Annotated in this window: 58 protein-coding genes (2 of these 58 only partly in view); 34 read left to right on the top strand and 24 right to left on the bottom strand. The window is 71.9% G+C overall.

Annotated elements, in window-relative coordinates; genetic code table 11:
* From F6W97_RS27875 to F6W97_RS27845, 7 genes are all read left to right on the top strand, one after another.
* Positions 1-259: the 3' portion of a hypothetical protein gene (locus F6W97_RS27875; protein WP_155373469.1), read on the top strand. Its footprint begins 206 nt before the window's first position; 259 of the gene's 465 nt are visible here — the last part of the coding sequence; its start codon lies beyond the left edge, outside the window; the stop codon is at positions 257-259.
* A 71-nt stretch (positions 260-330) separates the two neighbouring features.
* Positions 331-2,004 (top strand): NAD-binding protein, encoded by a 1,674-nt coding sequence (locus F6W97_RS27870; protein WP_155373468.1) that lies wholly within the window; start codon positions 331-333, stop codon positions 2,002-2,004.
* 91 nt (positions 2,005-2,095) lie between these two features.
* Positions 2,096-3,355 carry a hypothetical protein gene (locus tag F6W97_RS27865; RefSeq protein ID WP_155373467.1) on the top strand — a complete coding sequence of 420 codons (1,260 nt, stop codon included), beginning with the start codon at positions 2,096-2,098 and terminating at the stop codon, positions 3,353-3,355.
* A 334-nt stretch (positions 3,356-3,689) separates the two neighbouring features.
* On the top strand, positions 3,690-4,295 hold the full coding sequence (locus tag F6W97_RS27860) for a TetR/AcrR family transcriptional regulator (protein ID WP_230687033.1): 606 nt from the start codon (positions 3,690-3,692) through the stop codon (positions 4,293-4,295).
* Positions 4,289-6,022 (top strand): ABC transporter ATP-binding protein, encoded by a 1,734-nt coding sequence (locus tag F6W97_RS27855; protein WP_155373466.1) that lies wholly within the window; start codon positions 4,289-4,291, stop codon positions 6,020-6,022. Before F6W97_RS27860 ends, F6W97_RS27855 begins: the two co-directional genes overlap by 7 nt.
* Before the next feature lie 50 nt (positions 6,023-6,072).
* A complete protein-coding gene (locus tag F6W97_RS27850) occupies positions 6,073-7,968 on the top strand; it encodes an ABC transporter ATP-binding protein (RefSeq protein WP_155373545.1) in 1,896 nt (631 codons plus the stop codon).
* A gap of 143 nt (positions 7,969-8,111) precedes the next feature.
* A complete protein-coding gene (locus F6W97_RS27845) occupies positions 8,112-9,257 on the top strand; it encodes a M23 family metallopeptidase (protein WP_155373465.1) in 1,146 nt (381 codons plus the stop codon).
* 36 nt (positions 9,258-9,293) lie between these two features.
* Here F6W97_RS27845 and F6W97_RS27840 read toward each other — a convergent pair whose 3' ends face one another.
* Entirely contained in the window at positions 9,294-10,481 is a 1,188-nt protein-coding gene (locus F6W97_RS27840; RefSeq protein ID WP_155373464.1) for a GNAT family N-acetyltransferase, read from the bottom strand.
* Positions 10,406-10,882 (bottom strand): hypothetical protein, encoded by a 477-nt coding sequence (locus F6W97_RS27835; protein WP_155373463.1) that lies wholly within the window; start codon positions 10,880-10,882, stop codon positions 10,406-10,408. Before F6W97_RS27835 ends, F6W97_RS27840 begins: the two co-directional genes overlap by 76 nt.
* A gap of 137 nt (positions 10,883-11,019) precedes the next feature.
* Between F6W97_RS27835 and F6W97_RS27830 the strand changes: the two genes are divergently transcribed.
* On the top strand, positions 11,020-11,697 hold the full coding sequence (locus F6W97_RS27830; RefSeq protein ID WP_155373462.1) for a hypothetical protein: 678 nt from the start codon (positions 11,020-11,022) through the stop codon (positions 11,695-11,697).
* On the top strand, positions 11,697-12,032 hold the full coding sequence (locus tag F6W97_RS27825) for a winged helix-turn-helix domain-containing protein (protein ID WP_155373461.1): 336 nt from the start codon (positions 11,697-11,699) through the stop codon (positions 12,030-12,032). The genes F6W97_RS27830 and F6W97_RS27825 overlap by 1 nt, the downstream gene beginning before the upstream one ends.
* Positions 12,033-12,121: 89 nt before the next feature.
* Here the strand turns inward: F6W97_RS27825 and F6W97_RS27820 are convergent, their stop codons facing one another.
* The 3 genes from F6W97_RS27820 to F6W97_RS27810 all read right to left on the bottom strand — a co-directional run bounded on the left by F6W97_RS27820 (position 12,122) and on the right by F6W97_RS27810 (position 14,464).
* Positions 12,122-12,853 carry a class I SAM-dependent methyltransferase gene (locus tag F6W97_RS27820; protein ID WP_155373460.1) on the bottom strand — a complete coding sequence of 244 codons (732 nt, stop codon included), beginning with the start codon at positions 12,851-12,853 and terminating at the stop codon, positions 12,122-12,124.
* A 49-nt stretch (positions 12,854-12,902) separates the two neighbouring features.
* On the bottom strand, positions 12,903-13,700 hold the full coding sequence (locus F6W97_RS27815) for a RibD family protein (protein WP_155373459.1): 798 nt from the start codon (positions 13,698-13,700) through the stop codon (positions 12,903-12,905).
* 83 nt (positions 13,701-13,783) lie between these two features.
* Complete coding sequence (locus F6W97_RS27810) at positions 13,784-14,464, bottom strand: helix-turn-helix transcriptional regulator (RefSeq protein WP_196279358.1); 681 nt, start codon at positions 14,462-14,464, stop codon at positions 13,784-13,786.
* A gap of 43 nt (positions 14,465-14,507) precedes the next feature.
* Here F6W97_RS27810 and F6W97_RS27805 point away from each other — a divergent pair, with 43 nt between their 5' ends.
* The 3 genes from F6W97_RS27805 to F6W97_RS27795 all read left to right on the top strand — a co-directional run bounded on the left by F6W97_RS27805 (position 14,508) and on the right by F6W97_RS27795 (position 15,877).
* A complete protein-coding gene (locus tag F6W97_RS27805) occupies positions 14,508-14,924 on the top strand; it encodes a group III truncated hemoglobin (protein ID WP_230687032.1) in 417 nt (138 codons plus the stop codon).
* A 61-nt stretch (positions 14,925-14,985) separates the two neighbouring features.
* Positions 14,986-15,420, top strand: a complete 435-nt coding sequence (locus F6W97_RS27800; protein ID WP_155373456.1) for a hypothetical protein — start codon at positions 14,986-14,988, stop codon at positions 15,418-15,420.
* A gap of 274 nt (positions 15,421-15,694) precedes the next feature.
* Positions 15,695-15,877: a hypothetical protein gene (locus F6W97_RS27795; RefSeq protein WP_155373455.1), complete on the top strand. Its 183-nt coding sequence runs from the start codon at positions 15,695-15,697 to the stop codon at positions 15,875-15,877.
* A gap of 35 nt (positions 15,878-15,912) precedes the next feature.
* Here the strand turns inward: F6W97_RS27795 and F6W97_RS27790 are convergent, their stop codons facing one another.
* The 3 genes from F6W97_RS27790 to F6W97_RS27780 all read right to left on the bottom strand — a co-directional run bounded on the left by F6W97_RS27790 (position 15,913) and on the right by F6W97_RS27780 (position 18,688).
* Positions 15,913-16,848, bottom strand: coding sequence for a DUF2332 domain-containing protein (locus F6W97_RS27790; protein WP_155373454.1), 936 nt, complete (start codon positions 16,846-16,848; stop codon positions 15,913-15,915).
* A gap of 119 nt (positions 16,849-16,967) precedes the next feature.
* On the bottom strand, positions 16,968-17,723 hold the full coding sequence (locus tag F6W97_RS27785; protein ID WP_155373453.1) for an ABC transporter permease: 756 nt from the start codon (positions 17,721-17,723) through the stop codon (positions 16,968-16,970).
* On the bottom strand, positions 17,720-18,688 hold the full coding sequence (locus tag F6W97_RS27780; RefSeq protein ID WP_407924614.1) for an ATP-binding cassette domain-containing protein: 969 nt from the start codon (positions 18,686-18,688) through the stop codon (positions 17,720-17,722). Before F6W97_RS27780 ends, F6W97_RS27785 begins: the two co-directional genes overlap by 4 nt.
* Before the next feature lie 93 nt (positions 18,689-18,781).
* On the opposite strand from F6W97_RS27780, the gene F6W97_RS27775 reads away from it, so the two are divergent.
* Positions 18,782-19,378: an SPFH domain-containing protein gene (locus F6W97_RS27775; protein ID WP_155373451.1), complete on the top strand. Its 597-nt coding sequence runs from the start codon at positions 18,782-18,784 to the stop codon at positions 19,376-19,378.
* On the opposite strand, the gene F6W97_RS27770 is transcribed toward F6W97_RS27775, so the two are convergent.
* Positions 19,293-20,237 carry a hypothetical protein gene (locus tag F6W97_RS27770; protein ID WP_155373450.1) on the bottom strand — a complete coding sequence of 315 codons (945 nt, stop codon included), beginning with the start codon at positions 20,235-20,237 and terminating at the stop codon, positions 19,293-19,295. The genes F6W97_RS27775 and F6W97_RS27770 overlap by 86 nt on opposite strands.
* Before the next feature lie 153 nt (positions 20,238-20,390).
* On the opposite strand from F6W97_RS27770, the gene F6W97_RS27765 reads away from it, so the two are divergent.
* Genes F6W97_RS27765 through F6W97_RS27750 form a run of 4 tightly spaced genes read left to right on the top strand, consistent with a single transcriptional unit; the run spans position 20,391 to position 23,800 of the window.
* Positions 20,391-21,323 (top strand): ABC transporter ATP-binding protein, encoded by a 933-nt coding sequence (locus F6W97_RS27765; RefSeq protein WP_155373449.1) that lies wholly within the window; start codon positions 20,391-20,393, stop codon positions 21,321-21,323.
* Positions 21,316-22,167, top strand: a complete 852-nt coding sequence (locus F6W97_RS27760; protein ID WP_155373448.1) for an ABC transporter permease — start codon at positions 21,316-21,318, stop codon at positions 22,165-22,167. Before F6W97_RS27765 ends, F6W97_RS27760 begins: the two co-directional genes overlap by 8 nt.
* Positions 22,164-23,075: an ABC transporter ATP-binding protein gene (locus tag F6W97_RS27755; RefSeq protein ID WP_230687030.1), complete on the top strand. Its 912-nt coding sequence runs from the start codon at positions 22,164-22,166 to the stop codon at positions 23,073-23,075. The genes F6W97_RS27760 and F6W97_RS27755 overlap by 4 nt, the downstream gene beginning before the upstream one ends.
* Positions 23,076-23,092: 17 nt before the next feature.
* Positions 23,093-23,800 carry an ABC transporter permease subunit gene (locus tag F6W97_RS27750; protein WP_155373543.1) on the top strand — a complete coding sequence of 236 codons (708 nt, stop codon included), beginning with the start codon at positions 23,093-23,095 and terminating at the stop codon, positions 23,798-23,800.
* Between the two features lie 69 nt (positions 23,801-23,869).
* Here F6W97_RS27750 and F6W97_RS27745 read toward each other — a convergent pair whose 3' ends face one another.
* Entirely contained in the window at positions 23,870-24,277 is a 408-nt protein-coding gene (locus tag F6W97_RS27745; protein WP_155373447.1) for a VOC family protein, read from the bottom strand.
* Positions 24,278-24,446: 169 nt separating this feature from the next.
* On the opposite strand from F6W97_RS27745, the gene F6W97_RS27740 reads away from it, so the two are divergent.
* Together F6W97_RS27740 and F6W97_RS27735 are read left to right on the top strand one after the other, a co-directional pair.
* Complete coding sequence (locus F6W97_RS27740) at positions 24,447-25,970, top strand: alkaline phosphatase D family protein (protein WP_155373446.1); 1,524 nt, start codon at positions 24,447-24,449, stop codon at positions 25,968-25,970.
* Between the two features lie 9 nt (positions 25,971-25,979).
* The gene (locus tag F6W97_RS27735; RefSeq protein WP_155373445.1) at positions 25,980-27,302 is read left to right on the top strand and encodes a hypothetical protein; all 1,323 of its coding nucleotides are present in this window, start codon (positions 25,980-25,982) and stop codon (positions 27,300-27,302) included.
* A gap of 27 nt (positions 27,303-27,329) precedes the next feature.
* Here F6W97_RS27735 and F6W97_RS27730 read toward each other — a convergent pair whose 3' ends face one another.
* Positions 27,330-27,869, bottom strand: a complete 540-nt coding sequence (locus F6W97_RS27730; RefSeq protein ID WP_155373444.1) for a hypothetical protein — start codon at positions 27,867-27,869, stop codon at positions 27,330-27,332.
* Positions 27,870-28,082: 213 nt separating this feature from the next.
* Here F6W97_RS27730 and F6W97_RS27725 point away from each other — a divergent pair, with 213 nt between their 5' ends.
* Genes F6W97_RS27725 through F6W97_RS27715 form a run of 3 tightly spaced genes read left to right on the top strand, consistent with a single transcriptional unit; the run spans position 28,083 to position 30,432 of the window.
* On the top strand, positions 28,083-28,901 hold the full coding sequence (locus F6W97_RS27725) for an HAD family hydrolase (protein ID WP_155373443.1): 819 nt from the start codon (positions 28,083-28,085) through the stop codon (positions 28,899-28,901).
* 39 nt (positions 28,902-28,940) lie between these two features.
* Entirely contained in the window at positions 28,941-29,261 is a 321-nt protein-coding gene (locus tag F6W97_RS27720; RefSeq protein ID WP_155373542.1) for a hypothetical protein, read from the top strand.
* Positions 29,262-29,268: 7 nt separating this feature from the next.
* A complete protein-coding gene (locus F6W97_RS27715; RefSeq protein ID WP_230687029.1) occupies positions 29,269-30,432 on the top strand; it encodes a DUF6745 domain-containing protein in 1,164 nt (387 codons plus the stop codon).
* Here F6W97_RS27715 and F6W97_RS27710 read toward each other — a convergent pair.
* The 5 genes from F6W97_RS27710 to F6W97_RS27690 all read right to left on the bottom strand — a co-directional run bounded on the left by F6W97_RS27710 (position 30,395) and on the right by F6W97_RS27690 (position 35,650).
* Positions 30,395-31,309, bottom strand: a complete 915-nt coding sequence (locus F6W97_RS27710; protein ID WP_196279356.1) for an STM4011 family radical SAM protein — start codon at positions 31,307-31,309, stop codon at positions 30,395-30,397. The two genes, F6W97_RS27715 and F6W97_RS27710, sit on opposite strands and share 38 nt — an antisense overlap.
* Positions 31,306-32,622 (bottom strand): STM4012 family radical SAM protein, encoded by a 1,317-nt coding sequence (locus F6W97_RS27705; RefSeq protein WP_155373442.1) that lies wholly within the window; start codon positions 32,620-32,622, stop codon positions 31,306-31,308. The genes F6W97_RS27710 and F6W97_RS27705 overlap by 4 nt, the downstream gene beginning before the upstream one ends.
* Position 32,623: 1 nt before the next feature.
* The gene (locus F6W97_RS27700; protein WP_155373441.1) at positions 32,624-33,427 is read right to left on the bottom strand and encodes an STM4013/SEN3800 family hydrolase; all 804 of its coding nucleotides are present in this window, start codon (positions 33,425-33,427) and stop codon (positions 32,624-32,626) included.
* A 222-nt stretch (positions 33,428-33,649) separates the two neighbouring features.
* Positions 33,650-34,726, bottom strand: a complete 1,077-nt coding sequence (locus F6W97_RS27695; protein WP_155373440.1) for an STM4014 family protein — start codon at positions 34,724-34,726, stop codon at positions 33,650-33,652.
* The gene (locus F6W97_RS27690) at positions 34,727-35,650 is read right to left on the bottom strand and encodes an STM4015 family protein (protein WP_155373439.1); all 924 of its coding nucleotides are present in this window, start codon (positions 35,648-35,650) and stop codon (positions 34,727-34,729) included.
* A gap of 299 nt (positions 35,651-35,949) precedes the next feature.
* On the opposite strand from F6W97_RS27690, the gene F6W97_RS27685 reads away from it, so the two are divergent.
* Complete coding sequence (locus tag F6W97_RS27685) at positions 35,950-37,350, top strand: glycosyl hydrolase family 18 protein (protein WP_155373438.1); 1,401 nt, start codon at positions 35,950-35,952, stop codon at positions 37,348-37,350.
* 195 nt (positions 37,351-37,545) lie between these two features.
* Positions 37,546-39,252 carry an FG-GAP-like repeat-containing protein gene (locus F6W97_RS27680; RefSeq protein ID WP_155373437.1) on the top strand — a complete coding sequence of 569 codons (1,707 nt, stop codon included), beginning with the start codon at positions 37,546-37,548 and terminating at the stop codon, positions 39,250-39,252.
* Positions 39,253-39,307: 55 nt separating this feature from the next.
* Here F6W97_RS27680 and F6W97_RS27675 read toward each other — a convergent pair whose 3' ends face one another.
* The 5 genes from F6W97_RS27675 to F6W97_RS27655 all read right to left on the bottom strand — a co-directional run bounded on the left by F6W97_RS27675 (position 39,308) and on the right by F6W97_RS27655 (position 44,216).
* Entirely contained in the window at positions 39,308-40,153 is an 846-nt protein-coding gene (locus F6W97_RS27675) for an NAD-dependent epimerase/dehydratase family protein (protein ID WP_155373436.1), read from the bottom strand.
* 41 nt (positions 40,154-40,194) lie between these two features.
* Positions 40,195-41,175, bottom strand: a complete 981-nt coding sequence (locus F6W97_RS27670; protein ID WP_196279355.1) for an outer membrane protein assembly factor BamB family protein — start codon at positions 41,173-41,175, stop codon at positions 40,195-40,197.
* Between the two features lie 103 nt (positions 41,176-41,278).
* On the bottom strand, positions 41,279-42,685 hold the full coding sequence (locus tag F6W97_RS27665; RefSeq protein WP_230687027.1) for an alkaline phosphatase PhoX: 1,407 nt from the start codon (positions 42,683-42,685) through the stop codon (positions 41,279-41,281).
* Positions 42,686-42,820: 135 nt separating this feature from the next.
* Entirely contained in the window at positions 42,821-43,171 is a 351-nt protein-coding gene (locus F6W97_RS27660; protein ID WP_155373434.1) for a DUF6401 family natural product biosynthesis protein, read from the bottom strand.
* A gap of 166 nt (positions 43,172-43,337) precedes the next feature.
* Positions 43,338-44,216, bottom strand: coding sequence for a mechanosensitive ion channel family protein (locus F6W97_RS27655; RefSeq protein ID WP_230687026.1), 879 nt, complete (start codon positions 44,214-44,216; stop codon positions 43,338-43,340).
* 292 nt (positions 44,217-44,508) lie between these two features.
* On the opposite strand from F6W97_RS27655, the gene F6W97_RS27650 reads away from it, so the two are divergent.
* From F6W97_RS27650 to F6W97_RS27640, 3 genes are all read left to right on the top strand, one after another.
* Positions 44,509-45,567 (top strand): arabinan endo-1,5-alpha-L-arabinosidase, encoded by a 1,059-nt coding sequence (locus F6W97_RS27650; RefSeq protein ID WP_155373433.1) that lies wholly within the window; start codon positions 44,509-44,511, stop codon positions 45,565-45,567.
* A gap of 107 nt (positions 45,568-45,674) precedes the next feature.
* Positions 45,675-46,865 (top strand): serine hydrolase domain-containing protein, encoded by a 1,191-nt coding sequence (locus F6W97_RS27645; RefSeq protein ID WP_155373432.1) that lies wholly within the window; start codon positions 45,675-45,677, stop codon positions 46,863-46,865.
* Between the two features lie 40 nt (positions 46,866-46,905).
* Entirely contained in the window at positions 46,906-47,241 is a 336-nt protein-coding gene (locus F6W97_RS27640) for a YkvA family protein (RefSeq protein WP_155373431.1), read from the top strand.
* 63 nt (positions 47,242-47,304) lie between these two features.
* Here F6W97_RS27640 and F6W97_RS27635 read toward each other — a convergent pair whose 3' ends face one another.
* Together F6W97_RS27635 and F6W97_RS27630 are read right to left on the bottom strand one after the other, a co-directional pair.
* A complete protein-coding gene (locus F6W97_RS27635) occupies positions 47,305-47,718 on the bottom strand; it encodes an ATP-binding protein (protein ID WP_196279354.1) in 414 nt (137 codons plus the stop codon).
* A 314-nt stretch (positions 47,719-48,032) separates the two neighbouring features.
* Positions 48,033-48,209 (bottom strand): CsbD family protein, encoded by a 177-nt coding sequence (locus F6W97_RS27630; RefSeq protein ID WP_155373429.1) that lies wholly within the window; start codon positions 48,207-48,209, stop codon positions 48,033-48,035.
* 302 nt (positions 48,210-48,511) lie between these two features.
* Here F6W97_RS27630 and F6W97_RS27625 point away from each other — a divergent pair, with 302 nt between their 5' ends.
* The 7 genes from F6W97_RS27625 to F6W97_RS27595 are packed head-to-tail and all read left to right on the top strand — an operon-like array spanning position 48,512 to position 54,401.
* Complete coding sequence (locus tag F6W97_RS27625) at positions 48,512-49,369, top strand: STAS domain-containing protein (protein ID WP_155373428.1); 858 nt, start codon at positions 48,512-48,514, stop codon at positions 49,367-49,369.
* The gene (locus F6W97_RS27620; RefSeq protein ID WP_230687025.1) at positions 49,369-49,779 is read left to right on the top strand and encodes an STAS domain-containing protein; all 411 of its coding nucleotides are present in this window, start codon (positions 49,369-49,371) and stop codon (positions 49,777-49,779) included. The genes F6W97_RS27625 and F6W97_RS27620 overlap by 1 nt, the downstream gene beginning before the upstream one ends.
* The gene (locus F6W97_RS27615) at positions 49,776-50,192 is read left to right on the top strand and encodes an ATP-binding protein (protein ID WP_155373427.1); all 417 of its coding nucleotides are present in this window, start codon (positions 49,776-49,778) and stop codon (positions 50,190-50,192) included. Before F6W97_RS27620 ends, F6W97_RS27615 begins: the two co-directional genes overlap by 4 nt.
* Positions 50,180-51,193, top strand: a complete 1,014-nt coding sequence (locus F6W97_RS27610) for a SpoIIE family protein phosphatase (RefSeq protein WP_230687024.1) — start codon at positions 50,180-50,182, stop codon at positions 51,191-51,193. Before F6W97_RS27615 ends, F6W97_RS27610 begins: the two co-directional genes overlap by 13 nt.
* Positions 51,190-52,515, top strand: a complete 1,326-nt coding sequence (locus F6W97_RS27605) for a sensor histidine kinase (protein ID WP_155373426.1) — start codon at positions 51,190-51,192, stop codon at positions 52,513-52,515. Before F6W97_RS27610 ends, F6W97_RS27605 begins: the two co-directional genes overlap by 4 nt.
* A complete protein-coding gene (locus F6W97_RS27600) occupies positions 52,512-54,053 on the top strand; it encodes a fused response regulator/phosphatase (RefSeq protein WP_155373425.1) in 1,542 nt (513 codons plus the stop codon). Before F6W97_RS27605 ends, F6W97_RS27600 begins: the two co-directional genes overlap by 4 nt.
* Before the next feature lie 12 nt (positions 54,054-54,065).
* Positions 54,066-54,401 (top strand): STAS domain-containing protein, encoded by a 336-nt coding sequence (locus F6W97_RS27595; protein WP_155373424.1) that lies wholly within the window; start codon positions 54,066-54,068, stop codon positions 54,399-54,401.
* Here the strand turns inward: F6W97_RS27595 and F6W97_RS27590 are convergent.
* On the bottom strand, positions 54,398-55,498 hold the 3' portion of the coding sequence (locus F6W97_RS27590) for a hypothetical protein (protein ID WP_155373423.1). The gene runs 66 nt beyond the window's last position; only the last 1,101 of its 1,167 coding nucleotides appear in the window; the start codon falls outside the window, past its right edge; its stop codon occupies positions 54,398-54,400. The genes F6W97_RS27595 and F6W97_RS27590 overlap by 4 nt on opposite strands.

Below are 55,498 nucleotides of genomic sequence, written 5' to 3'. Positions count from 1 at the left end.
CGGCGCCGTGGTCGGGCTGTGGAGCGACTCGTGGCACCAGCAGCCCGCCGCGTTCACGATGCCCGGGACCCTGCGCGACGACGCGGTGGTCGAGCTGGAGGCCGATTACGGCGGCGGCTGGCGCTGGCGGATCATCATCGACGCCACCGGCGCCACCCTCCAGCTGCGCATGGACAACGTGATCCCGGCCGACCAGGCCACCGCGGAGATCGCCGCCGGGCCGTACCCGGCGATGCTGATGACGTTGCGTCGCGGCTGAGGACGGATCGGTTCACCGTACGTCCACCTTGACGTCACCCGCTGTCGGTCCGACGGGCCGACCATTCCCGCATGCCCGCAGCCCGTACGAACCACTTCGTCCTGAACGGATCGGACGACCTGACCTACCGCCTGGCGCAACAGCTCTCGGAGCGCTACCGCGCCGAGGTGGTGGTGCTGATGACCGAGGCGGAACAGACCGCGGCACGTGACTTCACGGACCTGCCCGAGGTGGCGCTGGTGGTGGCCGAGCGCATCGACGAGGAGGCATTGCGCGGGGTCGACGTCGCGACGGCGGCCGGGCTGGCGCTGACCGTGCAGGACGACGTCGGCAACCTCTCACTGGCCCTGCTGGCCCGCGACGTCGCCCCACGGCTGCGGCTGGTGCTGCGGATGTACCACACCGCGCTGGGCCAGGACATCGAGTCCCTGCTCGGCAACGCGCGGGTGCTGTCCGATGCGGAGATCGCCGGCCCGGAGCTGGTCGCCACCGCGCTGGGCGAGGTCGCCGCGACGCCGGTGCAGGTCGCCCGGCGCACCCTGGTCGTCGCGCCGCGCGTGGACGTGGCACCCCAGGACGTGGTGTGCGGGCTCGCCGACACCTCGGCCGAGGACGGGCCGGAGGTGCTGCCCGCCGACGAGCGCGCCGCCGACCTGGTGCTCGCCGAGGACCGCGGACCGGCCTCGCTGTGGGAGACCTCGCTCGGCCTGAGCCGGCTCACCCCGAAACGCCCCTCCTGGGTCGGCCTGGTGGTGTCGTTCCTGGGCGCGCTGTTCTCCCGCAAGACCCGCATCGCGGTCACCGTCGTACTCGCGATCATCGTCGCGGCGGGCATGGCCCTGGCGTTCAGCCTTGACCTGCGGCCCTGGCCGGCGTTCTACGAGGCCGCCACCACGGTGCTCGGCGGCCCGCAGCCGGAGGAGGGCTACCAGCCCCGGCAGCAGGCCCTGCAACTGCTGCTCGGGCTGGCCGGCCTGGCATTCATCCCGCTGGTCACGGCGCTGGTCGTGGAGGGCACGGTGCGGGCCCGCCTGGCCGTGGCTCAGCTGCGGCTGACCCAGCCACGCTCCGGCCACGTGGTCGTGGTCGGCCTCGGCGGCGTCGGCACCCGGGTCATGCGGCTGCTGCACGACCGCGGCATCACCATGGTCGCCATCGCCCAGGATGAGCAGGCCCGCGGCGTGCCGTTGGCCCGCGAGCTGGACATTCCGCTGCTCATCGGCGACCCGAGCCGGGAGACCACGCTGCGGCAGGCGGGCGTCGACCGGTGCAAGGCACTGCTCGCGGTGGACCGCTCCGACATGGCCAATCTGCAGACCGCCCTGTACGCCCGCAAGCTCCAGCCGCGGGTCCGGGTGGTGCTGCGCCTGTTCGACCCCGATCTCGCCGACCGGGTGCGCACGACCTTCGACCTGCCGCTGTCGCGCAGCGTGTCCAACATGGCGGTGCCCGCGTTCGCGGAGGCCATGATGGGCCGCGAGGTTATCGGCACCATCGCCGTCGACCGCCGGGTGCTGCTCATCGCCGAGGTGTTCGTGCCCATGGGCTCGCCGCTGGCCGGCACGACCACCGCGAACGTCGACCGGCCCGGCTCGACCCGGGTCGTCGCGGTGACCGAGTTCGGCGAGCCCCGGCCGCTGTGGAAGCCGAGCCAGACCCGTCGGGTACGCGAACGCGACCGGCTCACCGTCGTCGCCACCCGGGCCGGGCTGCACGAGCTGACCATGCGCAACCGGCGGCGCTGACCGCCCGATCGTGTCACGTCCATCACCAGCGGGCGCGCCGCCAGTTGGTACCGGTGGTGCAGGACGTCGGGGTGACACGGGGAGCTTTGAGATGTGGATTCGCAGGTCGCTGCTGGTCGCCGCGGGCACGGCGTACGCGCTGCTGCCGCTGACCGCCGCCGCGGGCGCGCCGGGCCCGGTGCCTGTGGCGCCGGAACCGATCGTGCCGGACGCGGTGTACCCGCTGGTCGCGTACGCCGACCCGGCGCTGGGCGGGGCGTCGCAGGCGTTCGGCGCGGGCGTGTTCGACGCCGACTCCGGCGGCATGGGCGCGGTCGGCGACGACGCCGTGTCGTCGCTGCGGGTCGCCGAGGGCTTCCGGGTGCTGGCCTGCGACCGCACCGCGGCACAGAGCGCCGACGCCGTCGACGGCCTCGGCTCCTGCCGCTACTTCGACGCCGGCTGGTACGACCAGGTCGGCGGGGGCCTCGACGACCGCGTCTCGCTGCTGACCGTGGTCGCCGCGAAGGAGACCGGCCAGGGCGTCACCGTGTACGGCGAGCCGCGCCTTTCCGGCGGCAGGCTGCCGCTCGGTCCCGGCCGGTACGAGGCGGCCGCGGGTGACCTGGACCGGCTCGACGCGGTCCGCTCGCTGGTGGTGGCCGACGGCCATCAGGCCGTGCTCTGCGACAGCGACCGCTCCACCGCCACCGCCAGCGGCAACCCCGGCCTGTGCCAGGCGTTCGGACCCGGCGAGCACCCGACGGTCGGCGCAGGCCTCGACGGGGCCGTCTCCCTGATCGCCGTCGGCGGCCCGGCGGTCACCGCGGCCGACGGGTCCGCGCTGGCCGGGGCGGTGCAGACGTTCGGCCCCGGGGTGCACCAGGCTGCGGCCGGGCAGCTCGCGTCGGCGGGCAACGACGCGATCAGCTCCCTGCGCGTGGCGGCCGGGCAGCGGGTGCTGGCCTGCGCCGGCGACCAGGTCGCACCGGCCGTACTGGGCGAGTGCACGCTGTTCGGCGCCGGGGTGCACGAACTGGCCGGGACGGGCCTCGACGACGGCATCTCGCTGCTGGCCGTGTCGGCCGGGCCGTCGACCGGGCAGGTGCTGACCGCGTACGCCGACGGCGGGCTGACGGGCTCGGCCGGTGGCTTCGGGCCCGGTATGTTCGCCGCGGCCGATCTGGGGGCGGTCGGCAACGACGCGATCAGCTCGCTGCGCCTGGCCGAGGGCGGCCGGGCGGTGCTGTGCGAGCACGACGACGCGGCGCCGGGCGAGGTCGGCGCGTGCCGCCTGTTCACCGCGGGTGACCACCCGACGGTCGGCAAGTCCCTCAACGACCAGACGTCTCTCATCTTCGTCGCCGCCTGACCCGGCCCCGCCGAGGCTGTGCCCCGAGGACACCTCCCCGGGGCACAGCCTCGACCTCACCCAATTCCATAGAAGTTGGCCTATCTGATCGAGTCCGATCTTCAAAAACTCGATCAGATAGGCCAGCGTCTACGACAAGCCGGGGCGCGGCGGCGGGTGGCCCGTCGATGCCTGCGGCGGCGGGTCGGGTCGTCCCATCGGGGGAACCGGTCACTGGCCTGTTGGCTCGTGTTGTCGCGTTCGTGCAGGCAGAGCCGCCGTTCAGGGCGGGGTCCGAGGAAGGGCCAGGAAATCAGGTTGCGGAGTGAGTGCTCACTCATTTAGAGTCGCCGCCGTGACTGACGCCTCCCCCAGGCGCCGGGTTTCCCCGTTGACCCCCGAGGACCGGCGCGCCGCGATCATCGCGGCGACCCTGCCCCTGCTGCGTGCCGAAGGCGTGCACGTGAGCAGCAAGCGGATCGCCGAGTGCGCGGGTGTCGCGGAGGGAACCATCTTCCGCGCCTTCCCCGACAAGGCCGCCCTGATCTCGGCGACCCTCTCCCACGCCTTCGACCCGGCCCCCACCATCGAGTCGATCAAGGCGGTGGCAGGCGACCCCGACATCAGGTTCCGGCTCAAGACCGCGGTGCGGATCCTGACCCGCCGCTTCCGCGACAACGCCCCGCTGATGATGTCGCTGCGCGGCAGCGGCCTCGCCGTGGTCACCACCTCGCCCGTGTTCGACCCCCGCGAGGCGCTGACCGGTATCTCGGATGCGGTCGCCGAGCTGATCAAAGATGATGCCGACCGGTTCCGGCTGCCGCCGGCGACCGTCGCGTCCCTGCTCATCTCGATGGTGTTCTTCAACAACCGCAGCGAGATCCTGCCCGAAGACCAGATCGTCGACGTCGTCCTGGACGGCGTGCTCTCCCCCGAGGCCAAGAAAGAAACCGCATGCTGATCACACTCGTACGCCGCCAGCTGCGGCCATACTGGCGGCAGGTCTCCCTCGTCGTGCTCCTGCAACTGGTGCAGACGGTGGCCAACCTCTACCTGCCCACCCTCAACGCCGACATCATCGACAAGGGCGTGGTCACGGGCGACACCGGCTACATCATGCGCGTCGGCGCCGCCATGATCGGCGTCTCGCTGGTGCAGATCATCTGCTCGATCGGCGCGGTTTACGTCGGCGCGCAGGTCGCCAGCGCGCTGGGCCGCGACGTCCGGGCCGCGATCTTCGACCGGGTGCAGTCGTTCTCCGCCCGCGAGGTGGGCCACTTCGGCGCGCCCTCGCTCATCACGCGTACCACCAACGACGTGCAGCAGGTCCAGATGCTCGCGCTGATGACCTTCACCATGATGGTCAGCGCGCCGATCATGATGGTCGGCGGCATCGTGCTGGCGCTGCAGCTGGACGTGCAGCTGTCCGGGCTGCTGCTGGCGGTCATCCCCGTGCTGGTCCTCGGCATCGGCTTCATCGTGTACCGGATGCGGCCGCTGTTCCGGGCCATGCAGACCAACATCGACGAGGTCAACCGGGTGATGCGCGAGCAGATCACCGGCATCCGGGTGATCCGCGCGTTCGTCCGCGACCGGCACGAGCAGGAGCGCTTCGCCGGCGCCAACACCGAGCTGACCAACGTGGCGCTGGCCGTCGGCAAGCTGATGGCGTCGATGTTCCCGTTCGTCATGCTGGTCATCAACGTCTCGACGGTGGCCGTGCTGTGGTTCGGCGCGCACCGCATCGACAGCGACGGCATGGAGATCGGCGCGCTGACCGCGTTCCTGAGCTACCTGATGCAGATCCTGATGGCGGTCATGATGGCCACGTTCATGTTCGTCATGCTGCCCCGCGCCGAGGTGTGCGCCGAGCGCATCGAGGAGGTCCTGGACACCGCCTCCAGCGTCGTCCCGCCGACCGCGCCGGTCGTCCCGGAAGGTCTGCGCGGCCACCTGGAGCTGCGCGACGTCGAGTTCAGCTACCCGGGCGCGGAGGAGCCGGTGCTGCGCAGCATCGCGTTCACCGCCCTGCCCGGCGAGACCACCGCGATCATCGGCAGTACGGGCAGCGGCAAGTCGACGCTGCTGCACCTGGTGCCGCGGCTGTTCGACGCCACCGGCGGCCAGGTGCTGGTCGACGACGTCGACGTGCGCGAGATCGCGCCGCAGGCGCTGTCCCGGGCGATCGGCTTCGTCCCGCAGAAGCCGTACCTGTTCTCCGGCACCGTCGCCTCGAACCTGCGCTACGGCAAGGCCGACGCCACCGACGAGGAGCTGTGGCGGGCCCTGGAGGTGGCGCAGGCCAAGGACTTCGTGCAGGCCATGCCCGAAGGACTGGACGCGCCGATCGCGCAGGGCGGCACCAACGTCTCCGGCGGTCAGCGCCAGCGCCTGGCCATCGCCCGCGCGCTGGTCAGCCGACCGGAGATCTACCTGTTCGACGACTCGTTCTCGGCCCTGGACTACGCCACCGACGCCGCGCTGCGCCGGGAGCTGTCCCACGAGACCGCCGATGCGACGGTCGTCATCGTCGCGCAGCGCGTCAACACCATCCGGGACGCCGACCGCATCCTCGTCCTGGACGACGGGCAGGTCGTCGGCACCGGCACGCACAGCGAACTCATGAACAGCAACGTGACCTACCGCGAGATCGTGCTGTCCCAGCTCACCGAGGAGGAGGCGGCGTGACTTCCACCCCCGTACGCCGTGATTCGGGTCCTCGCTTCGGACCCGGCGCGATGATGGCCGGCCCGCCGCAGGGCAAGTCGCTCAACTTCAAGCAGTCCACCCGCCGCCTGCTGAAACTGCTGGCGCCGCACCGCGCCGCCGTCTGGTCGGCCGTGGTGCTCGGCGTCATCGGCGTGGGCCTGTCGGTGATCGGGCCGCGTATCCTCGGCCACGCCACCGACGTGCTGTTCACCGGCATCATGAGCGGCGACCTGCGGGACGACGTGACCAAGGCGCAGGTCGTCGACGCGGCCCGCGCCCAGGGCAACAACACGCTGGCCGACATGCTCGCCTCCATGGACCTGGTCCCCGGGCAGGGCGTCGACTTCGACGCGCTGGGCCGGGTGCTGCTGATCGCGCTCGGCGTGTACGTCGCCGCGTCGCTGTTCTCGCTGATGCAGTTCCGGATCATCACCACCGTGGTGCAGCGCGCCGTCTACGCGCTGCGTGAGCAGGTCGAGACGAAGCTGTCCCGGCTGCCCCTGAGCTACTTCGACGGCCAGCAGCGCGGCGAGGTGCTCAGCCGGGCCACCAACGACATCGACAACGTCGCGCAGACGATGCAGCAATCGCTGAGCCAGCTGATGAACTCGGTGCTCACCATCGTCGGCGTACTGGCGATGATGTTCTGGATCTCGCCCCTGCTGGCGCTGATCGCGCTGGTCACCGTGCCGGTGTCGGTGTGGGTGACGATGCGCATCGGCAAGAAGGCGCAGCCGCAGTTCATCGCGCAGTGGGCCGTGACCGGCAAGCTCAACGCCCACATCGAGGAGATGTACACCGGGCACTCGCTGGTCAAGGTATTCGGTCGGCAGCACGAGGCGGCCGAGAAGTTCCGCGAACACAACGAGGCGCTGTACACGGCCGGTTTCAAGGCGCAGTTCATCTCCGGCATGATCCAGCCGGCCATGTTCTTCATCGGCAACCTGAACTACGTGCTGGTCGCGGTCGTCGGCGCGCTGCGCGTGGCGTCGGGCTCGCTGTCGCTGGGCGACGTGCAGGCGTTCATCCAGTACTCCCGGCAGTTCAGCCAGCCGCTGAGCCAGGTCGCGGCGATGTCCAACCTGGTGCAGTCCGGTGTCGCGTCGGCCGAGCGGGTGTTCGAGCTGCTGGATGCGCAGGAGCAGAGCCCCGAGCCGGTGCCCGCGGCCCGGGTGCAGGACCTGCGCGGCCAGGTCAGCTTCGAGCACGTGGCGTTCCGGTACACCGAGGACAAGCCGCTGATCGAGGACCTGTCGCTGGTCGTCGAGCCCGGCCAGACGGTGGCCATCGTCGGCCCCACCGGCGCGGGCAAGACCACGCTGGTCAACCTGCTGATGCGCTTCTACGAGGTGACCGGCGGGCGGATCACGCTGGACGGCGTCGACATCGCCGCGATGGACCGCGAGGACCTGCGCTCCAAGACCGGCATGGTGCTGCAGGACACCTGGCTGTTCGGCGGCACCATCGCCGACAACATCGCATACGGCGCGGACTCCCCCACCCGGGAGCGGATCATCGAGGCGGCGAAGGCAGCCCACGTGGACCGCTTCGTGCGCACGCTGCCCGACGGCTACGAGACGGTGCTCGACGAGGACGGCACCAACCTCAGCACCGGCGAGCGGCAGCTCATCACGATCGCGCGGGCGTTCCTGGCCGAGCCGAGCATCCTCATCCTCGACGAGGCGACCAGCTCGGTCGACACCCGCACCGAGGTGCTCATCCAGCGGGCGCTGAACTCGCTGCGCAGCGGCCGGACCAGCTTCGTCATCGCGCACCGGCTGTCGACCATCCGCAACGCCGACGTGATCCTGGTGATGGAGCACGGCTCGATCGTCGAGCACGGCTCGCACGACAAGCTGATCGCCTCCGGCGGCGCGTACGCCCGCCTCTACGAGGCCCAGTTCGCCGGCGCGGCCACCGAGTGACCCACCACGCGACCGCCCCCGAGCCGCTACGGCCTCGGGGGCGGTCGCGTGTCTCCGGGGAGGGAGCAGCCGCGAGCACGTTAACAGCGCGTTAGCGAAACTGCTCACGCTGTAGTATCGCCAGTTCAGGTGGACTGCTACACATGATCCACCCGACCCCCGCCCCGACGCCCCGGCCGCACCCGGCCCACCGGTTCCCGATCCGCCTCCTCGCCGTCGCCGCAGCCGTGACCACCGGCCTGCTCACCTTCGCCGGCCCGGCCGGCGGGCAGACCCGCCCCCTCGCCACCACCGCCTCCGGGTGCCTGCCCGCCCAGGACTCCGCTGAAGCCGGCAGCGCGCTCGGCCGGCTCACCGCCGCCCAGATCCGGCAGGCGCGGACCGTGTACGACGTCGCGGCCCAGGCCCAGCTGCCACCCCGGGCCGCGGTCATCGCCCTGGCCACCGCACTGCGGGAAAGCCGGCTGCGCAACCTCGCCAACGCGAACGTGCCCGAATCACTGCGCGTCCCGCACGACGGCGTCGGCGGCGATCACGGCTCGGTCGGCCTGTTCCAGCAGCGTTCGCTGCCGTTCGGCGGCAAGGGCGGGTGGGGCGCCGTAGAAGAGCTGATGACGCCCCGGGTCGCGGCGACGAAGTTCTACGCCGCGCTGCTCACCGTCCCGGACTGGGAGCAGCTCCCGCTGACCGTGGCCGCGCAGCAGGTCCAGCGGTCGGCACTGCCGGACGCCTACGCCGAGCACGAGCCGCTGGCCACGGCGCTCGCTCTGGCCTTCGCCGAGGGTGGCCTCACCTGCGGCGTGAGCAGCTCGCCGGTGTCGGCCCAGGGCTGGACCGCGCCCCTGCACGGCCGGGCCACCAGTGACTTCCGCACGCCCGACCGGCCCACCCACCAGGGAGTCGACCTGGCAGCGCCGAAGGGCGCCCCGATCTACGCCGCCGCGGCGGGCACGGTGCTCATCGCCCGCTGCGACCAGGGCGACTGCGACGTCGACGGCACCCTGGACACCCCCGGCTACGGCTGGTACGTCGACATCTTCCACGCCGACCACACCGTCACCCGGTACGCGCACCTGCTGCGCCGTCCCTACGTCCACGTCGGACAGCGGGTGCCCGCCGGGCTGCAGCTCGGCGTGGTCGGCTCCTCCGGGCACAGCACCGGCCCGCACCTGCACTTCGAGACCCACGCCGGCCCGTCGGCCACCACCACGAACGCGGTCGACCCGTACCCTTTCCTGGCGGCCCGCGGCGTCGACCTCAGCCGGAACACCGCTGTAGGTTCGCCGTAGATCCTTGCCACCCAGGCCTTCGGCGTGGCGGCAGGCTCACGCGGGTGGCACCGGCAGCTGGAAGACCGACCAGCCGTCCACCGGCCGGAAACCGAGCAGCGCGTTGACCGCCCGCATGTGTGTGTTGTCCTCGGCGTTCCACGCGTCGACGAATCGCAGCGCCGGTTCGTGGGAGCGGGCGTAGGCGTGGTTGGCCGCCTTGACGGTCAACCCGAGACGCAGACCGCGATGGCCCGGCTCGACGATGGTGATCCGCTGTCGCGCGTGTGTGTCGTCCTCGGACTCGAACGACAGTTTGGTGCGGGCGACGATCTGCCCCGACGCGTCGTGCCGGGCCGCCGTCGAATACCAGTGGTGGCCACGCCCCAGCTGGGTCGTCTCATCGGCGCGCAGCCGGTCGGCGTCGTAGGTCACCCGTTCCACCGCGAGGTCGCCGGTGGGTGCGTCGAGCAGGAGTCTGTTCTGCAACGCGGCGACGTCGTTGATGATCTCGTCCGGTACAGCGTCGCGCCATTGAACCAGTGAATACCCGGCCGCGGGGCTCGGCGCCTCGGCGTGCGACACGTCGGCGAGGTGACACCGGGATCTGATGCTGGTCATGGACGGCAGGTGACCGCGGCGGGTGAGATGGACGTAGCCGGCTTCGTCGCGAGCGATGCCGCCGGGCAGTGCCCGAACGGTCTGGACCTCGATCAGGCTGCGGCCGTGCCGTCGAGCGGCGGCGTAGACCTCCTCCAACAGCCTGGTGCCGATGCCGCGGCGCCGGTGTCGCGGGTGCACGATCAGCTCCAGGTGGAGCGCGCTCAGGTTCGCCGCCTGCGGCAGCTCGTATGACGCCGCACCGACCACCCGTTCGCCGTCCCAGGCCAGCAGCGCCTCTTCGGTCGTCGCGGGCCAGGGGTGCTCGAATCGGCCCAGGTGCTTTCGCCTGCCGGGCGTCGGAAAGTCGGGCACGTCGTGGCGGTCGGTCTCGACGATCAGGTCGTACCACCTGTCCATCGCCGCAGAGTCGACCGGATCCAGCCGCGAGATGTCCACATCTCGGATCATCGGCGAGAAGTGTCGACCGGCAAAACGAATTTCGTCACTCGACGCGTGACAGTCGCGCGCCGGAGCGAGCTGGAACCCACACTGCGGCGTCTTCTGCGTCAGCGCTCGGCCAAGGTCGCACGCGGTCCCCAGAAGGTGACGGAGGTGAAGCAGGCGGTGACCGGATCGCGCCACAGCTCCAGCTCCCGGCCCACCCGGGTGATCGTCACGCCCTCGGTCACCTGGCGCCCGGAGGCCCGCAGGAAGTCGACGAGCTCGGCGGCCGGCCAGTAGAACAGGTCGACGTCGTCGAAGACGACCGGCTCGTACGGCAGCAGGCCTTCGCGGCAGTTCTCGTAGAACCTTGTCATCCGGGAGATCAGCGCCAGGCCCAGCCGCTGCTCGTCGTCGCCGAAGACGCCGAGGTCGACCCCGGTCAGGTCGATGCCGCCCGACCAGCTCATGCCGCAGACGAAAGGCCGGTGCACGCGCTTTCCGGACCACGTGGCCAGCACCTCCTGGCGGCTCATGCCGAAGGTGACATCCGGCAGCCCGGACAGGCGCACTCCGTATCCGGAGATCAGCTGCACGACCACGGCGGTCAGCCTAACCGAGCGCGCCACCCGATCGTCGGGCCTTATCTCTTGCGCAGAAAGGTCTGTGATGCAAAGCTAACTGCATGACACACGAATCCGCTTCCCAGGCGGGTAGCCCTCACGAGCTTCTGGCGGCCGTGCGTGACCTGACGCGCCAGGTACGTGTCGCCCAGCGCGGCACCTGGTTCCCACTGCTGGTCTTCGCGGTGATCACCGTGATCGCGATCCCCGTCTACCGGTATGCCCCCTACCTCGACCTGTTCAGCGCCTGCCGTTCCGACGCGGACCACACGGTCTGCCCGTCGCCCAACCCGGCCGAACTCGGGTACTGGACAGGCGCGCTGGTGCTCGCTTACGCGGCGATCGCAGCGTTCTACCTCAGGCAGTCCCGGCAGCGCGGCGTGGGCACCCCCATCCGCCCGTACGTCATCGTCGGCATCACGTTGGCTCTGCTCATGGCTGCCGTGTCGATCTGGTTGACGTTCCACCCGCTCATTCCCGTGCCCGCCGATCCGCTCTCCGCCGACACGGTCAAGGTCCCGGCCGGGCCGGTCGCCTGGCTCGTCAACGGGCTGGCCAGTCCCCTGGCGGTGATCGGGCTGGCGCTGCTGGTGCTCGCGTGGGTCGAACGCCACTGGGCACTGCTGGCATACAGCGTCGGCTACCTGGCGGTCGGCGCGTTCATGGGCAACCAGGTCATCCACTCGTCGTCGCCGTGGTTCTTCCTGCCGCAGCTGCTCGTCCCGGCAGCCCTGCTGCTGCTCGGCAGTGCCGCGTTCGCCCTGCTCCGCCCGGCCGCCGAGGTCCAGGCGTGATGACCGACCATCCCACCAACGGCCTCGACGACGTGGTCCACCAGCGCGTCCGGCTGGGCATCCTGGCCATCGCCCACCAGGCCCGACAGGTGGAGTTCGGCTTCCTGCGCGCCACCCTGCAGCTGACCGCGGGCAACCTCGGACAGCACCTGACCGTGCTGGAGAAGGCCGAGCTGATCCAGATCGAGAAGGGCTACGAGGGCAAGCGCCCGCGCACCTGGGTCACCCTCACGCCCGCCGGCCAGACCGCCCTGCGCGACGAGATCACCCACCTCAAGCAGCTCATCCAGCAGGTCGAGCAGGTCGAGCAGACGCCGGTGACCGGCGACCGGTGACCGGCGGCAGACGCCGTCCCGGGCGGACCTCAGGGTTCACCCGGGGCGGCGTCCCGCGTGCGGTTCCACCAGCGCGGCCTCGCCTGCCGTCACCCGCGGCGGCACGCGATCGTGACGATCTCACGGCTCGAGCCGGTGACCGGGCCCCGATGCCAGTCCCCGTACTGGGCCTCGATCACGAAGCCCGCCTCGGCCAGGAACGCCGCCAGCGCCGGCACGTCGAGGAAGCGCAGGCGGGAACGATCGACCCGCAGGACGTCGCCGTCGGGTCCGCCGGTCGTCTCCACGAGGTGCACCACGTCGCCGACCTGCTCGACCTCGTGCCATACCCGCAGGGTGCGGCCTTGCGCGTCGACGACCTCGGTGGCGTTCGACGGGTTCCAGTCGTCCCAGGCCCGCGCCTGCGGATGGCGCGTCTCGAACGCGAACCGGCCGCCGTCGCGCAACGCCGCCCGGATCGCGGCCAGCGACGCGCGCAGCTCGTCATCGCCGACCAGGAACTGGAACGCGTGGCTGGTCATCGTCGCCAGCGCGAACTCGCGGTCCCAGCGTGCCTCGGCGGCGACCCCGGCCACCCACTCGACGTCGGCACGCCGCCGTGCCCGGTCCAGCGCCGCGAGGTCCGGGTCGAGCCCGACGAGCCTGCCCTGATGGCCCGCCTCGCGGGCGTGGTGCAGCATGGCGCCCGTGCCGCAGCCCACGTCGAGCACCGCGTCCGCGTTCCTCACCAGGTCGTCATAGAACGCGTCACCGGCGAACCTCGCCCCGTCCCACGGGTTCAGCAGGTCGTACAAAGCAGCAGCGTCGGCATCGGCGAACATCGCGACAGTGTCGACGCCGCACCGGGATCCATCAACGGTCGGTCGCCACTTAAGCCGGGGTCTCCACCCGGACGACGTCGTAGCGCAGCCATAGCAGTCCGTCGGATTCGGAGTGGACGGAGAGCAGCCGCAGCGGTGTCGGCAGCTCTGCGGGCGCCAGTGCGGCACCATCGAACAGGGCAGGCGTGTTCCTCCCGCCGATCAGGGCCGGCAGGACGACGACCTGCAGTTCGTCGACGAGTCCGGCGCGCAGCAGGGCGCCGTTGAGCTCGCCTCCGGCGTTTGAGACAACGCAGGTGACGCCGAGTCTGTCCACCAGGCGGTCGAGCGCCGTGCCGAGGTCGACCCGGGCCTCGCCCACGACCAGATAGGGGATCCCCTCCTGCCGCAGGAAGGACAGGTAGTCCGCGGGTGTCGCCATGGCCACCAGGATCAGAAGCCGGTGACCACCGCTGCTCTTGACGCTCCAACGGACACGTCCGCGGCTGTCCACGACGACGAACCACCTCTGACCCGCCGGATCGCCGGCAACGTCGTCGGGGAGGAAGTCCGTGTGCAGGTCCTGCGCCGGGTCCGCCACGGGCAGTCCGCTCACCGGCCCGGTGTCGCGGGTGACGAACGTCCCGCTGCCTTCGAGCACGGCCTGTGGCTGGTACAGCCGTTCCAGCAGCGCCGCACGTGCCTGCTCGACCGCCGGAGCGCTCGGCGGCTGCAGCGTTCGCCATACCCGGCCCGGCTCTTCGCTCAAGAGCAGTTGATCACCGCTGAGCGTGAGCCGGCCGTCCGCCGACACCACCGAAGACACCACGACGCGCGGCCGTCGCCGATCACTTCTGCTGGAATCCATTCCGGCGTTCTATCAAAAGCCACCGACTCGTTCGGGTGTCCGGCAGCTGCCGGCGGGCTGCCCAGTGCTGCCGGACCTGCTCATCACGGTTCCCGGCGCCGGATCTCGGCGGCGCACACGCCGGGCCGGACGAACGGGTGCAGCTCCGCGTCGAACGCCTGCGGCGCGAGCCCGTCCACGGTGCCGCGCAGCAGCCCGAGGTGCACGCCGCACACCACGTCGGGGTGCCGCCGCGCCACGTCCAGGAACGGGCAGGCATGTAGTTCGATCCGGGCGGCTCCGTCCTGCGCTGTGCGGACGGGATCGAAGCCGAGCTCGGTGAACAGCGCCGTGGCGCGTACGGCGGCTTCGTCGAGCGTGGCGGTCGCACCGCCGCCAGTCGCGGCAGCGGTGCCCGCGCCGGGGCCGGTCGTGGGATGCAGCCAACGCCGGCCGGCGCGCTGGGCCAGCGCGGCACCGTCGGTGTCGTCGAGCTGGCCGGCGAGCACCTCGGCGAGCAGCGCGTAACCGCCTGCCTGGGCGGCGGGCGCCACACAGGCGTACACCGCCTGCGGGCGGCCAGGGCCGCCGCGCGACACGCTGGCCTGCCCCACGTATCCGGCCTCGATCAGCACTTTCAGGTGGAAACGCACCGTGTTCGGGTGCAGGCCGGTGGCCTGCGCGAGCGCGGTCGCGTCCTGCGCCGCGCCGGCCTCGCGCAGCGCCTCAAGCACGCGCCTTCGGCTGGCCACCGCGAGTGCGCCGTAGGTCATGTCGTCGGCCACGGCCCGAATATATACGATGGCGATAGTAAAAAAGGAGGATCCTGTGCGCACCGACATCACCGACCGCACCGCCATCACCGGCGTCGTGACCGACTTCTACACCCGGGTGTACGCCGACGACCTGCTCGGCCCGATCTTCATCGACATCGCCCGGATGGACCTCCCGGCGCACCTGCCGATCATGTGCGACTTCTGGGAGACGGTGCTGCTGCGCACCGGCAGCTACCGCCGCAACGCGCTGCAGGCGCATTTCGACCTCAACCGGCTGGTCCGGCTGGAGCAGGCGCACTTCGACCGCTGGCTGCTGCTGTGGCACACCACCGTCGACGACCGCCACGCCGGCCCCGTCGCCGAGCTGGCGAAGACGCAGGCCGGCCGGATCGCCGGGTCGATCGGGCGGCGGCTGGCCGGATCCACCGGCAGCGAGCACGTCACCATCGGCGCGACCGTCAGGCGGTGATCTGCCCGCCAAGCGCGAGGGCTCCATACTGGGGTCCAGCGACCAGTGAGGGGACCGGCCCATGTCAGGTGCGAGGACGATCAACGTTGGTCTGCTGGCGCTGGCCCTGGTGGCCGGCACGAGCGCGTGCTCGCCGGCGCCGAGCGAGCCCGCGCCGGTGGCGTACCAGGTCTCGGTGGATCTGTTCTCGGGCCGCGAGAACCCGGAGGCGGCGCTGAGCATCCCCGTCGCCGAGCGGATCCACGCCGAGCTGGCCGGCCGGGCCGCGGAGTTCCAGGACACGGCGCAGCCCGCCGCCCCGCTCGGCTTCCGCGGGTTCGTCGTCACGCCGAGCACCGGCGCGCACCCCGTGCTCCGGGTCACCCCGGACACCGTGTACTCGGTCCGCCACGGCGTCCACCGCAGGCTCGCCGACCCGACGGGCGCGTTCTACCGGACCATCCTCGACGACGTGCGGCCCCGGCTAGCCCGAGACGTCGTCGCCGTGCTGCCGTGACCCGTCGGGCTTGACAGTGCCGCGGTGGGTTCGGTAAGCCTCGATCCAGCGCGTTCGGGTACGCGCCGAGACTCGCCGGAAGGCTCGAAGCCACCCCGCCTGTGGTCAGGCTGGGCGACGTTCGCCGACGCTCTCATCCGCCTGTGCGAGTCCGGGCGTGGAGGTGCTCGCATGAAGACGCTGCCCGACAATCCCGACCTCGACCACCTGCGCAGGCAGGCCAAAGACCTGCTGGCCGGGCTGCGCGACGGTGACCCGCAGGTCACGCTCGCCGGTGCTCAGGCATCCCTGGCCGGGACTGCTGAACTACGTCGCCGGGCAGGCCGACGCGGCGCTGAGCGCGCAAGGTGAGCAGGAGACGCGGTACGCGGACCGCAACATGCGGCATCTGCTGACCCACCTGCCGTCCTGGACGACGTACGAGCGGGTCCTCGACGCCGCGTTGACCGGGGCCTGACGGCAGGCACTGGCCTGGACCCGTGCGGGCGCGGCTCAGGCGAGCCAGGTCATCGCCTGGCCGTGCGAGCGGGTCCAGGCCAGCGGTCTGCCGTCGAGCGCGAGCAGGTTGTACGCCGCACCGTCCGGCGTCGGCGGCACCGCGTGGGCGGGCAGCAGGTCGGTCGTGTCGTTCGAGACCCAGTGACCGGGCAGGTCACGCACCAGGTCGACGAACCTCGCCTGCTGCGGGGCGGGCACCTGGTACAGCACGGACGTGTGGAACACCACCAGGGTCGCGCCGGACGGGGCCTGTGCCGCGAGCGCGGGCAGGGCGTCGTTCAGGTCACCGCGTACCAGCAGCGGCGGATCGGCCGCGGCGACGGCCGCCGCGGCGCGCAGCCGCTCGCGACGGTGCGTGTGCTCGGGCCAGATGAGCGCGTCGAGCCAGGCGACGTCCGCCGGATCGGTGACGTCGAGCGGGTTCAGGTCGATGCCGGCCCGCCACACGACCTCCGGCAGCCGGTCCGGCGGTGTCGCGCCGGTGATCGCGCAGTCGAGCACCGGGCCGTCCGAGCCCAGCAGGTGCTCGCCGTAGCGGTAGGTGTAACGGTCGGGGTAGAGGCACAGCCCGGCGGATGCGCCGACCTCCAGCAGGGCCAGTGGCTGGGGCAGCGCTGCGAGCACCGGCAGCAGCACCGCGCACCGCCCGGCCTCGTTGGTCTGGGTGGCCCGGGCCGTCAGCTCGGCCGCGATCGCGGGCCAGTTCTCGACGGTGAAGGCGATGAACGCGGCCGGATCCGCCACCGGCCCGCCGAGGAGGCGGACGACGCCGAACAGCAGCTGCGGCTGCCGTTTCGGCTCCGGCAGTGTGCCGAGCAGGGCCGGCACGTCCTCGTCCCGGCTGACGGCCCAGCCGAGTCGCTCGTACGCGGGCGACACCCCGCGCGCCTCCGACGCGGCGAATTCCGCGTACACCCCCGCGATCGTCATGCCCGCCATGCTGCCACCCCCGCCACCCTCCCCGCTGTCCCGTCGCAGCTCACCGGGCATCAGCTGTGGGGAAGGGCACCTTCTACATCGGATTCCGACAAGAGGGTGCCCTTCCTTCGTCAGGAGCCGAGGCGTCGGTGGCGGTGGACGGAGAGGGGGAGGAAGACGGCGGTCAGCAGGAGCGGCCAGAGCACGGCGAGCAGCAGGGCGTGGTCGGGAACCAGGCCGGGATTGCCGAACAGCTCGCGGGACGCGGCGGCGGTGGCCGACAGCGGGTTCCACTGGGCGATCGTGCCGAGCCAGGACGGCATGGTCGCCGGGTCGACGAAGACGCCGGACAGGAACCCGACCGGCCAGACCAGGATCTGCACCATGGTCACCGACTCGGGTCCCTTGACGACCAGGCCGAGGAAGATGCCGACCCACAGCAGCGCGAAGCGCAGCAGCAGGAGCAGCCCGAACGCGGTGAGCGCGCGGCCCGGGCCCTCGTGCCAGCGCCAGCCCAGCGCCGCGGCCGCGCCGACCAGCACGGCGAGGCCGACGGCCGAGTTCATCAGGTCGGCCAGGCAGCGTCCGAGCACGACCGACGCCGAGTTGATCGGCAGGGACCGGAAGCGGTCGGTGACCCCCTTGGCGGCGTCCGTGGACACCGCGGTCATGGTCGCCTCCACGCCGAAGAACATGGCCAGGGCGAACATGCCCGGCATCAGGTAGTCGAAGTAGTCCGCGCCGATCGCCCCGCCGAACAGGCCGCCGAACATCAGCGCGATCATCACGGTGAACAGCCAGTTGACGATCACCCCGGCGGGCTGCTGCCGCCAGTGCGTCAGCTCGCGGCGCGCGAGCACCCAGGTCTCCCCCAACACGGCCGTCATGCCGCCACCTCCTGCTTGTCGCCCTGCTTGCGGTGCAGGTCGAGGAACACCTCGTCGAGTGTGGGCCGGCGCAGGTTGACCTCGACCGGTTCGATGCCCTCGGCGGCCAGCGCCGTGCTGATGGCGATCAGCGCCCTGGTGCGCTGCCGCACCGGCACGCTGATCCGGTGCTGCTCGAAACGCGGCTCGCCGTCGGCGTGCAGCGCGACCGCGGGCAGCGCCCGGCACGCCTGCTCGGCGTCGGCGAACGCCAGGTCGATCCAGTCGTCGCCGATGGCCGCCTTGAGCTCGTCAGGGGTGCCCTCGCTGACGACGCGGCCGTGCCACAGCATGGCGATCCTGCCGGCCAACTGGTCGGCCTCCTCCAGGTACTGCGTGGTCAGCAGGATGGTGGTGCCGCCCGCGACCAGTTCCCGCAGCGCGGACCAGACCTCCTGGCGACCCTGCGGGTCCAGCCCGGTGGTGGGCTCGTCGACGAACAGCACCTCGGGCGAGACGATCAGGCTCGTCGCGAGGTCCAGCCGCCGGCGCATGCCGCCGGAGTACTTCGCGACCGGCTTGCCGCCCGCCTCGGCCAGACCGAACCGCTCCAGCAGCGCGTCGGCGCGGGTCGCGGCCCGGGCCTTGCCCAGATGGTTGAGGCGGCCGAACAGCACCAGGTTCTGCCTGCCGCTGAGGATCTCGTCGACCGCGGTGTACTGCCCGACCAGCCCGATGCGCTGCCGCACCTGGGCCGCCCGGGTGGTCACGTCGTGCCCCGCCACCAGGGCGCGTCCCGCGTCCAGGCGCATCAGCGTCGCCAGGATGCGCACGGCGGTGGTCTTGCCGGCCCCGTTCGGGCCGAGCAGACCGCACACAGTGCCCCGGGGCACTTGGAGATCGAATCCGTCGAGTGCCGGGGTTTGCGCTCCCCGGTAGGTCTTGCGGACCCCGTCCGCCGATATCGCCAGCTCTGCCACGCGCAGGCTCCTCCCACTCGGTCGACGTACACCGTACCGTACGCCGTACGCGTCTGTCGAGCCGCGCGGAATTCGCCCGGATGACCCACGCTGTGCCGTATGGATTACTCCCCCCTCATGACCCTCACCGCGTTCCTGCCACTGGCGGCGCGGACGGCCCTGTGGCAGGTGCCCGAGGACGAGGTATGGATCGTGGAGCGCCACCGGCGTTTCCATCGCGCGCTGGCCGCGGGCCGGCGGTTGGCGGTGCCCCTGCTCGACCGGGTCAAAGCCAAGATCGATCTAACCCAGCAGATGCTGCTGTGGCCCCCGGCCCCACCGGAAGGCACCACCGAGCAGCCGGTCGGCGACGCCTTCGCGGCCGGCGACGGCGGCGAGGTCGAGGTCCGCATGCGCATCCTGTGGCGGGTCACCGACCCGGTTCAGGCGGCGTACCAGCCGCACGGGCCCAACCGGGCCATCGACGACCTGGCCGCCGCCACGCTGCGCCACCTGATCGCGGACATGCCGCAGGAGGCCGCGATGACCAGCCGGACGGCCTTCGACCAGGAACTGACCACGGCACTGTCCGCGCAGGCCGGCCAGTGGGCCGAGGTCGGCAGCGTCCGGATCAGCGAGGTGCTGGCGCGCCCGGCGCCCTCGCCGAGCCGCCCGGTGCCAGCAGGTCACGGCACAGCGGCACGTCCGAGGTCTTGACGTCGGGCGCGAAGATCAGCGCGGCGAGCGGGCGGCGCAGCAGCCCCGCCTCCCGCTCGCTGCACATCCGGCGCGCGGTGATCTGGTCGGACTTGAGCTGCTGCGGGCCGCCGCCGTCGCGATACAGGACCGTTTCCAGGTCGTCCTCCTGGCCCAGGAGGTAGGCCACCCTCGTCGTGCCGTCGACGGTCAGCGCGGTCGCGGGCAGCCACATGCCCTGCAGCGTGACCATCCCGGCGAGCACCACGCCCAGGGTCAGCGTCAGCGCGTCGACCCACCGGTTCGGGACCCGCCCGCCGAGCAGCGGGCTGGGCGGGCGGCCACCGGCCCGCGCCGGGGCGGGCCGCCCGCGCCGCAGCAGCAGCACGGCGAGCAGCGCCGCGGCTGCCAGCAGCAGGAGCAGCAGGTACACCGGCGCGGTGAGCAGGCCGACGATCAGCAGCATCAGCGCGACCGGCGGCGGCATGCTCGCCAGCACCGTGGGCTGGAACACCGCGCCGCGGATCGCGGCCCGGCGCTCGGACAGCGCGAGATACGCCGCGAGGATGAGGATCAGCGGGAGGAAAGGCACGTAGCTGCCGATCAGCAGCGCCTGCATGCTGGTGTGCTGGGCGAGGGCCTTGAGCGTCGCGTCGTCACCGTTGGACAGCACGAACAGGCGCACCCCGGCCAGGATCGCCGGGAACGCGGCCGACACCAGGCCCAGGTAGAAGCCGTGCCGCTCGCCGGCCACGGCCGCCGCGGCCGGAGTCGGCGCGGGCGCCGCCGAGTCCGGGTCCGCCCGGGGTGTGGCCTGGGCCGGAGCCGAGGTCACCGGGGGTGAGACCGGCGGCGGGGCGTCGGCAGTCTGCTCGGTCACAGCGGGCATTCTTCCATCCAGATCGGACCGCAGGACAGACCAGCCGGCCACCTTGACCCCGAGGGGCACCGCAGGCCACCTGACCAGGTCTCAGGGTCGAGACCAGGGTTGCCACCTGATCTGCCGGGCGCGACATGGGTCTAGGTTGGCGGCGTGGCCCTCATCGCGACCCAGTCGCTGACCAAGACATATCCGGGCGGGGTGACCGCCCTGTCCGACCTGACCCTGTCCGTCGAACCGGGCATCATCGGCCTGGTCGGCGCCAACGGCGCCGGCAAGTCCACGATGATAAAAACCCTGCTCGGGCTGCTGACGCCGACCAGCGGCCGGGTGGAGGTGCTCGGCCTGGACCCGACCACCGCCGGTGAGCAGGTGCGCGCCCGCGTCGGCTACATGCCCGAGCACGACTGCCTGCCGCCGGACATGATCGCCGCGGAGTTCGTGACGCACATGGGCCGGATGACCGGCCTGCCGCGCACCGTCGCCCGCGAGCGCGCCTCCGAGGCGCTGCGCCACGTCGGGCTGTACGAGGAGCGCTACCGCCAGATCGGCGGCTACTCCACCGGCATGAAGCAGCGCGTGAAGCTGGCCCAGGCCCTGGTGCACGACCCGGACCTGCTGCTGCTCGACGAGCCGACCAACGGCCTGGACCCGGCCGGACGCGACGCGATGCTGACGCTGATCCACCGCATCGGCACCGAGTTCGGCATCTCCGTGGTGGTCTGCTCGCACCTGCTCGGCGAGATCGAGCGGATCTGCGACTCGCTGATCGCGATCGAGGGCGGGCGGCTGCTGCGCGCCGACCGGATCGACGCGATGACCACCGGCACCGACGTGCTGGCCATCGAGGTCGCCGAGGGCACCGAGCAGCTGTCGGCGGCGCTGGCGCAGCGGGGGCTGACCGCCACCGCGGAGGGCCGGATGCTGCTGGTGCCGCTGACCGAGGAGGCCACCTACGACCTGGTGCTGCGTACCGTCGCCGAGCTGGACCTGCCGCTGCACCGCCTCGACCAGCGCCGCCACCGGGTGGCCGAGCTGTTCTCCACCGCCGTCCCGACCCCGTCTCTGGAGGTGAGCCATGTCTGACCAGAGTGTCATCCACGACATCGGCTACCAGCGCTACACCGGCACCCGGCTGGGCCGCGGCTACGCCGCCCGCTCGCTGTTCGAGCACGGCCTGCGGGTCGCGTTCGGGCTGGGCCGCAGCGCCAAGGCCAAGATCTTCCCGTGGATCGTGATCGGCATGGTGTCCGCGCTGGCCGTCGTCGTGGTCGCGATCAAGTCGCAGACCGGGGAGATGGTGCTGACCTACCAGCAGCTGCCCTCGACGATCAGCGTGGTGGCCATGGTGTTCCTCGCCGTCGTCGCGCCGGAGCTGGTCTCCCGGGACCTGCGCAACCAGACCCTGCCGCTGTACTTCTCGCGGCCCATCCGGCGCTCGGACTACGCGCTGGCCAAGCTCGCCGCGCTGGTCGTGGCGGTGTGGCTGCTGCTGGCCGGACCACAGACGCTGATCTTCCTGGGTTCGGCGTTCACCGCCGCCGACGCCTCCGGTGTCGCAGCCGAGGCCCGCGGGCTGCTCGGCGGCTGGGTCGTCTCCGCCGTGTACGCCCTGATCTTCAGCAGTCTCGCGGTGCTGATCGCCTCGATCGCCAGCCGCCGCGCGTTCGCCGCGGGCGCGATCGTGGTCGTCTTCATGGTCACCTCGCCGGTCGTCGGCCTGCTGATGGCGCTCGGCGGCGACGGGCCGATGGCCCAGATCGCCCCGATGTTCAGCCCGTTCCTGCTGCCCGAGGGCGTACGCCAGTGGCTGTACGGCACGTCCCTCGAGGTCGGACCGTACGGGCCGGTGTACGGCCTGGTGACGTTGCTGCTCGTGGCCGGCTGCACCTCGCTGCTCGTGCTGCGCTACCGGAAGGTTTCCCTGTGAGCGACCTCGACCTGCGCGGGGTGTCCCGCTGGTACGGCAACGTCGTCGCCGTCAACGACGTCACGATGAACCTGGGGCCGGGCGTGACCGGCCTGCTCGGCCCGAACGGCGCCGGCAAGACCACCCTGCTGCACATGATGGCGGGCTTCCTCGCCCCGTCACGCGGTGAAGTGCTGATCGACGGCGACGCCACCTGGCGCAACCCGGCGATCTACCGCAAACTCGGCCTGGTCAACGAGCGCGAGGCGGTGTACGGCTTCCTGTCCGGCAAGGAGTTCGTCCGGGCCAGCGCGAAGCTGCACGGGCTGCCCGACGCCGACGCGGCGACCCGGCGCGCGGTCGAGCTGGTCGAGATGGCCGACGCGCAGGACCGCCGGATGGACACCTACTCCAAGGGCATGCGCCAGCGGATGCGGGTCGCCGCGGCGCTGGTGCACGACCCGGCGGTGCTGCTGCTGGACGAGCCGTTCAACGGCATGGACCCGCGCCAGCGTATGCACATGATGGACCTGCTGCACCGGCTCGGCGCGCAGGGCCGCACGGTGCTGTTCAGCTCGCACATCCTGGAGGAGGTCGAGCAGGTCTCCGGCACCGTGCAGGTGATCGTCGCGGGCCGGCTGGCCGCTTCCGGCGACTACCGCACCATCCGCCGGCTGATGACGCACCGCCCGCACGTGTTCGCGATCCGCTCCAGCGACGACCGGCGGCTCGCGGTCGCGCTGATGGCCTCGGACTCGGTGGCGGGCGTGACGCTGGGCAAGGACGGCCTGACCGTGCACGCCGGCGACTACGGCACCTTCACCCGGGCGCTGCCGCGCATCGCCCTGGACGAGGGTGTGCGGGTTCGCCAGCTCATCCCCTCGGACGAGTCGCTGGAAAGCGTCTTCTCCTACCTGGTCTCGGCATAGGGAGCACCGCGTTGAACATGACCATCGCCTGGATCACCGCCCGCGGCCTGCTCGGCCGCCGCCGGTCCTGGCTGCTGCTGCCCATGCCTCTCATCCTGATCGGGGTCACCGCGGTCGGGCTGGCCTTCGACGCCCCGGCCGCAGACCTCATCGACGGTGTCCTGCTCGGCCTCGGGGTCGCCGTGATCCTGCCGCTGGTGTCGCTGATCGTCGGCACCGGTGTGCTCGGCTCGGAGATCGACGACGGCACCGTGGTGCACATCCTCACCAAGCCCATCCCGCGCAGCCGGATCATCCTGTCCAAGCTGGTCGTCGCCGCGACCGTGAGCGCGGTGACGGTCGCGGTCCCGATGTTCGTCGCCGCCGCCATGGTCGGCGGCGTCAAGCTGGGGCTCGGGTTCGCCGCGGCCTGCGTGGCCGGTGCGATCGCCTACAGCGCGCTGTTCCTGGCGCTGAGCGTGGTCACCCGGCGGCCGGTGCTCGTCGGCCTGCTCTATGTGGTGATCTGGGAGGGACTGCTCAGCAACCTGGTCACGGGCACCCGCACCGTGTCGGTGCAGCACTTCGTCATCAAGTTCGCCGCCGAGGTGTCCGGGTCGTCGCTGTTCGCGACCACGGTCTCGACCGCCGTCGCCGCGGTGATGACGGTCGTCTTCACGGTGGTCGGCACCTGGCTGGCCACCCAGCGGCTGCGCTCGTTCTCGGTCGCGGGCGAGACCAGCTGATCCCGACCCGAAGGCGCAGGCCGATCCGGTGCGTTCACCGGGTCGGCCTGCGCCTTGTGAAACACGGGCTCAGGAGCCGGCGATGTTGACCATCCAGTTGACGCCGAAGCGGTCCTTCAGGGCGCCGAACTCGTCGCCCCACATCTGCTTCTCCAGCGGCACGCCGACGGCGCCGCCCTCGGTCAGCTTCTCCCAGTAGCCGCGCAGCAGGTCGCCGTCGTCGCCGCTGAGGCTGACCGTGATGTTGTCGCCGGGGTGGTAGGCCATGCCGGGCGGGGTGTCCGAGGCCATCAGCGTGTAGCCGGCGTCGGACTCCAGCATCGCGTGCATGATCTGGTCGGCGTATGGCGCGTCCTTGTCGCCGAACTCGCCGAAGGTGCTCATCGTCAGGTTGCCGCCGAGAATGCCCTGGTAGAACTCCATCGCCTCACGGGCGTTGCCGTTGAAGCTGATGTACGGGTTGAGTCGGGACGCCATTCGAATCCTCCTTGATCGTCATGGTTCGCCGGTTTGTGGTCAGTCCACGCAGCATCCTCGCAGAAGGGTCGGACAGCACGACATGACACGACGGAGTGACGGCCGCCCGTAATCCGTGGTTCAACCACCCAACGGATCACGTTCATCATCGTCGGTGAATGTCCCGCGCATGAGATCACTCCATCGCCGTACGTTCGTCCTCGGCGGACTCGCGATCGCGGGGACCGCGCTCACCGGCGCGAGCGCCTTCGCGGCCGCCCCGTACCCGTTCAAGCTCGGCGTGGCCTCGGGCGACCCCGAGTCCGACAGCGTCGTGCTGTGGACGCGCCTCGCGCCGACGCCGCTCAACGCCGACGGCCAGGGCGGCATGGCCAACGCCGACGTCGTCGTCGAATGGCAGGTCTCCACCAGCAGCTCGTTCAGCTCGCTGGCCGCCTCCGGCTCGGTCACCGCCCGCTACGCCGACGCGCACTCGGTGCACGTGATCGCCGGCGGCCTGGCCGCCGACGCCGACTACTACTACCGCTTCCGGGCGCAGGGCCACATCTCGCCGGTCGGGCGCACCCGCACCGCGCCGGCCCCGACCGCCTTCGGCCGCGACCTGGTGATGGCGTTCGCATCCTGCTCGAACTGGCAGGCGGGCTACTTCACCGCGTACCGCCGCCTGGCCGAGGACAGCCCCGGGCTGGTGCTGCACCTGGGCGACTACATCTACGAGGGCGGGGCGACGGCCGGCTCGGTGCGCGAGCACGTCGGCGCGGAGATCGTCTCGCTGGCCGACTACCGCCGCCGGTACGCGCTGTACAAGACCGACCCCGACCTGCAGGCCGCGCACGCCGCAGCCCCCTGGCTGGTGGTGCCCGACGACCACGAGGTCGAGAACAACTACGCCACCAACGTGCGCGCCGACAGCTCCCCGGCGCTGACCGCGGCCCAGTGGACCGCCCGGCGCACCGCGGCGTACCGCGCCTACTACGAGAACATGCCGCTGCGCCCGGCCTCGACGCCCAACGGCAACAGCATCCCGCTGTACCGCCGTGTCCGGTGGGGCAGGCTGGCCACCTTCCACATGCTCGACACCCGCCAGTTCCGCGACGACCAGGCCTGCGGCGACGGCTGGAAGGTGTGCGCCGACGCCGACCTGCCCACCCGCAGCCTCACCGGCGCGGCGCAGGAGGCATGGCTGCTCGACGGCCTCGCCCAGCATTACGGCACCTGGGACATCCTCGGTCAGCAGGTGTTCTTCGCCCGGCAGTTCGACGCGGCCGGAGCCTCCAGCATGGACGCCTGGGACGGCTACCGCGGCTCGCGGGCCCGTATCCAGCAGGGCTGGCTCGACCGGAGCGTGCGCAACCCGCTGGTGCTCACCGGTGACGTGCACAAGTCCTGGGCGAACAACCTCAAGGCCGACTACGCCGACCCGAACTCGGCGACCATCGGCACCGAGCTGGTCTGCACGTCGATCAGCTCCGGCGGCGACGGCAGCGCCACCACGACCATCCCGAACGCGGCCGTCAACCCGCACCTGAAGTTCTACTCCGACCGGCGCGGCTACGTCCGCACCACCATCAGCCAGGCGCAGGTCCGCGCCGATTTCCGCGCGGTCGGCGCGGTCACCGAGCACGGGGCCGCGGTGTCCACGCTGCGCTCGTACGTCATCCAGGACGGCCTGCCCGGCCTGACGCAGGTCTAGGAGAAACACATGAAGTCCCTCACCACCCTGGCCCTGTCCGCGACGGCGGCGCTGGTCGCGGCCGCCGTCGCCGCCCCGGCGCCAGCCGCGGCACCGCTCGCCGCCGGCCTGCCGGTGTCCGCCGTGCGCGCCATGGCCGCGCTGACGCCGGCCTCGGTCACCTGGACCACCGCCAACAGCACCGCATCCGGTGACCAGGACGTCTCCGCCGTGGCCACCAACCGGTCCGGCCACGTCGCCGTGGTCTGGGAGGACGACCGCGACACCACCGCCCCCGAGGACGCCGCCCACACCGAGATCTTCCTGCGCCTGTTCCGCGACGGCGTCGCCCTGTACGAGCTGAAGCTCTCCGCGGGCGGCACCGCCGGCGCCGCCTGGCGGCACCTGTCGCCCGACGTCGGCCTCGACGACAAGGGCAACGCCGTGGTGGTCTGGGCCGACGACCCCGACGGCAACGGCTTCTACAACATCCCCTACCGCGTGGTGTCCCCGGCCGGCACGGTGCTGGGCTCCGGCAACGCCAACGCCTCGGCCACCGGCCAGCAGATCCTGCCCGCGGTCGCGGTCGACCCCGACGGCACGCCGGGCAGCCCGAGCGCGGTCGCGTTCACCGTGGTCTGGGAGGACATCCAGGACCCGAGCCCGGCCACGGTCAAGGCATCCGGGTTCACCAACGTGACCACCAAGGCGTACGAGGTGACCGCGAGCCAGACCACCGGCGCGCACCACCGGCCCGACGTGGCGGTGTCCGCCGCGGGCGACGCGACCGTCGTGTGGAACGAGGACGGCGACGCCAACGGCTCCGACAACATCGGCCTCGTCCGGCTCGCCAAAGCCAACGGTGCGGTGACCCTGTCCCGGCGCACCGCCAACGCCACCACCGCCGGCCAGCAGCGCAACGCGTCCGTGGCGGCGAACGTCACCGGCGAGTTCACGGTGGCCTGGGAGTCCGACCACACCGGAGCCCCGACCGTGTGGACGCGCTCGTTCACCTCGACCGGCACGGCCCGCCACGCCGACGTCGAGGTGTCCCCGCAGCCGGGCGCGACCGCACCCTCCACCGGTATCGACGACCAGGCCAACGTGGTCGTCGGCTGGTCGATCCCGGCCAACGGCGGCGACGTCTGGGCGCGCGGCTTCAACCCCGACGGCACCACCGCCGGCCGCCTGACCGCGCAGTTCTACACCGACATCACCACCGGCCGACAGGACCAGCCCGCCGTGGCCGTCTCCGGTTGGGGCGAGATCGCCCTGACCTTCACCGACGACAACGACGGCAACCTGTTCGACCAGATCCGCCTCGGCCTGGGCGCGTCCAACTCCGACTGGTGACCACCCCCACCCGGGGTGATCATGAACCTATGGCACGGCTCGGCGGCGTGTCGGCGGCACAACCTCATGGTCACCCCGGGTGTCGGTTTCCGCACGGCGCAGCACCAGCACCGCCGGGATGACGGCCAGGACCGCGGCCTGGGTCCAGAACAGGCTGTCCAGCAGCAGCTTCACCGGGTCGAGGTGCAGGGGCAGCTGCTCGGGGGCCGCCGCGATCTCCTCGATCTCGTCCAGGGTGTCCGCAGACGCCCCGCTGTCCAACCACGCCCAGGGATAGCCGAGCCCCCGGTGGTAGCCGAACATGCAGCACACGTCCTCGCGTACCACCAGCAGCCCGGCCAGCAGACCGGCCGCCGCGAGCACCGCCACCGCGGCCCAGACGATCGGGCCGGGACGCAGCCCGGCGAGTCCGAGCCAGGCCAGCACCGCGCCGGCACAGCCGAGCACCATCCCGAAGACGGTGTAATAGTCGATGCCGACGTGCGTCACCAGGGCGAGCAGGCCGATCGCCGCGCTGGCCACCCCGGCGCACAGGAAAACGGCCATCCGCAGCCCGGATATCGACATGCCCCGAGTGTGCCACGGACTGCCGGGCCCGCCGCGCCCCTGACCGCGCCGAACCCGTGCGCTTGACGTTCGATCGTTCGACCTGCCTGGCAGGTGTGCGTATCTTGACCGCCCGCACGCCCGGGTGCCTGGCAAGTCGAACGATCGAGGCCCGGCGGGAGCCGCGGCCGTGCCCGTCGGGGGCAGGTCAGTAGTGGGCGGTAGGGTCCGGCGGTGATCAACGTCGTCGCCGTCGACCTCGACGGCACCCTGCTGCGCTCCGACCACACCGTCTCGGCCCGCACGGTGGCGGCCCTGGCGCGGGCCGCGCAGGCCGGCGCGCGCATCGTGATCGGCACCGCGCGGCCGCCCCGGGAGATCCGCGACGTCGCCGAGGCGGCGGGCATCACCGGGGTCGCGGTGTGCTCGAACGGCGCAGCCGTCTACGACCTGGCCACCGGCGAGGTCGCCATCGTCGGGCCGCTGCCGATCGCGCTGGCCGAGCGGGTCGCCGACGTGCTCACCCCGGCTCTGGACGGCATCGCCTTCGCGGTCGAGACCGGGCATCGGGCGCTGACCGGCCCCGGCTTCGACCACGTCAGCTCCCGCAGCGTGGTACGGGTGCCCGTGTCCACCCGGGCGCAGCTGTGGGCCGAGGCCGAGAGCTGCGTGAAGCTGCTCGCCTGGTCACCGGCTCCGGTCACCGAGGAGCTGCTGACCCGGTTGCAGGCGCTGGTGCCGGACGTCGCGATCACCTACTCCGGCGGCAAGGGCATGCTGGAGATCAGCGCGGCATCGGTGTCCAAGGCGGACACGCTCGCCCGGCTGTGCGCAGGCTGGGGCGTCGACGCCGAGCGGGTGATCGCGTTCGGGGACATGCCGAACGACGTGCCCGTGCTGCGCTGGGCGGGCCTCGGGGTCGCCGTCGCCAACGCCCATCCACTTGCCCTGACCTGCGCGGACCGGGTCACCGCGAGCAACGACGAGGACGGCGTGGCCGTGGTGCTGGAGGAGCTGTTCGGCATCGGCGGCGGTGTCGTACCCGCCCGCTAGCGTCGCCCGCGACACGATGGTCGACTGTGGAGCGTGCTTATGTTTCGGCAGGGCGATGTGCTGGTGGTCCCGATCGCGCGGGAGGAGCTGCCGCCGGAGCTGATGCCCGCACCGCGGGACCGGCGCAACCGCATGGTGCTGGCGCTGGGCGAGGCGACCGGCCACGCGCACGTGGTGACCGGCGAGCGGGTGGCGATGCTGTGCCCGCCCGACGACCCGGGCCGGCTGTTCCTGCTGATCGAGGGCTACGGCCGCCTCGTGCACGAGGAGCACGGGCCGATCGCGCTGGCCGCCGGGGCTTACCGGGTGGTCCGCCAGCGTGAGTACTTCCCCGGCGCGATCCGCCCGGTCGCGGACTGAGCGCGGCATGGACACGACGCTGACGACGACCGCGCAGAAGAACGGTGAGCAGCCGCCGAACCGGCGCGAGGCCCGCCGCAACGACGACATGGCGCTGGCCGCGCGCGCCGAGCGCTGGATGGCGACCGGCCTGAGCACCGAACCGGCCGACCGGGCGGGCGCCGAGGCGGGGGTACGCGTCGCGTACGCCCTCGCGGGACTGCCCGCCCCGAAGCGGGTGCTGTGGCTGGGCTCGCCCGCCGCGGGTGCGACGGCGGTGGCGATGCTGCGCACCGGCCTGACCGGCGACACGAAGGTCCGCGAGGCACTGGCCGCGCAGGGCGTCCGGCCGGGCGGGCTCCAGCTCGGCCGCAGCGTGCGCCCGCAGGTCCGCACCCGGCCGTGGGCGCTGGCCCGCGCCGCGCTGATCACCCGGCTCGGTGGGGTCGGCTTCGCCCGGCACTGGGCCGCCACCGCGCGCCGGCCGTGGCAGCAGCTCGTCGACCAGCTGGCCACGCCGCTGCGCACCCGCCTGACGGAGCAGTTCCGCGCCCAGGGCGGCGAGTTCGGCCAGGCGCAGCAGGACGCGCTGCTCGACGTGATCCACGGCCAGCACGACGCGGCCTGGCTGGGCGCGTTCGACAGTCATCCCGACGTCGACGGCCTGGCCCGGGTGGCCGGCAGCGCGGGCTGGTGGTGGGCTTTCGAGCACGTCGCGATCCTCACCGAGCGCCCGCGCGAGGTGCACCGCGACAACCTGGGCCGCCTGCATCACGGCGACGGCCCGGCGCTGTCCTACCCGGACGGCTTCGGCCTGCACGCGTGGAGCGGCATGCCGATGCCCGCGGAGATCGCCGCCGAGCTGCCGACGCTGACCGTCGCCCGCATCCGCGCCGAGGCCAATGCCGAGATGCGCCGGGTCATGCTGGAGCACTTCGGGTTCGACCGCTACCTGCGCGAGTCCGGCGCGTCCAAGACGCAGTCGGATGTGTGCGGCACGCTGTGGCGCGTCGAGCTGCCCGGCGACGAGCCGCTGGTGATGGTCGAGGTGCTGAACTCCAGCCCCGAGCCCGACGGCAGCTTCCGGACCTACTTCCTGCGGGTGCCGCCGACGGTGCGCACCGCGCGGGAGGGCGTGGCGTGGACGTTCGGCCTCACCCCGGAGGAATACCTGCCCCAGCAGCAGACGTGAGCATCGCGCTCGGCACGCCCCAGGTCGGCGGCGGCCCGGCGGGGATCCGCTCGGGCACGCCGCCCGCGAAGACCTGGTGCAGGCCGAGGCGTTTGAGGTGCACGTACCCGATGTGGCAGTCGCAGGTCGGCTTGCCGCACGGGCGGGGTCGCAGCGCGGCGCGGTAGCTGCCGTCGTACAGGCTGCCCAGCGGCTCGGGCAGGAAATGGCAGCGCCGCACCGTGCCGTCGCCGAGCACCGACAGCGACGTCTCGCCCGCGCCGCACTCGTGCCCGGCGGAGGCGTGCGGGCGCACGCTGTACCCGAACAGCGGGTCCAGCGCCGTCCACGCCGCCTCGGCGGCCGTGTCGTAGGTGTGCCCGTCGGCGGCGTTGATCCACAGGTAGGTCGACTCCGGCAGCGCCGCCCGCATCGCGACCGCCTCCGCGTGGTGCTCCGGCAGCCCCACCATGCCGACCGAGTGCCGGATGCCGTGCCCGCGCAGCGTCGCGCAGGCGGCCAGGAACCGCTCCCGGCGCACCTGCCCGGGGTGGTAGGTGGCCCACAGCGCCAGCCGCGCGGGATCGGCGTCGGCGACCCAGCCCAGCCGCCCGGCCAGGTTCGTCTGGATGGCGACCTTCGCGACGTGCGGCAGGTGCGACAGCCGCACCAGCGCGTCGCGGTACCAGGAGCGGGTCAGCCCCTCACCCCATGGCGTGAACAGCACCGAAAGCGTGTCCCCGTCCGGGTTGGCGGCGACCCAGTCGGCGAACCGGGCCAGCGCGGCCCGGTCGGCGGCCAGCTGCGCGCGGCTGTCCCGGCGTTTCGCGAACGGGCAGTACGGGCAGTCGAAGTTGCAGCTGGCCAGCGGCCCGCGGTAGAGCAGCAGCAGGTTCACCGCAGCACCGCCCGGCCCATCGCCGCCCGCACCGGCCCCGACACCAGCCACGGACCGATCGCGTCGCCGTGCGCCAGGCCCTCGTCCGTCAGCGCCAGCCGATCATCGTCACCCGCGGCCCAGCCCCGCGCGGTCAGCTCCGCCAGGTGCGGAAAGTCATCGTCCACCGTGGACCCGAAGCGGGCCGCGTAGCCGGACAGGTCGACGCCCTCGGCCCGCAGCAGCGACTTCACCAGCCAGCGCAGCCGCTGCTCGCCGCCGTCGAGCGCGAACCCGAACTCGGCGAAGCCGAAGTCGGCGGCAGGCCGGGCCAGGTAGTCGTCGATGATGGCACGCACCTCGCGCACGCTGACCGCGTAGTCGAACGAGTAGTGCAGGTCGGCGGTGTAGGACCGGGCGCCGCAGCCCACGCCGACCATGCCGTCGTCCTGGCAGCAGTAGTCGGCGCCGTCCGGGTCGGGCACGTCGGCGCGGCGGAACTGACGCATGGACAACTGCCGGTAGCCGGCCTCCCGCAGCAGGTCGCGGCCGTGCCGGTACAGGTCGAGGCGCTGGCGGTCCCAGTCCGGGTCAGGCCCGTCGCCGTGCCGGCGGCCGAGGCCGGTCAGCGGGCGTACGTACAGCGGGTAGAGGTAGACCTCCTCGGGTCGCCAGGCCAGCGCCTCGCGCAGCGAGTAGGTCCAGGTGTCGCGGGTCTGCCCGGGGATGCCGTAGATCAGGTCGACGTTGAGCAGCGGGATCGCCGCGTCGCGCAGCGCGAGCAGGGCCCGGTCGACCTCGGTGCGCCGTTGCGGCCGCCCGGCGGCGTGGGCCTCGCCGTCGAGGAAGCTCTGCACGCCCATGCTGACCCGGTGGGTGCCGTGCGCGGCGAGCACCGCCAGCCGGTCGGGCGTCGCGGTCGCGGGCGAGGTCTCCACCGACAGCTGTGCCGCGGCCGGTGCCAGGCCGAGCACGCCGGTGGTGATCGCGAACAGCTCGGTCAGCTCGTCGGCGGTCAGGTGGGTGGGGGTGCCGCCGCCGATCGCCGCCCGTGCGTAGCGGGCCGGGCCGAGCGCCGCCGCGACCTGCTCGGCCTGTGTCCGCAACTGGCGCAGGTACGCGCCGACCTGCTCGGCGGGCGGCTGGGCGCGGGTGAACAGGTTGCAGAACCCGCACCGCATCTCGCAGAAAGGGATGTGCAGGTACAGGAACAGCGCGTCGCGGGGCTGCCCGGCCCACACCTCGCGCAGCGCCGGGCGCGGCCGCAGCGGCCGGTACGCCGACTTGTGCGGGTACGCGTACAGGTAGCCCTGGTAGGGCGAGCCGTCGAGCACGTCACCACTCCCCCGGCGACAGCGTGAACTCGGCGTACGGCACCGTCCACACCACGTCGTGGCCGACCCGGTGCCCCTGGTGGCCGTCCTCGCCGTACGCGGTGCCGTGGTCGGCGCACAGCACCACGAAACACGGCCGCCGACGCCAGGTGAGCAGCTCGAACAGGCGCGGCAGCCGGGTGTCGACGTAACGCAGCGCGGCCGCGTGGCTGTCCGGGCCGTCCTCGGTTGCGCCGGGCAGGTAGTGCCGGTTGGGCTGGTGCAGGGCCGAGATGTTGAGGAACGTGAACAGGGGCCGGGCCGCGGGCGCGGCGACCACGCTCATTTCGAGCTGGTCGAGCTGGTGGCGCAGCGAGTCCGGTTCGGTCACCCCGAACTCGGGCCGCCAGTGGTCCTCGGCGAACAGGTCCGGCAGCACGCTGCCCAGCGGCGAGAGCCGGTTGAAGAAGCCGACCCCGCCCAGGCACAGCGTGTGGTATCCGGCCTTGCGCAGCCCGGTGACCAGGTCCGGGGCGTCGAACACCCAGGTGCCGTCCGCGGTGGTCTCGCTGCCGGGAAACCGGGCTGCGAACAGCCGCTCGTGCCGTCCGGGCGTCACCGGCGTCGGCAGGAAGCCCGCGAAGAAGGCGTGGTGCGCGGCGTAGGTGAAGCTCGCCGGGGTGTGCCGGGGCTCCCACCGCCCACCGGGCAGCACCTGCGCCACGTTGGGCGTCCGCCCCGCCGCGGCCTCCTCCGCCGCCACGTCATACCGCAAGGTGTCGACCGTGACCATCGCGATGTCATAAACCCCCACAAGCGAGGCCATGTCGACGCTCACGCCGCGCCCCCGCCGCGACGCGGCCCTGCAGTTTCGGGGAGACTGCGCGAACTCACGGCCCGGGTCGCGCCGGCGCCCCCGAACGGCGGGCCCCCCGCCCGGGGCGCGGGGCCCCTGCTGTTGGGGGGCCCCGGCCCTACCCCCCGCCCGGTTGCGCGCCGCCCCCCCGAAACTGCGAGCCCACGGCCGGGTGGTGGAGGCCGGGTGGGGTCATGCGACGGCTCCGGTGCGGGCGCAGGTGAGCAGGGCGGCTACTTCGGCGTCGTAGGTGTCGCGGCCGTCGACGTGCAGGCCGGGGAGCAGGTCGCCGAAGGCGTTGACCTCGGCGACGGCGTGCGAGCGCCAGCCTGCGGCGAACATCAGGTCGACGCCGGTGTGCAGGCTGCCGCGGAAACAGGCGGCGACGGCACGGCAGGTGGCCAGCCCTTCGGCGTAGTGCCGCCCGGCGGCGGCGCGCAGCGCGCACAGGTCGCCGCGTACGCCGCCCAGGTGCAGGTTCGTCATCGGGGAGCGGCTGCCGCGCACGACCACATGCGACGGCTCGCCGGCCACGGTCACCACGCGCAGGTCGACGACGCGGCCGTCCAGCCCCGCCTTGGGCAGCCAGCGCTGCACCTGCAACCCGTCCGGGGCGAGCCGGTCCACGATCGCGGCCACGTCGCGCTCGTCGCGGTAGTGGCGCACCCGCAGCGAGTTGAACAGCCGCCCACCGGACAGCTCGACCGAGGTGGTGGCCAGGATCCGGCCGCCGCTGCCGAGCTGCAGCGCGATCACCCCGGACGCCGAGGAGCCGTGGCACGGCTTGACGAACACCCGCCGCCAGCCGGTCTCGTCGAGCCAGGACCGCAGCTGCGCCCAGCTCGCCGGGGACCCGGGCAGCGCCGCGGGCACCGGGATGCCGGCCCCGAGCAGCCGGGCGTGGCAGGCGGTCTTGTCGAACATCAGCAGGGTCTCGGCCGGGTCGGCGAGCAGATGTGCGCCCTGGTCGCGGGCGGCGGCGGCGACCCGGTCCAGGGCGGCGGCGAAGCCTGCGTACCAGGCCCGGCCGCCGACGATCTCGCCGGGCTCGGCGGGCACGACGGCCCCGCGTAGCAGCCGGTCCACCTCGGCGTCCTCGCCCGGGGACTCGACGCGCACGACGGTGCCGGGGCGCAGCCGCAGCGGGACGCCGGTGAGCACGTCCTGCCAGGACACCACCTCGGGTTCGGCCAGCCCGGCGCGCACCGCCGCGGCGGTGAACAGGGTGACGCGGCGGTGGCCGGGGTTGCCGACGACGGTGAGGTGCATCTACTCGGAGACCGCGATGTAGCGCTCGTCCCAGTCGCGCTCGTCGGCCCCGGAGACGTCGAGCTCCACGCCGGCCGCGCCGAGTTCGCCGGTCAGCCGTTCGAGCACCGCCGCGCCGATGAAGTGGTGGTGCAGGTCCAGCTTGCGCAGGTGGGTGAGCGGCTGGCCGGCCAGCAGCGCGGCTGCGCCCTCGTCGCCGAGCATGCCCAGCGACAGGTCCAGCTCCCGCAGCCGGGCGACGACCGGCGCACCGGCCAGGGCCACCGCGACCAGGTCGGCGATCTCGGCGTCGCGCAGGGCGAGCGAGGTCAGCGCGGGCAGCCGGGTGCCGGCCAGGATCGGCGCGAGGTCCTCGACGGTCGCGTCGCCGCCGTAGTTGTCGGTGCCGAGCCACAGCTCCAGGTGGGTCAGCGCGGGCAGGTCGCACTCGCCGACGGCGCGCACCACGTCGGCGGGCAGGCCGCCGGACTCGATGGTCAGCTCGCGCAGCGCGGTGTGCCGCAACGGCTTGAGGCCCAGGCCCGTCGCGCCGCGCACGGTCAGCACCTCCAGCGCCGGCAGCGCCTCCAGCAGCGCAGTGATGTCGGCCTGCTGGATCCAGGAGATCTCGCACTCGTCGAACGTCATCTCGCCGAGGAACAGCGCCTTCAGCCCGGTGAACCGCGGCAGCACGGCGGCGATGCGGCCGATCGGCGGGGCGCTGTCGTACGCGCCGCCCCAGTTGCCGATGACCAGCGCGCCGACCTGGCCCGCCCAGTCCTCCGCGGCCAGCGCCTCCAGCCGCACCAGGAACTCGCCGGTGTTGTCGTAGTCCGGGTCCTCCAGGCGCCAGGCGGTGCCGGATCGGGAGGCCTTGCCCAGGTCAGCGGGGTATTCCGCGACGGGCCGGCCGGCGAACACCGTGATGTGGGAGCCGATCGTCATGGGCTGCCTCCGCCGGGCCGCATCGGGTCTGGGACGACGGAGATTAACACCCGCCACCGACGCTGTCGCCGAGCACTCGGCAGTCATTCATTGCATTAGATAGTTAAGTTTACTAAACTCCATCCGCACCACTCGGGGCGAGCCGCTTCCTCGTCCGAAACCGCACCCGACCGGATCGTCGCGTGCCCCCGGCCGCCGCCTGCCCCCAGGCCGCACCGGGGAGGGGCGCACCGCCTGCCCGGTCAGTCGATGTGCCGTGGCGACAACCCGCCCCGGCACCGGACACCGAAGGGATCCCCATGTCCGACACCCCCAAGGCCCGCCGCGGCCGCTGGGCCGCCGCCGGGCTCGCCCTGGCCGCCGCGGCCGTCGGCGCCGCCGTCGCGCTGGCCCCGGCCACGACGGCCCAGGCGGTCGTGCTGCCCAACGGCTTCAAGAGCGTGGGCTACATGCCCTCGTGGGCCGGCAGCGTCAACTCCATCCAGTACGGCAAGCTGACGCACATCAACTACGCGTTCATCCTGCCCAACGCCAACGGCAGCCTGCAGGGCCTGGACAATCCGTCCAAGCTGTCCTCGCTGGTCTCGCTGGCCCACGCCAACAACGTGAAGGTCTCCATCGCCGTCGGCGGCTGGAACGACGGCAACGACTCGGCGTTCGAGTCCCTGGCGGGCAACGCCACCGCGCGCACCGCGTTCGTCAACAACATGATGAACCTCGTCAACCAGTACGGTCTCGACGGCGTCGACATCGACTGGGAGTACCCGGACCCCGGCACCTCGGGCAACAACTACACCGCGCTGATGGGCCAGCTCAGCACCGCCCTGCACAACCAGGGCAAGCTGCTCACCGCCGCGGTCGTGTCCGAGGGCGGCACCGCCGGCGGCGTGCAGCCGGCCGTGTTCGGCTACGTCGACTGGCTCAACATCATGGCGTACGACGGCGGCAGCCCGCACGCCAACTACAACTGGTCGATCAACGCGGTCAACTTCTGGAAGGGCCGCGGCCTGCCCGCGAGCAAGGCCGTGCTGGGCGTGCCGTTCTACAGCCGCCCGACGTACTACACGTACAGCCAGCTCGTCGCGATCGACCCGGCCAACGCCAACCGCGACTGCACCACGGTCAGCGGCGTGCAGCAGTGCTACAACGGCCTGCCGACCATCCGCAGCAAGACCGCGTGGGCCAAGGCCAACGCCGGCGGCATGATGAACTGGGAGCTGTCCCAGGACACCACGGGCGCTACGTCGCTGGTCAGTGCCATCTACGAGGTCGCGATCGGCGGCACCACCCCGCCGTCGTCGCCGCCCCCGGGCGGCCGCACCGGCCGGATCGTCGGCCAGGCGTCCGGCAAGTGCGTCGACGTCGCCGCCGCCAGCAGCGCCAACGGCACCGCGATCCAGCTCTACACCTGCAACGGCACCACCGCGCAGAACTGGACCGTCGGCACCGACGGCACCATCCGCGCGCTGGGCAAGTGCCTGGACATCACCAGCGGCTCCACCGCCAACGGCGCCCTGATCCAGCTCTGGGACTGCAACGGCTCCGGAGCCCAGGTCTGGCAGCCCCAGTCCAACGGCAACCTCCGCAACCCCCAGTCCGCCAAGTGCCTCGACGCCAAGGACCTGGGCACCGCCGACGGCACCCGCCTCCAGATCTGGACCTGCGCCGCCTCCGGCAACCAGATCTGGACCCTCCCCTAGCCGGTCGATCATGAACTTATGGCACGGTTCACCGGCGTGTCCCCGCCACAACTTCATGATCGACCACTGAACGCGCAGCGGGCCCGCACCGGGATGGTGCGGGCCCGTTCGTGTGCGGAGTCCGCATTGTCATTTAGTTTCGTCGATGGTTGACTGGCGGGAGGTTTTCGCCGAACACAGGACGGAAGGTCGCGCATGAGCAGGCATCTGAGCTGTGGCCTGGTCGCCGTCGCGCTAGCGCTGAGCGGCACGGCCCTCGCCCCGGCGGTCGGCGCCACCGCGGCCGAACCCGGCATGAACGTCGTCTGGTCGACCGACTTCAGCAACGGGTGGGCCGGCTGGCTCAGCACCCCGTGGAACGACCAGCCGCAGGGCGCGGTGGCCCGGCCGACGGTGCGGCCGTCGCCCGACGGGCAGGGCATGGCCGCGCGCTTCTACCTGGCCGGGGGCCAGCAGCGCAACGAGTCGCAGCCCACGGCGGCGCAGAACATCACCGAGGGCCAGACGCTGATCGTGCGGTTCACCGACTACCTGCCCACCGGCTTCCCGACCGCGACCAGCGACTGGCAGGTCGTCATGCAGTTCAAGAACGCGTCGACCGGGTCGCCGCCGGTCGAGATCAAGATCGGGCACGGGAAGTACTACCTGGACGGCAACAACGGGGCCTGGCACTACGACATCGGCGATGCGATCGCCGGCCGGGCCACCACCATCACGGTGCGCATCAAGTTCTCCACCAGCACGAGCGTGGCGGTCATGGACGCCTGGCACAACGGCGTGCAGACGGTGTCGGGCCAGCACCCGCGCGGCGCGGGCACGCTCTACTCCGGGCAGTCCAGCTACCTCAAGACCGGCCTCTACCGCAGCACCGGCATCAGCCAGGCCGGTGAGCGGTTCATGAAGAGCCTGATCATCGGTACACCCGGCAGCACTCCCCCGCCCCCGGTGCCCGGCACGGAATACCACGCGGGTTCGTCGACCGACGTCAACGGCGACGGCAGGGCCGACGTGCTCACCTTCACCAGGGGCGCCACCAACGACGTCTACGCCGCCACCTCCACCGGCACCGCGTTCGCGGGCACCGCGGTCAAGTGGAACGACTACTTCGGCGTCGACGGCGAGCAGCAGTCCACCGGCGACTTCAACGGCGACGGCAGGGACGACGTCGTCACGTTCGCCAAGGGCACGACCGACGACGTGTACGTCGGCCTGTCCACCGGCACCGGTTTCGCCACGGGCGCGAAGTGGCACGACGGCTTCTCCCCGGGCGCGCAGGTCCCGGCCGTCGGCGACGTGAACGGCGACGGCCGCGACGACATCGTCAGCTTCACCCACGACACCGCCGCCGACGTGTACGTGGCCCTGTCCACCGGCGCCGGGTTCGGACCGGCCGCCAAGTGGAACGAGTTCTTCGCGGTGGCCGGGGAGTATCCCGGGGTGGCCGACGTCAACGGCGACAGCCGGGACGACATCGTGGTGTTCACCCAGGGCACGAACGCCGACGTGTACGTCGGCCTGTCCACCGGTTCCGGTTTCGCCGGCGGCGCGCTCTGGCACGACCTGTTCGCGGTGGGCGCCGAGCAGCCCCGGCTCGGCGACGTCAACGGCGACGGCAAGGCCGACATCGTCACGTTCACCTGCGACGCCAACGCCGACGTGTACGCCGCCGTCTCCAACGGCAGCGCCTTCGTCGGCACCACGGTGAAGTGGAACGACTTCTTCTGCACCGCCGGGGAGTTCCCGTACCTGGGTGACGTGAACGGCGACGGCAAGGACGACATCATCGTGTTCACCAAGGGCACGACCAACGACGTGTACGTCGGCCTGTCCACCGGCACCGGATTCCTCGGCGGCGCGAAGTGGCACGACTTCTTCGGCCTCACCGGCGAGACCACCCTGTAGCACACGGCCGGGTGGCCCGCCCCGCCGCGACGGAGCGGGCGACCGGCACAGCAGGTCAGCGCCAGCCGTGGACCGGTTCGAAGCCGAGGACGCGGCGGGCCTTGTCGATGGAGAGCAGGGTCTCGTTGCCGGACACCGGGCGCTGCCAGGGCAGGTCGGGGAAGACCTCGGCAGCCAGGTCCACGGTCTCGCGGCGCATGACCGTGTCGGCGTTGGCGATGATGAACACCTCCAGGCCCGGCTGCGGGTACTCCAGCGCCCGCCGCACCGCCTGCGCGCCGTCCCGGCAGTCGATGTACGACCACAGGTTCCACATCCGCGCCCGCGGCTCGTCCTGCCACGAGGCGAAGTTCGGGTAGTCGCCGGGTTCCATCACGTTGGAGAAGCGCAGGCCGATCATCTTCAGCTGCGGGTCCCACCGGCAGAACTGCGCCGCCATCTGCTCGTCGAGGTGCTTGGCCAGGGAGTACGCCGTCTCCGGCCGCCCCGCGTACTCCTCGTCCACCGGCAGGTACGGCGGCGGGGTGTCGAACGGCAGCCCGAGCACCGTCTCACTGGACGCCCACACCACGTTGCGGATGCCCGCCGCCCGCGCGGCCGCGAACACGTTGTAGCTGACCGTGATGTTGTTGGCGAACGTGGCCGCGTTGCCGGTCACCCCCGGCCCCGGGATCGCCGCGAGGTGCACCACCGCATCCACCTTCGCGTACCGGCTGTCGATCGCGCTGAACGCCTCCACCGCCTGGCCGTAGTCGGTGAAATCGATCCGGGTGTACGGGCACAGCTGCTCCCGCGGCGGCGCCACGTCCAGATTCACCACGTCGTACCCGTAGTCGAGCAGGTCGCGCACCACCGCCCGGCCCAGCTTGCCGCTACCGCCCGTCACTGCCACCAGCGTCATCGTCCACACCTCTCCCGAAGATCCGCTGACAACGTATCCCGTCACGGACGCAGGTCCACCGCCAGCAGCTCGCTCTTGCCGCGAACCAGCACCCGATCCCGGTCGACCCCATGCAGCCCGCCGATCCGCTTGTCCACCGTGGCGTGGCCCACCTCCTCGCCCGCGGGGTTCACGAGGGTGAGCCCGCCCAGCTCAGAGGCGATCACGAAGCCCGAGGCGACGGCGGCGACCCCGGCGGCCCAGCCGTACTGCTTCACCCGTGCCCACGGCACCGCCTCGCCCGGCTCCAGGACGACCACCTGCCGGTCACCGGTGTTGCACCAGATCAGGCCGCCCGTCACCGTCACCGACCGGACCTGGTCGGGAACCCCCGGCAGCCGTCGCAGCGCGCCGCTGCCGGGACGCAGCTCCCACAACGACCCGGACGCGGCCCGCACCAGCACCCGCTCGGCGTCCAGCCGCAGGAACACCGGACCCGAGTCGACCTTCAACACCGGCTCCGGCAGCCGCCAGGTCGCCAGGTCCGTGCCGGTTCGCGGGTCCAGCGCCCGGATCAGGCCGGTGTCCTGATCGGCCACCAGTACCCGGTCGTCGAAGGCGTGGGGCCGCTCGATCGCCACCGGGCCGTCGGTGCGCCACAGCAGCGAGCCGTCTGCCAGGTCGTACCCGGCCTGCGGGGTGTATCCGCGCCAGCCGCCGACCACCGCGACCGACCCGGCCACCGCGAGATGCCCCGTGAACCGGGGCAGTTCGGCGCGCCACAGCCGCTCGCCCGCGACCGCCTCGTGGCAGGACAGCCAGGGCAGCCACTGCGGGATGGCCAGGCACCACCCGGCGGTGACGGTCAGCGCGTACGGCCACAGCCCGAGTGGCACATCCCAGCGCACGCCGCCGTCGCGCACGTCGAGCCCGACGAGCCGACTGCGGCGCTCGTGCACGACCACCCGCCCGCTGCCCACCGCGGACCGGCTCAGGAAGGCGCGTTGGTGCAGGCTGTGCCGCCAGGCGGTTTCGAAGATCACCGGAGCAGGCAACCAGGACGCGTCGGCCCGAGCAAGCAGGTTACGGGAGCGCCCGCTCCGGTGGCACATTCCGGAGCGGGCGCGGCACTGGGACGCGAGAAGGTCAGTGGCCGTGACCGTGGTCGTGGCCCCGGCGGCCCCACGGACCGGTGATCGCGACGACCAGGCCGTCGGCCTGGATGCCGGCGAACAGGATCCGGCCGTCCTGGCTGAACGTCGGGCCGGTGAACTCGCTTTCGCTGATCTCGTTGCGGGCCAGCGGGTAGGTGACGCCCTTGTCGCTGACGCCGATCAGGTGCGACAGGCCTTCGCCGTCCTCGGCGAGGATGATGCCGCCGTACGGCGAGACGGTGATGTTGTCCGGGCCGTCGAAGTGGCCCTCCTCCTTCGGGTCCGGGTTCAGCCCGAAGATGGTCTTGAGTTCGATCGTCTCGCGCTTGGGGTCGTAGAACCAGACCTGGCCGTCGTGCTCGTGCACGCTGCCGTCGGTGATCCGGGCGTAGCTGGAGACGAAGTACACGCCGCCGTCGCCGTACCACTGGCCTTCGAGCTTGCGGGCGCGGGTGACCTGGTCGTTGGTGAACTGCTTGCGCACCGAGACCGTGGCGGCCAGCCGGTCCGGCACGTCCACCCAGCTCACCTTGTACTTGGTGCCGGGCTCGGTGGCCGCGGACAGATCGGTGATGTGCAGGCCGTCCAGGGACGCCTTGAGCGCCTGCAGGCGGCCCGCGGTGTCGCCGCCCTCGCTGAGCGCGAGCTTGCGCAGGGCGCCGTCACGGCCCTTGAAGCCCTTCGGCGGGACCCAGCGGAAGTAGAGCCCGTTGGGACCGCTCGCGTCCTCGGTCAGGTAGATCTCGTCGGTCTTCGGGTCGACGGCGACGGCCTCGTGGGAGTACCGGCCGAGGAACTTCAGCGGCACCGGGTCCAGGTTGGCCTCCTGGTCGAACGGGTCGACCTCGAACACCCAGCCGTGGTCCTGCAGGAACGCGCCGCCCTTACGCTGCTCGGTCTCCTCGCAGGTCAGCCACGTGCCCCAGGGGGTGATGCCGCCGGCGCAGTTGTTGTGCGTGCCGGCCAGGCTGACGTACTGGCGGACCCGGTTGCCGTGGTGGTCGACCTCGATGTTGGTCGTGCCGCCGCCCGCGCCGGGGTCGAAGGTGAAGCCGGGACGGGCGGGCACCCGGTAGGGCTCGTCGCCGCCGATCTCGTGGTTGTTGACCAGGGTGAAGCCGCGGCGGGTGCCGAAGCAGGCGGTGCCGTCGGGGTCGCTCGGCGTCGCCTCGCCGGTCGACAGCAGGGTCTTGCCGGCCTCGGCGACGATCCGGTAGGAGAAGCCCTCCGGCAGGGACAGGATGCCGGCCGGGTCCGGCACGAGCGGGCCGTAGCCGGGGACCGTCGGGTGGGCGTACGCGGGACCGGCGACCGCCTGGATGCTGCCGGCGAACGCGATGCCGAGGCCGCCGAGGGTGCCGGCGCGCAGCAGGTTGCGGCGGGACAGAGGGGTGTGCACGGATAGCTGCCTTTCGATGGGCCTTCATGTCTACCTCCGACATGCAAGTCCGCATCCGAGAACGGCCCGCGCGCACCGCGCCAAGATCAGGCGAACAGCAGGCAAACGTTGCCTACTTCGCCGCATTCCCCCTGCTCAGCCCGCGGTCACGTCCCTGCCCAGCATCGCCGCGGCGATGTCGCACACCGCGACCAGCCGCCAGGTGATCTGGTCGGCGCGCCGCCAGTCCAGCGTGGTGACGTCGGGCAGGTTCCAGCCCAGCGCGGTCGCCTTGTCGGTCAGCCCGTCGGCGTAGCTCGCGAGCTCGATCAGGGGCGGTTGCCGCTGCGGGTCGAGCGCGTCGCCGACGCTCGCCGTCGCCTGGTCGAGGATGGCGAGCACGCCCGGGTCGGCTGCGGCGGCGGCACGGCCGGCGTCGCCGACGACGGCGGCATAGCGCGCGAGCACCTGGCGGGCTTGGTCTGGGCTGGTGGGGCCACGGTCCATGCCGCGAGATTAGGTCAGCATCCGAGCCTTGAATGCGGCTTGGCGTCCGTTATGACCGAACAGAGGACAACGCTGCCCGACCGGCTCCACCCGCCGGAGGGACAGCCGGGTCGACACCCGCCGATGGGCGCGACCGGTCAGGCCGCGCCCATCGGCCGGTCGGCGGCTACTTCCGCCGGGGGGCCGGACGCAGCGGCTGCGTCTGGTCGCTGTCGAACCCGGGCACCAGCGGCTCCGGGAACTCGTCCGGGTCGGCCGGGGCCTGGTACAGGTCCGGGTCGGCCGGGGCGGTGCGCTGCGACGGGTACACCGTGCCGGTGGGCCGGTCCGCGAGCACCTGGGTGGCGTCGGCCTGCCCGGCGGCGTACGCGCGGGCGTGCTCGGCGACCCGGGTCGACTCCTCGCCGGCCCGGTCGAGCCAGCTGTCCCAGCGCGCCTGCATCGGGCGGACCAGGCCGCCGCCGACGCCCACGATCAGGATGCCGGCGACGGTCGCCAGCACCGCGATCAGGATCGGCATGGTCACCGTGGTGGCGACGCCGATCTGGTTGAGCGCCGCGATCACGCCGAGGCCGACGATGAACACCGACGCGGTCGTGGCCAGGAACCGGCCGTACGACAGGCCGCCCAGCGCGCCGGTGACCAGGTCCTTGACCCAGGAGGCGATGGCCGCGGCGACCACCACGATGACGATCGCGACGAACGCCTTGGGCAGCCACGACACCACCGCGTTGATCAGGTCGGAGACCGGGTTCGGTCCCCAGATCCCGAACGCGAGCTGCAGCGTGAACAGCAGCACCGCGTAGTAGGCCAGGCGCGCCACCAGGTCGGACGGGTCCACCCCGCCGCGGGCCAGCGCGGAGGTCACCCCGCCCCGGGCGGCGAGCTGGTCGAACCGGACCCGTTCGAGGCCCTTGTCGGCGAGCATGCGGATGCCCCGCGCGACGAGCCAGCCGGCGAACAGGATCGCCACGAAGGCCAGCGCCTTGGGCAGGAACAGCGCGACCGAGCGCAGCGCGTCGGTCATCACCTCTCCGAGATCCATGGGCTTCTTCCTTTCCAGCGGAAACGAGGGGGTATGGGGGTCAGCTGCCCCATTCCCCGCCGACCGCGCAGGGAAACGGCGATCCGGGCAGGCATGGCCCGATCGGGTGATCCCGGCCGTATCGATCGACATCCGCTGATGCGGTCGTTAGCATCCTTGCGGGAGCGACACCGCACGTCCCCTTCATCGCCGGCAGGTCCGGGCAGGCCGGTCCGGCGGCAGTGCCGCGTGCCGAACCCCCGATCGTCGCGTACGCGGAACGTCACGTCCCGTTTCGCGATCGGAGTCAGCCATGCCCCACCCGTCATCCCGGCTCGCCGCCCTCGGCCTGGCCGCCGTCCTCGCCGGCGCCGCGGTCACCGGCGTCCAGGCCGCGGCCCGCGCCTCAGCGCCGCCGTCGACTTCCGGCCCCGCCGGCTCGGCGCTGCCCGCAGCGGCCCCGACCACGCCACCGCCGTCCTACCCGAACCCGGGCCGCGTCACCGGCTCCACCGGCGCCCACGACCCCGCCGTGGTACGCGCCCCGAACGGCACCTACCTGCTGGCGAGCACCGGCGACAACGTGCCGCTCAAGACGTCGACCGACCGGGTCAACTGGCGCGACGCCGGCGTCGTGTGGCCCGGCGGCGCACCGTGGACCACCACCTACACGGGCGGCGGGGCGAACCTGTGGGCCCCCGACATCTCCTACCACGACGGCCGCTTCCTGCTGTACTACTCGGCCTCCACCTTCGGCTCGCAGCGCTCGGCGATCTTCCTCGCCACCAGCCCCACCGGCGCGGCCGGCAGCTGGACCCACCAGGGCCTGGTCATCGAGAGCAGCGGCGCGGTGAACTACAACGCCATCGATCCGAACCTGTTCGTCGACGCCGCCGGGCAGTGGTGGCTGACCTTCGGCTCGTTCTGGACCGGCATCAAGTCGATCAGGCTCGACCCCGCCACGGGCCGGCGCTCCGCCACCGACACCGCGGTGCGCGCGCTGGCCCAGCGGCAGACCGCGTCCGGTGCGGTCGAGGCCCCGTTCGTCTACCGCCGCGGCGGCTACTACTACCTGTTCACGTCGTTCGACCTGTGCTGCCGGGGCGCGTCCAGCACGTACCGCGTGATGGTCGGCCGGTCGGTCTCGGCGACCGGGCCGTTCACCGACCGCAACGGCACCGCCCTGACCTCCGGCGGAGGCACGCAGCTCCTGGCCGGCCACGGCTCGATCCACGGACCGGGCCATCAGGCCGTGCTCGCCGACAACGGCCAGGACGTGCTGTTCTACCACTACTACACCGACAGCGGCGCCGCCCGGCTCGGCATCAACCTGCTGGGCTGGGACAGCGCCGGGTGGCCGTTCGTCTATTGAGCCACCGTGGGACCGGCCGGGCGGGCATTCGTCGCGACCAGCCGGTCCCACCAGGAGCCGGGTCCGGTCGGCGTGCGCGAGCGCCCGGTTTGCGGCACGCTGAGGCGATGAGCGATGCACTGTCGGCCGCCGGCCTGCGGCGACTGCACGACGCCATGACCGCCCGCGTCGCCGCGGCCGAACTTCCCGGCCTGGTGCTGGCCGTCACCCGCGGCGACCAGGTGCACGTCGAGGCCATCGGAACGTTCGACTTCGACGGCGCGACGCCGATGCGGCGGGACACGCTGTTCCGCATCGGCTCGATCACCAAGCCGATACTGGCCGCGGCGACCATGACGCTGGTCGAGGAGGGCCTGCTCGACCTCGCCGAACCGGTCGACCGACTGCTGCCCGAACTGGCCGACCGCCGCGTACTGGCCAGGATCGACGGCCCGCTCGACGACACCGTGCCCGCGCGGCGGCCGATCACCGTGGAGAACCTGCTCACCTTCCGGATGGGCTTCGGCATCCTGACCGAGCCGCACTACGAGCCGCCCTACCCGATCGTCGCCGCGGCCCGGGAGCTGCGTCTGGTGCTGGCCGAGCCCGACCCGCGCACCCCGTACCCGCCCGACGAGTGGATCAAGGTGTTCGGCACGCTGCCGCTGATGTACCAGCCGGGCGAGCGCTGGCAGTACAACGCCAGCGCCCTGGTGCTCGGCGTGCTGGTGTCCCGGGCCGCGGACGCCTCGCTGGGCGACGTGCTGCGCACCCGGCTGTTCGGGCCGCTGGGCATGGCCGACACCGGCTTCTTCACCGGCGACGCCGGGCGGATCCCCCCGCACTACCTGACCGACTTCGCCACCGGCGAGCTCACCCGGCAGACGGCCACGCCCGCCGAGGACTGGGGCAGGCCGCCGGTGTTCCCGTCCGGCGCGGCCGGGCTGCTGTCCACCGTGGACGACGTGCTGCGCTTCGCCCGCATGCTCGCCGCGGGCGGTGTGCACGAGGGCCGCGCGCTGCTGTCACCGGCGTCCGTCGCCGCGATGACGGCCAACCAGCTCACCGCCTACCAGCAGGGCACCGCCGGCATGCTGCTGGAGCCGCAGGGGTGGGGATACGGCATGGCGGTCGCCACCAAGCCCGACGACGTCTCGGCGGTCCCCGGCCGGTATGGCTGGGACGGCGGCTACGGCACCGTCTGGTGCAACGACCCGTACCGCGACGTCACCGCGCTGGCCTTCGCGCAGACGTCGGACTTCCTGTTCGGCGGCGGCCGCGACGAGTTCCTGACGCTGGCCCTGCGCGCCGCCGCGTGAACACTGGATTAGCCGACCGGCGGCAGGGTAGAACACATGCGTGTCTCGGAATACGTGGATCATCATCGGCATCGCCGTCGCGATCGTCGGCATCATCACGCTGATCGGCGCGATCAAACTGGGCAAGCGCCTGTTCGTCACCAAACGGATGCTCGGTGAGCTGGGCACGGGCGGCAAGGTCGCCTTCTGGGGCGCCCTGATCTACACGATCCTGCCCGTGGACCTGTTACCCGACCCGATCTACCTCGACGACATGGGCGTGCTCGCCCTGGCCCTCATGTACCTCACCAACCTGCTGCGCAAGCGCAACGGCGGCAAACTCCTGCCGGGCCCCCGCACCAAGCCCTCCACCAAACACGACAGCCCCCGAAACTAGGGACTCAGGCCCTCGGGCCAGGACACGGCCTCGAGGCCGTGTCCTGGCCCGAGGGCCTACGGTTCACGGCTTGAACACCAGCCGCCACACGGTGCGGCCGGGCAGGCTGTGGTACAGGAACTCGTCGCAGACCTCACCGGTGATGTACAGCCCCCAGCCGCCGGAGGCCGCGGGCCGTGCGGCGGGCTGCTGAGGGGCGGTCCTGCGGAACGTGCCGCTGTCGGTCAGCTCGATGATGATCGTGTCGCCGTCGGCCCACACCCGCGTGACGCCGCCGCCCGAGGTGTGCCGGAGCGTATTGGTGACGAGTTCGCTCACCGCCAGCTTGAGCCCGGGGACCCGCTCTGACGTGAGTCCGGATGCGTGTGCGTGCGCCCCGACGAACTCGCGGACCGCCGCCAGGTCGTCGGCGGTGGCGAACGAGATCGCCGCCGCACCCGACGGGGGCGGCGCGAACGGCCTGACTACCTGGCGCAAGACTCCTCCGCAGGCCCGAGGTTGATGTTCGAGGTGAGCTGACGAACCTCGGTGGCACGGCGCATCGGTCGCCGCCCCGCCGGCCGCATCGGCGACCGCCTTTCGCGCCTGCCACAGGAATGTCCCACAGCACGCCTACCCTCACGCGGGAGCCGTGGAAACCCGTTCCCGCCATCGGATTGCCGGCCCGTGTCGCGGCCCTGCCCGCCGAAGGCAGTCCCGGGACGCATACGCGAAGAGCGCCGCAGCCAGACCCGGCTGGGCACTCTTCGCGTCAGCTTCTACAGGCCTTGACGATCACACCCCCGGGCAGCTCACCTGTTGGTGGCGTCCTCCGCCGCGTCCTTGACGTCCTCGGCCGCCTGCTTGGCCTTGGCAGCGGCCTGCTCGGCCAGACCCTTGGCCTCCAGGCTCTCGTTGTTGGTCAGGTCGCCCACGACCTCCTTGGCCTTGCCCACGAGTTCTTCGGCCTTGTTCGAGATGTCGCCCATCGAACTTCCCTTCTCACCGGCGGCCCCACCGACCGCCTGGCACTGACTGCCCCACCGGAGACCGGCCGAAACACGACATCGCGAACAGGTCGCCGCAGTCGGCGATGGGCCGCTCATGCCCGAGCACCTATTGCCGATCGTGCATGATTTCGGGGATCCGTTCCGGGTACTCAGCCGTCCTGCGGGGCCGCCGTCCGGGCGCATCTCACAGCCGCCGCGGAGTATCCGGTTTGCCCGACCAGCAGTGGTACAGTCGCCACTTTGCTGGGCTGACCAGTCACAATACGCAATAAAGGATGACAATGGCGCTGAAAGCAGAGCAAAGCGAGCGACTCGGCAAGCTGTTGTCGGAGCGGTCGGAAAAGATCTCCAAGCGCTGGGCGGAGGCCGCGGCCGCCCCCCTGAAGGGCCGGCTGACCGTCGCGGAATCGGGCCGCCAGACGACCGAGTTGCAGCTGCAGCTGCAGAAGTCACTCAGCGACGGCGCCGTCAACCTCGACAATTCGCATACCGCGGAGCTGCGTGCCGTGCTCACCGAGCTGTCGCGCGGCCGCGCGCGGCAGGGCTTCACCGCCACCGAGACCGCCACCAGCATCTTCGCCCTCAAGTCCGCGCTGTACGAGATCGGCGAGGTGGAGAAGGGCGGCGAGACCGCACTGCGCGACTACGTGGCCTGGTCGGCGTTCATCGACGAGCTGGGCCTGTTCACCTTCGAGGCCTTCTCCAAGGCCCGCGAGCACATCATCACCGAGCAGAGCGAGCAGCTGCTGGAGCTGTCCACGCCGGTCGTGAAGCTGTGGGAGGGCGTGGTCGCCGTCCCGCTCGTCGGCACCCTGGACTCGGCCCGCGCGCAGGTCGTGATGGAGCGGCTGCTGCAGGCGCTGGTCGACACCGGCTCGCCGTACGCGATCATCGACATCACCGGCGTGCCGGCGGTCGACACCCAGGTGGCCCAGCACGTGCTCAAGACGGTCATGGCGGCGCGGCTGATGGGCGCGGAGTGCATCGTCTCCGGCATCCGCCCGCAGATCGCGCAGACCATCGTGGCGCTGGGCATCGAGTTCGGCGACATCGCGACGAAGGCCACCCTGGCCGACGCGCTGCGGCACGCGATCCGGCACGGCGGCGCCGAGATGCGCGCCGGCAAGCGGGAGTCCTGATGGAACGGGTGCCGATCCTCAAAATCGGTGCGGTGCTGCTGGTCTCCATCCAGGTCGACATGCAGGATCAGATGGCGCTGCAACTGCAGGAGGACCTCGGCCAGCGCATCGTCGACACCGGCTGCAAAGGTGTCATCATCGACATCACGGGCCTGGACATCGTCGATTCCTTCGTCGGGCGCACCCTGTCGACGATCGCGTCGATCTCCCGGGTGCTCGACGCCGAGACGATCGTCGTCGGGATGCGGCCCGCGGTCGCCATCACGCTGGTGGAGCTGGGCCTGTCCCTCAACGGGATCCGCACGGCCCTCAACGTGGAACGCGGCCTGGAGCTGCTGGCCCGCAACGCCGAACCGGACACTCTGGACGACCTCGACCTCATCGGCGGCCCTGAGGCGACCTCGTCGTGACCGGCAGCGAGGGCTCCGATCCCCAGGTACAGGCCATCGGCAGTGACGCGGACGTGGTCCGGGTCCGTCAGCTGGTCCGCACCGCCGCGGTCGCGGCCAAGCTCTCCCTGGTCGATCAGACGAAGGTGGTCACCGCGGCCAGTGAACTGGCCCGCAACACCCTGGTCTACGGCGGGGGTGGCGAGGCGGTCGTCTCCACCGTGGACAACGGGGTGCGGCGCGGGGTGCGGGTCGTGCTCAGCGACTCCGGCCCCGGCATCGCCGACCTCGACCTGGCGCTCACCGACGGCTACACCAGCGGCGGCGGGCTCGGGCTGGGCCTGAGCGGGGCACGGCGGCTCGTCGACGAGTTCGAACTGGACACCGCGGTCGGGTCTGGGACCACCGTGGCGGTGGTCAAGTGGGCGCGCTGAGCTCGCTGACCCCCACTTCGTCATGGTTCCGGCTGGATGACGCGAGCGCCGTGGGGTCCGTCCGGCGGTTCGCCGTCGAGCTGGCCAACGCCGTCGACCTCGGCGAGCGGCACACCGCCGACGTCGCGATCATCGCCACCGAACTCGCTTCGAACCTGGTCAAGCACGCTGAGGACGGGACGCTGCTGGTGCGTCCCATCCGGCACGACGACAACGTCGGCATCGAGATCATCAGTATCGACTCGGCGCCCGGGATGGCCGACCTGACCGCCATGTACGAGGACGGCCGCTCCACCACCGGCACACTCGGCATCGGGCTGGGCGCCGTCGCCAGGCTCGCGCACCGGTCGGACGGCTTCTCCGTGCCGGGACGCGGCTCGGTCCTCACCGCCCAGCTGTGGCGCGACGCACAGCCGCCACCGGCCTGGGCCGACGGGCTGACCCGCCCGCTGACCGGCGAGACCGTCAGCGGCGACAGCTTCGCCGTGCGCACCGTCGGCGGCCGGCGGCAGGTGATGGTGTGCGACGGGCTCGGTCACGGCCCGCTCGCCGCGGCCGCCTCCCACGCCGCCCTCAACATCTTCCACACCGCGCCCGAGGGCCCGCCCGCGATGATGGTGGAGCGCCTGCACCGGGGCATGTCCCACACCCGTGGGGCCGCGCTGACCGTCGCGGAGATCGACCCCGACGCCGGCGTCGTGCGCACGTGCGGCATGGGCAACGTCGCGGCGACCGTCATCACCGGTGACCTGCGACGCGGCACGGTGTCCATGCCCGGCATCGCCGGGCACGGCAGGGCCGTCATCAGGGAGTTCGAATACCCGTTCGGGGCGGAGTCGCTGCTGGTGATGCACTCCGACGGGGTCAGCGACAAGTGGAGCCTGCACGCCAGTCCGGGTCTGGAGACGAAGTCGCCGCTGCTGATCGCCGCCACGGTGCTGCGCGAAGCGGGCGTACGCCGCGACGACGCCTGTGTGCTGGCGGCCAGGATCCGGCCATGACCGACACCGTCCTGCTGCACCTGGTGCTGCGTCGCGAGCAGGATGTCTTCGCTGTCAGGCAGCGTGGCCGGGAGGCCGCCGCCGCGCTGGGCTTCGAGCACCAGGACCAGATCCGGGTCGCCACCGCCCTCAGCGACGTCGGCCGCCAACTGCTGGCCGGCGGGACCGGCGTCGAGGTCACCTTCCGGATCCACGGATCGCCGGAGAACCTCCGCATCGACCTCGCCGTGCCCGGCACGGTGGACCGGCAGGCGCTGCGACCTGCGGGCCGCCTCGTCGATGTTTTGGAAGTCACCGAAACTGGGCAGGGGACAGTGGTCATGCTGTCACGCCGCCTGCCCACCCCGGACCTCGACGCGAACCGCGTCGAGCAGGCCCGGCGCAAGCTGGCGGCCTCCGCGGTGGCCAGCCCGCTCGACGAGCTCGCTTCCCAGAACGAGCACCTGCTGACGGCGCTCGAGGAAGCCCGCCAGCAACAGGAGCGGCTCAAGGCGCTCAACGACGAGCTGGAGGAGACGAACCGCGGCGTGATGGCGCTCTATCTTCAGCTCAGCTCCGAACTCGAAGAGACCAATCGCGGCGTGGTCGCCCTGTACGCCGAGCTGGACGAGAAGTCCGGGCAGCTGCGGGCCGCCAGCGAGGCCAAGACGCGTTTCCTGGCCAACGTGAGCCACGAGCTGCGCGCCCCCGTCACCGCGGTCATCGGGCTGATCAGGCTGCTGTCCGACCCTGACTCCGACCCGCTCACCGAGGCCCAGGCCGAGCAGATGGCGCTGATGCGCGGCTCGGCGTCGGACCTGCTGTCACTGGTCAACGACCTGCTCGACCTGGCCAAGGCGGAGTCCGGCCATCTCGAACCCCAGTGGGGGCTGGTCGATCTCAGCGAGCTGTTCAAACAACTGCGCGGCACGCTCAAGGCCGTGCTGAACAACCCCGACGTCGAGCTGGTCGTGGAAACCCCCGGCGACGGCGCCTGGATCGAGTCGGACGAGGCGCTGCTGACCCAGGTGCTGCGCAACCTGCTGCACAACGCGGTCAAGTTCACCGACCAGGGCGCGGTGACCATGCGGGCCGACTGCGACGGCGGGCTCTGGACGATCACCGTCGCCGACACCGGCGTCGGCATCCCGGCCGCCCAGCACGAGCGCATCTTCGAGGAGTTCGTCCAGCTCCCCAACCGCCACAAGGTCAACGGCACGGGCCTCGGCCTGCCGTACGCCCGGCGGCTCGTCGGCATCCTGGGTGGGGAGATGACCTTGATCAGCGAACCTGGCGAGGGGAGCACGTTCACCGTGACGCTGCCGGTCGCGAGGGCTTCGTGACCACCCCCGCCGAGACGACCATTCTGGTGGTCGACGACCGCGCACCCAAGCGCTACCTGCTCAAGAACTGGCTCACCCGGGCCGGCTTCGCGGTCGCCGAGGCCGAGGACGGCCACGACGCCCTCGACAAGCTCCGGCAGCGCCCCTTCGACATGGTCGTGCTCGACGTCAAGCTGCCCGACATGAGCGGGCTGGACGTGTGCCGGCACATCAAGGCCGACCCCGCCACCACCAGCACACCCGTCATCCACGTGTCGGCGCACGCGGTCGACGCCGCCGACCGGACCCTGGGACTGGTCGGCGGCGCGGACGCGTACCTCGTCGAACCGATCGACCCGCACGAGCTGGTGGCCACGGTGCAGGCGGTGCTGCGCTACTACCAGGCGCGCCGCAGGGCCGAGCAGCTCGCCGAGGGCCTGTCCCGGCTCGCCCAGACGACGCTCGCGGTCACGATGGCGCGCGACTTCACCGAGCTGCTCGGCCAGGCCGCCGCCGGAGCCGCCCGACTGTTCGGCACGGCCGCCGCGGTCGCGACCCAGACCACCGACGCCGGCTGGGCCCTGGCCCTGGCGACCGAAGCCGGCAAGGTCACCGTCGGCGGCTGGGAGCCGCCCGGCGACGACGTGCCGATCGGCTCACACCGGATCACGGGCCTCGCCGCGCAGTGGCAGCTGCCCGCCGACTGGCCCGATCCCGTCACCGTGACCACCGCCCGGTTCCGCCCCGACCGCCCGCCGCTGTACCTGTTCACGTGTGCGCCCCACGAGGAGGTCCACACCCAGCTGCTGACGCAGCTGACCCAGGCGCTGGGCGCGGCGGCCGAGGCCCAGCGGGCCCAGGACCAGGATCACCGGATCGCGGTCACGCTGCAGCGCAGCCTGCTGCCGCGGCACCTGCCCACGGTGCCCGGGATCGACCTGGCCGTACGCTACGAGCCGGCCAGCCCGCAGGCCGAGATCGGCGGCGACTTCTACGAGCTGTCGGCCCTCGGCGACCAGCTGCTCATCGCCATCGGCGACGTCGTCGGGCATTCCCTGCATGCCGCGACCGTGATGGCCGAGATCCGCCATGCGCTGCGGGCGTACGCCGTCGAAGGCCACTGTCCCGGCCGCATCGTCACGCTCATCGACGAGCTGATGGTCCGGCTGCTGCCCGGCGAGATGGCGACCCTCTGCCTGCTGCTCCTGGATCCCCGGACCGGCCGTGCCCGCCTGGCCAACGCCGGGCACCTGCCGCCGCTGCTCGTCGCCGACGGCCGGGTCAGCGAGATCTGGCACCGCGCGCCGCTGCTGGGCATCAACCACCCCCGGTCGGATGACCTGGAGTTCGTCATCCCCGAGGGCGGCACGCTGCTGCTCTACACCGACGGCCTCATCGAGCGGCGCGACATCACGATCCGCGACGGCATCGCCGACCTCAGCCGGCTGGCCGGGGACGTCGACGCCGACCTCGGCCGCTACTGCGACCGGCTGCTCAGGCAGTTGACCAACCCGCCCCACGCCGACGACGTCGCCGTTGTCGCCGTCAGACGTCTGTGATTGGCTTCGTGCATGGATCGAGCTAGCAACCCGCCGCAGGCCACACATGACGTGGAGATCCTGCCGGACCGTGTCCGGATCACCCTGGCCGGTGAGTTCGATCTGGCGAACGAGCAGGCGCTGACGAGCTGGCTGGTCGACGCGATCCAGGCCGGTCCCGGCCGCCCGGTCGAGGTCGACATGCACGACGTCGGCTTCATCGACTCCAGCGGCATCCGGGTGCTGCTGCAGGCGCACGCCGAGGCGGCGCGGCTCGGCGGATCCTTCCGGCTGGCCAGGGCGTCCGGCACGGTCCGCGAAGTGCTCGAGATCGTCGCCGTGTACGACTTCCTGACCAGCGGCGATTAGGCCGCTGCGGCCGCGTAAGCGGTCAGCGCCGGGTGGCTGTCGGGCAGGCCGTACCAGCGCAGCAGCTCGGTCACCTCGTCGGGTTCCGCGATCAGCGCGTCCGGGTGCCGGACCAGGTGGTCGACGAGCCAGCGCTGCGCGGGTGTGAGGTCGGCATAACGCAGCGAGGCCGTCCGCTCGTCGTCCCCGAACGCCAGGTAGAAAGCCTCACCGAGGCGCTCGACCCAGGGGCCCAGGTGTCGTTTCGTGGCCTCCGCGCGGACCAGCGCGGCCCGCGAGTCGGCGGCTGCCGGGTCACCGAGGTGTTCCAGCAGCCGCACCGACCACTCGGCCCGGCCCAGCCCCCACGGCGCGAGCACCGGCTCCTCGGGGCCGATCCCCCCGCCCGCCCGTGCCCGCAGGACGCCTCTCGGCTCCTCCGGCACGGTCGCGCCCGCGGTGAGCGTCCATGCCACCGCGGCGGCCCAGCGGACCTCCTCGTCGTCGTCGTGCGCCAGGCTCGCGATCACCGCCGACTCGGGCACCGGCCCGCGAGCGGCCAACCCGGCCGCGAGCAGCGCGGTCACCCGCAGGTCGCGCCGCCAGCCGCGCTGTCCGGCCACGGCCAGCAGCGGCCCGACGGTGTCGCGCGCCGCCTCGGGGAACCAGGCGAGCAGGTATGCCGCCGCCTCGATCACGGCGCCGTCGGTGTCGTCCAGCAGGGTCAGCATCCGCGGCAGTTCGGCCCGGACCGCGTCGTACACCCGCAGCTCGTCGGCCTCGCCCGGCGGTGCGCCGGGCGCGCGGCCGCTCCACTCGCTGTAGAGCAGGTGCCAGGACTCGTCGACCGCGTCCGGCGACGGCCGCAGCCGCTCGATGGGAAAGCCCGTCACCAGGTACGGATGGTCCGAGCCGATCGCCAGCGCGGCCAGCAGGTCGACGATCGCGGCACGGTCGAAGGTGGTCGGGTCCGCGGCCAGGTCGGCCAGGAACGGCACCGTGTAGACGTCCGCCTCGTAGCGCCTGCCCTCGTGCAGCAGGCTGCTCCAGAGTTCGTCGCGGGCGTCGCCGCGCATCTGCGGGTCTTCGGCACGCAGTGCGGTGATGAAGGCGGGGAT

Source organism: Catellatospora vulcania (genome assembly GCF_009720385.1).
Lineage (GTDB): Bacteria > Actinomycetota > Actinomycetes > Mycobacteriales > Micromonosporaceae > Catellatospora > Catellatospora vulcania.
The sequence above is the reverse complement of the archived record's forward strand: the minus strand, read 5'-3'. Positions and strand labels throughout refer to the sequence as shown.

Coding starts and splice junctions, on each gene's coding strand:
- F6W97_RS27870 (WP_155373468.1), top strand. CDS start 331: ATGCCCGCAGCCCGTACGAACCACTTCGTCCTGAACGGATCGGACGAC.
- F6W97_RS27865 (WP_155373467.1), top strand. CDS start 2,096: ATGTGGATTCGCAGGTCGCTGCTGGTCGCCGCGGGCACGGCGTACGCG.
- F6W97_RS27855 (WP_155373466.1), top strand. CDS start 4,289: ATGCTGATCACACTCGTACGCCGCCAGCTGCGGCCATACTGGCGGCAG.
- F6W97_RS27850 (WP_155373545.1), top strand. CDS start 6,073: ATGATGGCCGGCCCGCCGCAGGGCAAGTCGCTCAACTTCAAGCAGTCC.
- F6W97_RS27845 (WP_155373465.1), top strand. CDS start 8,112: ATGATCCACCCGACCCCCGCCCCGACGCCCCGGCCGCACCCGGCCCAC.
- F6W97_RS27825 (WP_155373461.1), top strand. CDS start 11,697: ATGACCGACCATCCCACCAACGGCCTCGACGACGTGGTCCACCAGCGC.
- F6W97_RS27820 (WP_155373460.1), bottom strand. CDS start 12,853: ATGTTCGCCGATGCCGACGCTGCTGCTTTGTACGACCTGCTGAACCCG.
- F6W97_RS27815 (WP_155373459.1), bottom strand. CDS start 13,700: ATGGATTCCAGCAGAAGTGATCGGCGACGGCCGCGCGTCGTGGTGTCT.
- F6W97_RS27800 (WP_155373456.1), top strand. CDS start 14,986: ATGTCAGGTGCGAGGACGATCAACGTTGGTCTGCTGGCGCTGGCCCTG.
- F6W97_RS27790 (WP_155373454.1), bottom strand. CDS start 16,848: ATGACGATCGCGGGGGTGTACGCGGAATTCGCCGCGTCGGAGGCGCGC.
- F6W97_RS27785 (WP_155373453.1), bottom strand. CDS start 17,723: ATGACGGCCGTGTTGGGGGAGACCTGGGTGCTCGCGCGCCGCGAGCTG.
- F6W97_RS27775 (WP_155373451.1), top strand. CDS start 18,782: ATGGATTACTCCCCCCTCATGACCCTCACCGCGTTCCTGCCACTGGCG.
- F6W97_RS27760 (WP_155373448.1), top strand. CDS start 21,316: ATGTCTGACCAGAGTGTCATCCACGACATCGGCTACCAGCGCTACACC.
- F6W97_RS27750 (WP_155373543.1), top strand. CDS start 23,093: ATGACCATCGCCTGGATCACCGCCCGCGGCCTGCTCGGCCGCCGCCGG.
- F6W97_RS27745 (WP_155373447.1), bottom strand. CDS start 24,277: ATGGCGTCCCGACTCAACCCGTACATCAGCTTCAACGGCAACGCCCGT.
- F6W97_RS27740 (WP_155373446.1), top strand. CDS start 24,447: ATGAGATCACTCCATCGCCGTACGTTCGTCCTCGGCGGACTCGCGATC.
- F6W97_RS27735 (WP_155373445.1), top strand. CDS start 25,980: ATGAAGTCCCTCACCACCCTGGCCCTGTCCGCGACGGCGGCGCTGGTC.
- F6W97_RS27730 (WP_155373444.1), bottom strand. CDS start 27,869: ATGTCGATATCCGGGCTGCGGATGGCCGTTTTCCTGTGCGCCGGGGTG.
- F6W97_RS27720 (WP_155373542.1), top strand. CDS start 28,941: ATGTTTCGGCAGGGCGATGTGCTGGTGGTCCCGATCGCGCGGGAGGAG.
- F6W97_RS27715 (WP_230687029.1), top strand. CDS start 29,269: ATGGACACGACGCTGACGACGACCGCGCAGAAGAACGGTGAGCAGCCG.
- F6W97_RS27700 (WP_155373441.1), bottom strand. CDS start 33,427: ATGGCCTCGCTTGTGGGGGTTTATGACATCGCGATGGTCACGGTCGAC.
- F6W97_RS27695 (WP_155373440.1), bottom strand. CDS start 34,726: ATGCACCTCACCGTCGTCGGCAACCCCGGCCACCGCCGCGTCACCCTG.
- F6W97_RS27690 (WP_155373439.1), bottom strand. CDS start 35,650: ATGACGATCGGCTCCCACATCACGGTGTTCGCCGGCCGGCCCGTCGCG.
- F6W97_RS27685 (WP_155373438.1), top strand. CDS start 35,950: ATGTCCGACACCCCCAAGGCCCGCCGCGGCCGCTGGGCCGCCGCCGGG.
- F6W97_RS27680 (WP_155373437.1), top strand. CDS start 37,546: ATGAGCAGGCATCTGAGCTGTGGCCTGGTCGCCGTCGCGCTAGCGCTG.
- F6W97_RS27675 (WP_155373436.1), bottom strand. CDS start 40,153: ATGACGCTGGTGGCAGTGACGGGCGGTAGCGGCAAGCTGGGCCGGGCG.
- F6W97_RS27660 (WP_155373434.1), bottom strand. CDS start 43,171: ATGGACCGTGGCCCCACCAGCCCAGACCAAGCCCGCCAGGTGCTCGCG.
- F6W97_RS27655 (WP_230687026.1), bottom strand. CDS start 44,216: ATGGATCTCGGAGAGGTGATGACCGACGCGCTGCGCTCGGTCGCGCTG.
- F6W97_RS27650 (WP_155373433.1), top strand. CDS start 44,509: ATGCCCCACCCGTCATCCCGGCTCGCCGCCCTCGGCCTGGCCGCCGTC.
- F6W97_RS27645 (WP_155373432.1), top strand. CDS start 45,675: ATGAGCGATGCACTGTCGGCCGCCGGCCTGCGGCGACTGCACGACGCC.
- F6W97_RS27630 (WP_155373429.1), bottom strand. CDS start 48,209: ATGGGCGACATCTCGAACAAGGCCGAAGAACTCGTGGGCAAGGCCAAG.
- F6W97_RS27625 (WP_155373428.1), top strand. CDS start 48,512: ATGGCGCTGAAAGCAGAGCAAAGCGAGCGACTCGGCAAGCTGTTGTCG.
- F6W97_RS27620 (WP_230687025.1), top strand. CDS start 49,369: ATGGAACGGGTGCCGATCCTCAAAATCGGTGCGGTGCTGCTGGTCTCC.
- F6W97_RS27605 (WP_155373426.1), top strand. CDS start 51,190: ATGACCGACACCGTCCTGCTGCACCTGGTGCTGCGTCGCGAGCAGGAT.
- F6W97_RS27595 (WP_155373424.1), top strand. CDS start 54,066: ATGGATCGAGCTAGCAACCCGCCGCAGGCCACACATGACGTGGAGATC.